General features: G+C 47.9%; 44 protein-coding genes and 2 tRNA genes (1 of these 46 running past the window's edge). 25 read left to right on the top strand and 21 right to left on the bottom strand.

The window, feature by feature from the left end; genetic code table 11:
• The 3 genes from J7438_RS16135 to J7438_RS16125 all read left to right on the top strand — a co-directional run.
• Positions 1 to 1292 carry the 3' portion of an AsmA family protein gene (locus J7438_RS16135; protein WP_209277359.1) on the top strand. The gene continues 730 nt to the left of window position 1, outside the view, so the window shows 1292 of its 2022 coding nt (coding positions 731-2022); the start codon falls outside the window, past its left edge; it ends in the stop codon at positions 1290 to 1292.
• Between the two features lie 69 nt (positions 1293 to 1361).
• On the top strand, positions 1362 to 2444 hold the full coding sequence (mutY, locus tag J7438_RS16130; RefSeq protein ID WP_209277358.1) for an A/G-specific adenine glycosylase: 1083 nt from the start codon (positions 1362 to 1364) through the stop codon (positions 2442 to 2444).
• 303 nt (positions 2445 to 2747) lie between these two features.
• Positions 2748 to 8345, top strand: coding sequence for an autotransporter outer membrane beta-barrel domain-containing protein (locus J7438_RS16125; RefSeq protein ID WP_209277357.1), 5598 nt, complete (start codon positions 2748 to 2750; stop codon positions 8343 to 8345).
• Here J7438_RS16125 and J7438_RS16120 read toward each other — a convergent pair.
• Positions 8342 to 9853 carry a hypothetical protein gene (locus J7438_RS16120; protein ID WP_209277356.1) on the bottom strand — a complete coding sequence of 504 codons (1512 nt, stop codon included), beginning with the start codon at positions 9851 to 9853 and terminating at the stop codon, positions 8342 to 8344. The genes J7438_RS16125 and J7438_RS16120 overlap by 4 nt on opposite strands.
• 163 nt (positions 9854 to 10016) lie before the next feature.
• Here J7438_RS16120 and J7438_RS16115 point away from each other — a divergent pair, with 163 nt between their 5' ends.
• Positions 10017 to 10319, top strand: coding sequence for an autotransporter domain-containing protein (locus J7438_RS16115; protein ID WP_209202089.1), 303 nt, complete (start codon positions 10017 to 10019; stop codon positions 10317 to 10319).
• A 90-nt stretch (positions 10320 to 10409) separates the two neighbouring features.
• Here J7438_RS16115 and J7438_RS16110 read toward each other — a convergent pair whose 3' ends face one another.
• Complete coding sequence (locus J7438_RS16110; RefSeq protein WP_209277355.1) at positions 10410 to 11933, bottom strand: hypothetical protein; 1524 nt, start codon at positions 11931 to 11933, stop codon at positions 10410 to 10412.
• A 153-nt stretch (positions 11934 to 12086) separates the two neighbouring features.
• On the opposite strand from J7438_RS16110, the gene J7438_RS16105 reads away from it, so the two are divergent.
• Positions 12087 to 13580 (top strand): protein adenylyltransferase SelO, encoded by a 1494-nt coding sequence (locus J7438_RS16105; RefSeq protein ID WP_209277354.1) that lies wholly within the window; start codon positions 12087 to 12089, stop codon positions 13578 to 13580.
• Between the two features lie 76 nt (positions 13581 to 13656).
• Positions 13657 to 13929: an oxidative damage protection protein gene (locus J7438_RS16100; RefSeq protein WP_101746174.1), complete on the top strand. Its 273-nt coding sequence runs from the start codon at positions 13657 to 13659 to the stop codon at positions 13927 to 13929.
• 225 nt (positions 13930 to 14154) lie between these two features.
• On the opposite strand, the gene J7438_RS16095 is transcribed toward J7438_RS16100, so the two are convergent.
• From J7438_RS16095 to J7438_RS16075, 5 genes are all read right to left on the bottom strand, one after another.
• Positions 14155 to 15363 carry a type II toxin-antitoxin system HipA family toxin gene (locus J7438_RS16095; protein ID WP_209277353.1) on the bottom strand — a complete coding sequence of 403 codons (1209 nt, stop codon included), beginning with the start codon at positions 15361 to 15363 and terminating at the stop codon, positions 14155 to 14157.
• On the bottom strand, positions 15353 to 15604 hold the full coding sequence (locus J7438_RS16090; protein WP_209277352.1) for a helix-turn-helix transcriptional regulator: 252 nt from the start codon (positions 15602 to 15604) through the stop codon (positions 15353 to 15355). Before J7438_RS16090 ends, J7438_RS16095 begins: the two co-directional genes overlap by 11 nt.
• A 441-nt stretch (positions 15605 to 16045) precedes the next feature.
• Positions 16046 to 16121, bottom strand: a tRNA-Phe gene (locus tag J7438_RS16085).
• Between the two features lie 36 nt (positions 16122 to 16157).
• A tRNA-Phe gene (locus tag J7438_RS16080) sits at positions 16158 to 16233 on the bottom strand.
• Positions 16234 to 16394: 161 nt separating this feature from the next.
• The gene (locus J7438_RS16075; protein ID WP_209277351.1) at positions 16395 to 17363 is read right to left on the bottom strand and encodes an MBL fold metallo-hydrolase; all 969 of its coding nucleotides are present in this window, start codon (positions 17361 to 17363) and stop codon (positions 16395 to 16397) included.
• A 254-nt stretch (positions 17364 to 17617) separates the two neighbouring features.
• Between J7438_RS16075 and J7438_RS16070 the strand changes: the two genes are divergently transcribed.
• The 4 genes from J7438_RS16070 to J7438_RS16055 all read left to right on the top strand — a co-directional run bounded on the left by J7438_RS16070 (position 17618) and on the right by J7438_RS16055 (position 20296).
• Complete coding sequence (locus J7438_RS16070) at positions 17618 to 18769, top strand: serpin family protein (RefSeq protein ID WP_209277350.1); 1152 nt, start codon at positions 17618 to 17620, stop codon at positions 18767 to 18769.
• A 395-nt stretch (positions 18770 to 19164) separates the two neighbouring features.
• The gene (locus J7438_RS16065) at positions 19165 to 19425 is read left to right on the top strand and encodes a EutN/CcmL family microcompartment protein (protein WP_209277349.1); all 261 of its coding nucleotides are present in this window, start codon (positions 19165 to 19167) and stop codon (positions 19423 to 19425) included.
• A gap of 151 nt (positions 19426 to 19576) precedes the next feature.
• The gene (locus tag J7438_RS16060; RefSeq protein ID WP_209277348.1) at positions 19577 to 19915 is read left to right on the top strand and encodes a high-potential iron-sulfur protein; all 339 of its coding nucleotides are present in this window, start codon (positions 19577 to 19579) and stop codon (positions 19913 to 19915) included.
• A gap of 108 nt (positions 19916 to 20023) precedes the next feature.
• Entirely contained in the window at positions 20024 to 20296 is a 273-nt protein-coding gene (locus J7438_RS16055; protein WP_209277347.1) for a hypothetical protein, read from the top strand.
• A gap of 112 nt (positions 20297 to 20408) precedes the next feature.
• Here the strand turns inward: J7438_RS16055 and J7438_RS16050 are convergent, their stop codons facing one another.
• From J7438_RS16050 to J7438_RS16040, 3 genes are all read right to left on the bottom strand, one after another.
• Positions 20409 to 21971, bottom strand: coding sequence for a cryptochrome/photolyase family protein (locus J7438_RS16050; protein WP_209277346.1), 1563 nt, complete (start codon positions 21969 to 21971; stop codon positions 20409 to 20411).
• On the bottom strand, positions 21958 to 22143 hold the full coding sequence (locus tag J7438_RS16045) for a DUF2256 domain-containing protein (RefSeq protein WP_209202100.1): 186 nt from the start codon (positions 22141 to 22143) through the stop codon (positions 21958 to 21960). Before J7438_RS16045 ends, J7438_RS16050 begins: the two co-directional genes overlap by 14 nt.
• Positions 22144 to 22401: 258 nt before the next feature.
• A complete protein-coding gene (locus J7438_RS16040) occupies positions 22402 to 22644 on the bottom strand; it encodes a hypothetical protein (protein ID WP_209277345.1) in 243 nt (80 codons plus the stop codon).
• Positions 22645 to 22857: 213 nt separating this feature from the next.
• On the opposite strand from J7438_RS16040, the gene J7438_RS16035 reads away from it, so the two are divergent.
• Positions 22858 to 23682 carry a 23S rRNA (adenine(2030)-N(6))-methyltransferase RlmJ gene (locus J7438_RS16035; protein ID WP_209277344.1) on the top strand — a complete coding sequence of 275 codons (825 nt, stop codon included), beginning with the start codon at positions 22858 to 22860 and terminating at the stop codon, positions 23680 to 23682.
• On the opposite strand, the gene J7438_RS16030 is transcribed toward J7438_RS16035, so the two are convergent.
• Complete coding sequence (locus J7438_RS16030; RefSeq protein ID WP_209277343.1) at positions 23683 to 24993, bottom strand: DASH family cryptochrome; 1311 nt, start codon at positions 24991 to 24993, stop codon at positions 23683 to 23685. It abuts the gene before it with no gap.
• A 218-nt stretch (positions 24994 to 25211) separates the two neighbouring features.
• On the opposite strand from J7438_RS16030, the gene J7438_RS16025 reads away from it, so the two are divergent.
• The 4 genes from J7438_RS16025 to J7438_RS16010 all read left to right on the top strand — a co-directional run bounded on the left by J7438_RS16025 (position 25212) and on the right by J7438_RS16010 (position 28851).
• Positions 25212 to 25739 (top strand): lipocalin family protein, encoded by a 528-nt coding sequence (locus tag J7438_RS16025; RefSeq protein WP_209202104.1) that lies wholly within the window; start codon positions 25212 to 25214, stop codon positions 25737 to 25739.
• Between the two features lie 197 nt (positions 25740 to 25936).
• Entirely contained in the window at positions 25937 to 26215 is a 279-nt protein-coding gene (locus J7438_RS16020; protein ID WP_209202105.1) for a hypothetical protein, read from the top strand.
• Between the two features lie 7 nt (positions 26216 to 26222).
• On the top strand, positions 26223 to 26507 hold the full coding sequence (locus J7438_RS16015; RefSeq protein WP_209202106.1) for a glycosyl hydrolase family 18 protein: 285 nt from the start codon (positions 26223 to 26225) through the stop codon (positions 26505 to 26507).
• A gap of 154 nt (positions 26508 to 26661) precedes the next feature.
• A complete protein-coding gene (locus tag J7438_RS16010; protein ID WP_209202107.1) occupies positions 26662 to 28851 on the top strand; it encodes an immunoglobulin-like domain-containing protein in 2190 nt (729 codons plus the stop codon).
• 161 nt (positions 28852 to 29012) lie between these two features.
• On the opposite strand, the gene J7438_RS16005 is transcribed toward J7438_RS16010, so the two are convergent.
• Positions 29013 to 31244 (bottom strand): WD40 repeat domain-containing protein, encoded by a 2232-nt coding sequence (locus J7438_RS16005; protein WP_209277341.1) that lies wholly within the window; start codon positions 31242 to 31244, stop codon positions 29013 to 29015.
• Between the two features lie 637 nt (positions 31245 to 31881).
• Positions 31882 to 34503: a hypothetical protein gene (locus J7438_RS16000; protein WP_209277340.1), complete on the bottom strand. Its 2622-nt coding sequence runs from the start codon at positions 34501 to 34503 to the stop codon at positions 31882 to 31884.
• 420 nt (positions 34504 to 34923) lie between these two features.
• On the opposite strand from J7438_RS16000, the gene eutH reads away from it, so the two are divergent.
• Together eutH and J7438_RS15990 are read left to right on the top strand one after the other, a co-directional pair.
• Positions 34924 to 35415: an ethanolamine utilization protein EutH gene (gene eutH / locus J7438_RS15995; protein WP_209277379.1), complete on the top strand. Its 492-nt coding sequence runs from the start codon at positions 34924 to 34926 to the stop codon at positions 35413 to 35415.
• Positions 35416 to 35558: 143 nt separating this feature from the next.
• Positions 35559 to 37067 carry a tyrosine-protein phosphatase gene (locus J7438_RS15990; RefSeq protein WP_209277339.1) on the top strand — a complete coding sequence of 503 codons (1509 nt, stop codon included), beginning with the start codon at positions 35559 to 35561 and terminating at the stop codon, positions 37065 to 37067.
• On the opposite strand, the gene J7438_RS15985 is transcribed toward J7438_RS15990, so the two are convergent.
• The 4 genes from J7438_RS15985 to J7438_RS15970 all read right to left on the bottom strand — a co-directional run bounded on the left by J7438_RS15985 (position 37051) and on the right by J7438_RS15970 (position 41307).
• Positions 37051 to 37851, bottom strand: a complete 801-nt coding sequence (locus J7438_RS15985) for a helical backbone metal receptor (protein ID WP_209202113.1) — start codon at positions 37849 to 37851, stop codon at positions 37051 to 37053. The genes J7438_RS15990 and J7438_RS15985 overlap by 17 nt on opposite strands.
• A gap of 35 nt (positions 37852 to 37886) precedes the next feature.
• Positions 37887 to 38588 carry an ethanolamine ammonia-lyase subunit EutB gene (gene eutB, locus J7438_RS15980; RefSeq protein ID WP_209277338.1) on the bottom strand — a complete coding sequence of 234 codons (702 nt, stop codon included), beginning with the start codon at positions 38586 to 38588 and terminating at the stop codon, positions 37887 to 37889.
• Between the two features lie 272 nt (positions 38589 to 38860).
• Complete coding sequence (locus tag J7438_RS15975) at positions 38861 to 39295, bottom strand: host attachment protein (RefSeq protein WP_209202114.1); 435 nt, start codon at positions 39293 to 39295, stop codon at positions 38861 to 38863.
• Positions 39296 to 39354: 59 nt separating this feature from the next.
• Positions 39355 to 41307 carry a hypothetical protein gene (locus J7438_RS15970; protein ID WP_209277337.1) on the bottom strand — a complete coding sequence of 651 codons (1953 nt, stop codon included), beginning with the start codon at positions 41305 to 41307 and terminating at the stop codon, positions 39355 to 39357.
• A gap of 273 nt (positions 41308 to 41580) precedes the next feature.
• On the opposite strand from J7438_RS15970, the gene J7438_RS15965 reads away from it, so the two are divergent.
• Positions 41581 to 41985 (top strand): acyl-CoA thioesterase, encoded by a 405-nt coding sequence (locus tag J7438_RS15965; protein WP_209202116.1) that lies wholly within the window; start codon positions 41581 to 41583, stop codon positions 41983 to 41985.
• Positions 41986 to 42080: 95 nt separating this feature from the next.
• Here the strand turns inward: J7438_RS15965 and J7438_RS15960 are convergent, their stop codons facing one another.
• Positions 42081 to 42743: a fumarylacetoacetate hydrolase family protein gene (locus tag J7438_RS15960; RefSeq protein ID WP_209277336.1), complete on the bottom strand. Its 663-nt coding sequence runs from the start codon at positions 42741 to 42743 to the stop codon at positions 42081 to 42083.
• Positions 42744 to 42980: 237 nt separating this feature from the next.
• Here J7438_RS15960 and J7438_RS15955 point away from each other — a divergent pair, with 237 nt between their 5' ends.
• The 3 genes from J7438_RS15955 (at position 42981) to ushA (ending at position 46827) form a co-directional block, all read left to right on the top strand.
• Positions 42981 to 43241, top strand: coding sequence for a DUF4404 family protein (locus J7438_RS15955; RefSeq protein ID WP_101747242.1), 261 nt, complete (start codon positions 42981 to 42983; stop codon positions 43239 to 43241).
• Between the two features lie 312 nt (positions 43242 to 43553).
• Positions 43554 to 44783, top strand: a complete 1230-nt coding sequence (gene serA / locus J7438_RS15950; protein ID WP_209277335.1) for a phosphoglycerate dehydrogenase — start codon at positions 43554 to 43556, stop codon at positions 44781 to 44783.
• A 415-nt stretch (positions 44784 to 45198) separates the two neighbouring features.
• Positions 45199 to 46827, top strand: coding sequence for a bifunctional UDP-sugar hydrolase/5'-nucleotidase UshA (gene ushA, locus J7438_RS15945; RefSeq protein ID WP_209202118.1), 1629 nt, complete (start codon positions 45199 to 45201; stop codon positions 46825 to 46827).
• Between the two features lie 47 nt (positions 46828 to 46874).
• On the opposite strand, the gene J7438_RS15940 is transcribed toward ushA, so the two are convergent.
• The gene (locus J7438_RS15940; RefSeq protein ID WP_209277334.1) at positions 46875 to 48284 is read right to left on the bottom strand and encodes an OprD family outer membrane porin; all 1410 of its coding nucleotides are present in this window, start codon (positions 48282 to 48284) and stop codon (positions 46875 to 46877) included.
• A gap of 302 nt (positions 48285 to 48586) precedes the next feature.
• On the opposite strand from J7438_RS15940, the gene sbcD reads away from it, so the two are divergent.
• Genes sbcD through gltS form a run of 3 tightly spaced genes read left to right on the top strand, consistent with a single transcriptional unit; the run spans position 48587 to position 54798 of the window.
• On the top strand, positions 48587 to 49876 hold the full coding sequence (sbcD, locus tag J7438_RS15935; RefSeq protein WP_209277333.1) for an exonuclease subunit SbcD: 1290 nt from the start codon (positions 48587 to 48589) through the stop codon (positions 49874 to 49876).
• Positions 49876 to 53550 carry an SbcC/MukB-like Walker B domain-containing protein gene (locus J7438_RS15930; protein WP_209277332.1) on the top strand — a complete coding sequence of 1225 codons (3675 nt, stop codon included), beginning with the start codon at positions 49876 to 49878 and terminating at the stop codon, positions 53548 to 53550. Before sbcD ends, J7438_RS15930 begins: the two co-directional genes overlap by 1 nt.
• 21 nt (positions 53551 to 53571) lie before the next feature.
• Positions 53572 to 54798 (top strand): sodium/glutamate symporter, encoded by a 1227-nt coding sequence (gene gltS / locus J7438_RS15925; protein ID WP_209202122.1) that lies wholly within the window; start codon positions 53572 to 53574, stop codon positions 54796 to 54798.
• 768 nt (positions 54799 to 55566) lie between these two features.
• Here gltS and J7438_RS15920 read toward each other — a convergent pair.
• Both J7438_RS15920 and J7438_RS15915 read right to left on the bottom strand, forming a co-directional pair.
• The gene (locus J7438_RS15920) at positions 55567 to 55974 is read right to left on the bottom strand and encodes an ACT domain-containing protein (protein ID WP_209202123.1); all 408 of its coding nucleotides are present in this window, start codon (positions 55972 to 55974) and stop codon (positions 55567 to 55569) included.
• 154 nt (positions 55975 to 56128) lie between these two features.
• Entirely contained in the window at positions 56129 to 56833 is a 705-nt protein-coding gene (locus J7438_RS15915; protein WP_209202124.1) for a Fic family protein, read from the bottom strand.
• 388 nt (positions 56834 to 57221) lie between these two features.
• Between J7438_RS15915 and J7438_RS28665 the strand changes: the two genes are divergently transcribed.
• Positions 57222 to 57461, top strand: a complete 240-nt coding sequence (locus J7438_RS28665) for a sigma factor-like helix-turn-helix DNA-binding protein (RefSeq protein ID WP_209277331.1) — start codon at positions 57222 to 57224, stop codon at positions 57459 to 57461.
• Positions 57462 to 57671 lie beyond the last annotated feature (210 nt).

Below are 57671 nucleotides of genomic sequence, written 5' to 3'. Positions count from 1 at the left end.
TAGAAAAAGGTGAAAGCCTGAGTATTGTGGGTAATGTTCAATATCAGCAAACACCCATGCTGGTTAAGGGTAACCTGGGCGTTGCCGAATTTAACCTTGCCAATCTGCTGAACCAGATCAAGGTGCAACTCCCTCCCATGGCTGACCCAAAAGCCTTGAACCGGCTATCCTTTGACAGTCATTTCAGTACCAATGGTGAAAGCCTGAGCGCAGATAAGCTGCAGCTCCAGCTGGATAGTTTTACCCTGGATGGCAATTTCAGGATGAACAGCATTGACCGGGGCGATATGCAATTCAGCTTTACCGGCAACGACCTTAATCTGGATAACTATCTCCCCCCCGTCACGGATAACACAGAAGCCCCTGACGAAGAGCAACCTAACCAATCGGGCTCAGAGCAGCCATCAGGTAAAGAACATCCTCTGATTCCGGAAGCCATGCTGCGCGGCCTTAACCTTGACGGGTCAATGAAGCTGGCCTCTCTCACCGTGGCCAAATTCATTTTTGAACAGCCGTCTGTTTCCATAAAAGCAGCCCGGGGTAAGCAGGAAGTAACCATTGGTTCCCGCTTTTATCAGGGCACTATTGATATGACGTCTAACCTGGATGTACGTCGGTCAGGCAAGCCAAAAATGGCAGCATCGGCAGAGCTGAAAAATATCAGCCTTGAAGCATTATCAACCGCCATTCCTGATCTTGCCTCACTGAAAGGCGATGTTAATGCGGGTATGAAGGTTCATACACAGGGTCAATACGCCAGTGTTCTCACCAAAAACCTGAATGGCAACATTGAATTCAAGATTGATAAAGGCGTATTCACTGATGCCAACTTTGACAAAATGGTCTGTGAAGGCATTGCCAAAGTGCGTAAGAAAGAGCTGAGTGCGACGGATTGGGGCTCATCAACCGAGTTTACCGACCTGAGCGGCAGTTTCGTCATCAAAAACGGTGTTGCTAACAACGACAATCTGATTGCAGCGCTCGCTTATATGAACCTGAAAGGTGATGGCTACGTAAATCTTGTTGATCGACAACTGGATTATCGTATGGGCCTCAACATCCGTGGAGAAGAAGCGCCGGACAGTGATCCTGCCTGTCAGATCAACAAGGAGTACGTCAATGTCACCTGGCCTGTCCGTTGCCATGGCGATCTTGGTGACCTGAAATGTGGCGTTGATGTCAGACGACTGACCGAAACCATTGCGGAGATTGCAGAAAACCGCCTTAAGCAGAAGATAGAAGACAAAGTGCAGGGACCGGTTAAAGACCTGCTCAAGGGTTTCTTCAAATAATATTTCTGCTCACAACTACTATACTGCGATCGGCCTGCAGGCTGATCGCAAACCTGTTTTTGTAATTTAATGACTCTAAAAGACCTCTACACAGACCCTGCTTTCAGCCAGAGACTCCTGGACTGGTTTGATGCCCATGGCCGTAAACACCTGCCGTGGCAGCAAAATAAAACGCCTTATCGTGTCTGGATCAGCGAGATCATGCTGCAGCAGACGCAGGTAACCACTGTCATCCCCTACTACCAAAAGTTTATGGTGCGATTTCCGGAAGTTACTGACCTTGCAGCAGCCAGTGAAGATGAAGTGCTCCATTTCTGGAGTGGGCTCGGTTATTACAGTCGCGCAAGAAACCTGCATAAAGCCGCAAAAAAAGTGGTGAGTGACTTCTCAGGAGCATTTCCCCGCTCAGTTGAACAGCTTATGGAACTTCCGGGCATTGGCCGATCCACCGCTGGTGCCATTGCCTCCATTAGCATGGGGATCCGGGCTCCCATTATGGATGGCAATGTAAAAAGAGTGCTTACCCGCTACTTTGCCATCTCCGGCTGGCCCGGGCAGACACGTATCGCCAATGCGCTATGGGAGATTGCTGAACAGCTGACACCTGAGTCTCGCACAGGTGATTACACTCAGGTGATGATGGATCTGGGGGCAACGGTTTGCACAAGAAGTAAACCCGCCTGCCAGGTTTGTCCACTGGAAGCCGACTGTATAGCACACAAAACAGGCCAGCAGAGGCTGTTTCCGGAATCAAAGCCAAAACGGGAGAAACCGGAAAAGTCGGTCATTATGCTGATGATAGTGAATCAGTACGGTGAAGTTCTGCTTGAAAAACGACCACCGTCTGGCATTTGGGGAGGACTCTGGAGCTTTCCCGAGATTTCAGCTCCTGACCAGATTATCGAGCAGGCACTTGAGAAGACGGGCCTGTTACTGACAGACTTCGACACATGGCCGTCTTTTCGTCACACCTTCAGCCACTACCACCTGGACATTACCCCGGCACTGAGTTTTGTTGAATATCCGGGACAAACCAATACGGTAATAAAAGACCATGACAATTATTATTGGCTTGCACTGGATCAATCGCCTGAATTGGGGTTGGCTGCACCGGTAAAGAAACTTTTACAAAAAGTAGAAAATGCATTGTAAGAAATTACCCTGAAGCTATATTCACAATATGGCTTCCGGATTCAGATCAATCCAAATGACACCTTTATTATAAAAAAACAAAGTAAAAAAATTATTTTAAAACTAAAAAAATATTTCGTGAGAAAAAACCTTTTCCATACTATCTGTATTTCAAGTAATCGTTGGCCTGACAGCCGTACACACCCCAGCATTTTATCCCAAAAAATAACCTCAGCGTTGGAAATAACCCTGAGGTTATTTTTATACATTATGTATAGAAGTTTCAGCTCTATGGTATAACCCATTGGTTGAGGAACCTGAAGAATGATTGGTTTCAAATGTGAGACATTCCATAAAAAAATATTGGTAATTGCCATTTCTGCACTAGTCTCAACATCAAGCCAAAGTGATCATGCTGGAGTTGACACTGAAAATGCTGGTAATTTATCCAATGACCAGCAAGAAACTCAGGAAAACTCCCCGCTGGGTTCCGATGCGCACACTATAAATTCCGGTACTCTCTACATCGCCACCACGGGGATGACAGGAATGGAGGCTGAGGGTGAAAAAATCCTGAACACTGGCAATATTGAAATCAATGTACCAGGAACAGGCATGAGGGCCACAGCAAGCCCTGAAGATACAAGCCATCAAACAACAGCCACCAATCACGGCACCATTTTGCTACACCACCCCGAAAGCACAGGAATGGTCAGCAATGGACAGAACATTGTCTGGTCCGGAATAGGCAAAGTGTGGGATGAACACAGTAATGACTACAAAGCAGGTGCCATAAATTATCCCCATGGCTCAATTAAGGGTCAGGGAACCGGACTGCTGTCTTATAACAATGGCCTGATCAAAAATCATGGCAGTATCCAGATATCGGGTTCGCACTCAACCGGGGCCAGGGCACAATCCATTGCCCCGGATAATCCAAATGTCGGTTTCGGACTTATTGCCAACACCGGCACCATAACTGCTACGGATGGTGCCAGCGGCATTCACCTGCACAAAGGCGGGCTTAAGAATTCGGGAACAGTGATCAGTGATGATGCCGCTATCCGGGGAACAGGGCCCTTTAATATCGCCATCTTCACGCCCGGTAGCTACATCAGGGGACAGCGTGCCGCCGTGCTGCTTGAAGGCTCCGGTAATGACCTTAACCTGATTGAACTTCGTGGCGGCACACTGCAGGGAAATCTGTTAGGCAATAGCCCGATGGATATTCTGCGTATCAACCCGGCAGACAACATGACTGAAGACATTAACCAGAAGATTTCAGTCAATGGTGAAGTCAGGGACTTTGAATTCATTTATATAACCGGTGACCAGTGGACAGCATCCCGGCCGATTATCAACCCAAAATCACTGATTGCCGCCGGCACTGTGAATGTCACCTTGAGTCCTGTCAGTGAGGATCAGGCGCAAACCCTGCAGCTCAGTTTTACGGATCTGTTGCCATCAGAAAATGGTGTTGATATCGAGGTCAGCGAATCTGGAATAGCCCATATTAATTTATCGGACACCCATAACCGTCCTGCCGCCAGAATATCCCTGGAGGGTGGTAATATCAGCCAGATGACAGGCCATCTGCAAGGCCGTGATGAGCTATCTCTGGCAAGCGGAATCATCAACATCATTGAAGATGTGCATCGAATCAGAGCTCAAACCGATGGTGACTGGCAGGTAAAAACGCCGGTCCGTGGCGTAAAACATCTGGTCACTGAGTTCGCTGGTGATAAAGACACACCTACTTTTGAACAGACGTCAATTGTCCTTGGGGATCCGGCATTCTCAGCACAAGACAACCGACTGACAGAAAAAACCAATACACTGGTTGTTGCAACGCCTTCAGAGTCTGGCATCAGCTCGGGACAACCGATCCCGGAGTTCGATGGATCAGCGGGTAAAGCAGAAGTCACCATCGCCAATGGGGCGCGTTTTGGCCAACTGACTGCCCCGGAGAAACTGATCGTAAAGACCTCCGCTGACCAGCCTTTTCACGCTTACGGACCTGTTCATAATGCCAGACATATTGAAGTTTCACCCTCTGCGCAGGTAGAAGAGGTTACACTGGGAGCCTCTCCGAGACATACCGATAGCAGCCTGGGGCTGCTTTTCAGTGATAGCGCATCCGGTGATGCCATCAGGATCACCAATTACGGCACTGTTAATGAGATTGATGCGTCCAATGGCCATCACCGCCCAGACCTTCACTATATCCACGACAGTGACACGCTGGTAAACCTGCGGGGCAACAAAACCAGAAATGACCAACTCACCGTTAAGGGCGGTTCTGCAGAAACCGTACAAGCCGTCTCAAGCTCAGCGCTGCAACATGGTTTTGCTACCCTGAATCTTCATGGCGTGGCAGCACCGGTGGAGCTTCCCGCTGATCTTGAGTCGTTGACACTCACCAGCACCCTGCCTATTGGGCATATTTATGCAGTCAGTGCTGATCACCTGGAGAAAGAAAGAGCAGACAAGGCCCAGGATATACCTAATCCGACGTTTATGCCGTATTCAGTCGGGAAGCCTGAAAGCGCAACATTAAAAACTGACCTCATGACGCCGGGGATAAATTTCAACATTAAAGAACGCCCCAACATGCGTTTTGAGATTCTTAATGGTGAAATAGGTACTCTGACAGGTAACCCGGAAAAAGATGATCAGCTGGTTATTCGCGGAGGCCACATTCAGGGCGATACTGACAGCCTCCGGTCCGTTACCGTTGCCAGTAATGACTGGGGTTCCCATGGAACGCTCAATAACACCAGAGAAGTGTTGGTTGATAAGCATGGCATTCTGACATTACTGCGGATTTATGGACCACAGGAGATCCCTCACCGTACAGAGAATGATCTGACCCTTCAGATAAAAACAACTGCCGGACAGCGGTTGCCTGTTACGGTAACAGAGGGTGGAGCACTTGGCCTGTTGGAAATATATGACCAGGCCAGTCTTGGTGATCTATCGTTGCAGGGTGGCGTGGTAAGCATCATGCCCGGTGACCACAAGACGCTGGAGGTGGGTAGAATTATTAATGCCGATGGTGTTTATTCTCCGGAAACCGGGCTTGGTAATGTGCTGGTTGGTGGCAACCCGCAACAAAATCCCTTTGGGAGCAGCCTTGTACTCAGTACTCCAAGACCCGTCAGTGTCTTCAGCAAAAAAATTGATAGCCTGCAGCTAACGGAAGGAGCAAAGCTGAAAGGTGAGATACCGGCGGTAGAGCGACTGTTTATCACAACCCCGGATTTTGTTTCTGAAGGCCGGATCAGTGCTATTGAACTGGTCGCTGATGCGCCTGTTGCTGAAGTCAATGTTGCTGACAGCTCCAAACTCACAGCCGATGTGCCGGATACCCCTGCCAGGCTGAATATACAAACATCACCAGAGTGCCCTTTGACGATTAAAAGCAACCTGCCGACTCCGCAGATACAGCGGCTCAATCTCAACGACGGAGCCAATATTGGTACTGTTGATTCTGTGAAAAATATCTGGATTCATAGTTCAGGCTGGAACAGCCAGGGGCTGGTGAATAATCCCGAAACACTCACTATTGCCCCTGATGGAGCGGCAGATCTTATTGTTGCTGATGGAACGCAGCCCAGTGAACAGGATGCTGCTCAAAAACAGTCACTGCATCTTTCTTTTTCCGATGATGCCCCCTATGACTGGAACAAGGCATTTGTCGTCACCAATCTCGGTGAGGCTGGCATCAATGAATTACCTGATCACCGGGGAGAGCTGAAAGTACTGGATTTCTCAGCGGATACCCAGCGCCCTCCCCTGTACTTTATGCAACATGGTGGCAATACCGATCGGATCATCGGCCGACAGGATAAACAGGACACCCTGGCCCTGGTAAATGGCCCACTGAAAACAGCCTCAGGATTTGCCAATATCGATATCTTTGGCGCTGACTGGCAAAGCATTCAGTTAACAAACCCTGAACATATCAACATCCACGAAGCAGCCAGTGCTGCCAATATTCTTGTCTCTGATCAGGTGCCAGAGGGCAAAAGAATACTGGCCACCCACTTTACAGAAGACTGTGGCAGAGTATACGTAAACTCCAGAGGAACGCTGGGTGAGGTCAACCTGTCACCATTACAGAGCCGCCCATCATTCAGCATAGAGCAAACCGGTGGCAAGATTGGTTCACTTAAAGGAGCCAACGGTAAAGATGATCGATTCATTGCCAACAATACAACAGTGGAAGAACAGTTATCCGATATTGATTCCATTACCTTTAATGGTATCAATCACTATAAAGGCAATCTGCTTCAGTCCAATGGGTTCATTGATGTGAATGGCCATCTCCATTTTTTGGCAGACAGAATGGCTATCGTTTCCCGCTCATCAGACAGTCGTCGTGCAGAGGTGCCTGAATCATCACCTGCATTGCATATTCGTCAGGGAGCCGTCGTTACCATCCCATCTGAACTTAATATCGACGGTAACTATCAACAGGATGGTCGCCTGGTGCTGACAGAACAAAGTCCTGACGCGGCAAGGTTTGAGCCGTTAACCGATGGTACGATACCGCAAGCCCCGGTGGTGGCCGCCAAAAATATCCAAGTGGGTCCTGCTGCTGATTTTGTTTTTGACAGCGATATCATTCAAGATCCGGCCATTGGCAAACAATATCTGTTGATGGAAGCAGAGGATTCCAACATTAACCAGCCGGTTAATGTGGATGCTGACAATGAGCTCTATATTCACTATGACGCGATCATTGATCCGGATAATGCAAAAAGAATGCTGCTGGTCAGCACGGATCAGGCTGGCCATCGGGTATCTCAGGTTCCGGGGCGGTTTCGATCCATGATGCTGGCAGCTACGAAACCTTCCGAAGAAGAAGAACAGGACAGTAAAAGTGCCAAATTAACCCGGCATGTTGTGAAAAATGTAAAACCCGGCAAAGACAATAAAAAAGCCGCAGAGCTTGCCCCTGCCATGTCGCCTCATGCGGTGCACAATGCCAACCTTGCACTGAAAACGGCGGGCAAAACCCTTAACGACAGAATGTCCGGCAAACGAACCGGCATCAACACAGGAGATATCTTCTCTGCTGGCGCGGCCTGGATTCAATACGACTACAGCAAGGCAACACAGGATATCAAGGACCATGTACCGGGTTATCATGCCAGAATCAATGGCTTCTCCATGGGTGCAGATAGCCCTCTGGAAAAGGATCAGAATATAGAAGCAGGCATTGCTTACACCTATGCCAAAGGAAACGTAGCAGGTAAAGATGGCTCAAGAAACAAAATTGACACGGATACTCATATCGTCAGCCTTTACTCCTCGTACCTGGAAGATGACTTTTTCTTTGATGGTCGGATGAGTTATTCCTCTGGCAAGAATAAAGGACGCCGCTACGTTGATGGTCACCTGCACGATGCAAAATATGATACCCGGAGCTGGGGGGTCGGCATGATTGCGGGCCACACCTACCCCATGGGAGATGAGTGGAGCTGGCAGCCTCAGGTAGCCTTTAATTATTTCACCATCCAAACTGACGATTATACCGAGTCTGCCAGAGACCCTGCCCAGACACACTTATCATACGATCAGGTCAAAAATGGCAAATATGACATCATGGAACTGGGTGCTGGCCTGAAGTTGATTGGAGAAATTAATACCCGGGCAATGGTCATCAAACCAGAGCTTGGGCTGATGGGCTATCACGATTTCAAAAAAGATCCGATTGCTATCACTGCGCACTTTGCCGCAGGGGGTGAACACTTCCGGATCAATGGTGCTGACAGAGATAACAACCGCTATCAATTTGATGCCAGCATGAGTGTGGAAATTCAGAGCAACACCACCATTAGCTTCCGTTACTCCCACCATTGGGCAGAAAACTTCAAAGTTGATGGGTGTATTGCCAGGGTTCGCTATAGCTTCTAGAAACCTTTTCCTTCAGACTCCAGCCGACCTTTCGTTTTCATCATTCTGTCCCGCATGAAGCATAGTCCAGCATCAGGGCCTCTAAAGAAAAGATCAATCTTGCCATTGCAGCCTCCTTTACTGCCTGTTACATGATCAATCGCTTCTTGGGCGGATGCAAAACTCCTTCGCCCCTGCCCCTTGCGTGAAGCGTAAAAGTCTGGACTACCTTCGAAATTGTGAGGGTCGTAGACCGTATATTCGAAAGTACCGTCACTTTTTTTGCTTCGATAGATACCAAAAGAGTATAAAGGCTGGCAAATCATGGCTGTTGATGAGTAATAGTAATCCCAGTTTGTGGTGTCCAATATATGCTGACGCGTGCATGTTTTGATACCAAGACCTTCTCTTTCGTCTGGCGAGAGTCGACTCTCACCTGTAGACCTCTCTTCTACCAGTAAATTCGAGTAGCCTGATGATGAGGAGATGCCGGTTAAAAGCAGGTGCATTACATATATGGACATAGGATAATGGCCATTAGACAAACTACGTCTCAACTCTTGAGCATCACCTCTGGCGCTGATTATTTCTTCTAAATAAGCAACCAGGACCTGAAAAGAAAATTTATAACCTGTTGCCTGGTAAAGCTGCAATCTCAATACGTCAAAGCCGCAACTCCACATATTGCCTACATTATTACTGTCATATTCGCCCAAACCAAACCTGGTCTGCGCATAGGGACAGTAATCGTTGCCATCTTGGTCTTTAACTTTGAGATTTTTTAAATAAAGGCCTGCCCTGGTTGAGCTTGCCTTTGAATATCCGGGGAAACCGCCCCCTCCGACTGTTGATCCGTCTGCAACATCAAAGAACGAACCAATACGCACCAGCTTATGCTGGCCAGTCCTTTTATCCATCACATGAAGCACTTCTTCAATCGATTCCCCTCTATGGTCTGGGTGGGTGATCGTTACCATGAATTTCGATATAGCGTAATGATTTTTAGTATTAAATGCGATGTCATCTACAGCATCTTTAGTCACCGGTTTGCAGGTTAACCTGGCGTTTGCAACCCACGAATCACCAGCGGCCGCCCTCATCTCTTTATAAGCGTCCTTGACATCTGCTGTTGTCTGGAATCCGTCTATAAATCGAACCCGGGCTGTATCCGTTTCTTTTAAAGAAAATGAGAATGGTGAATTCACCGGTGGTTGGGGCGATGGGGGAGGACTGCCTGCTGTTGCTGATGACGGAGGAGGACTGCTTGCTGTTGCTGATTGTCGTGAAGTATCCTCTGCATGATATACCCTGTACTCAGTCAATGCCCGTATGACAGGCTTTGCAAACCAGGCGTTGGGATGACGCGTCATCACCGCCTCTGCTTCAATTAATGAGACGGTATATTTGGTAAATGTTGCTTTCACCACCCCCGCGATAGCTTTCACGGCACGTGCAAGGATGAAACTGTCATCATGCTTGTTCCAACAGTATGACATGGCGTTCAAAGCGCCTAATTCAACTGAATTCATATAGCTCTATCACTTTATTATTCTGAATAACTTATATTTCAAGACAGAAAATCTGGCTATAAGTTCAAAAACTGGCCATTTATAAGAATGTGTAGCGCACAGATACAGAGTAAACTGATTCTCTGTGAATCATTCGGGAGCACCACAGGGATGAATAACCTTGATGGCGGACACTTCAACAACACCTACTCACGCTTGCCTGAATACTTTTATACAATGCTGGACCACCCTGGAGAACCCGAGACTCGTGGCCTACTGCCCATCAGCTGGCCAGCAGCTAACCTTGGGATATGAGTGGAGCTGGCAGCCTCAGGTAGCCTTCAACTATTACACCATTAAAACCGACGATTATACCGAGTCAGCCAGAGATCCTGCCCAGCCACACTTATCTTATGATCAAGTCAATAATGGTAAATGTGACATCATGGAGCTGGGCGCTGGCCTGAAGATGATTGGGGGAAATTAAGAGCAATACCACCATTACCTTTCGTTACCTACACCATTGGACAGATAATTTCAAAGTCGATGGGTGTATTGCCAGGGTTCGCTATAACTTTTAGAAGCCTGTTCCATTTTCCTCCAGCCGTTTTTTTGTTTCCAACATTTTGTCCCGCAGGTAGCACATTGCGGAATCAGGCAATCTATAGAAAGCATCAAGGTGGCCATTGCAACCCCCTTTATCTGTTGTTACGTGCTTAATAGCATCCTCGGCGGTTGCAAAACTCATACGACCCTGACCACAATCTGAAATGTAAAAGTCTGGTCTTCTTTCGAAATTGTGAGGGTCGTAGACCATATATTCGAAAGTGCCATCTGATTTTCTGTTTCGATAGACACCATAAGCGTGAGCAGGCTGGCCAAGTATGGCTGTTGATGAGCAGTCCCAGTCTGTTTCCAAAATTTTACTACGTTCGCATATGTCGAAACCTTCAACATTTTTTCTTACTTCTGGGAGTTCTTTCGCACCTTTAGACTCCTTTTCCTTCAGAAAAAACGGGTAGTCTGGTGATTTTGGGATGTCAGAAGCCAACAATTCCATTGCTACATCGCCAAAAGGATAGTCGTGCTGAGAAAACCACTGCCTCAATTGCTCTGCATTAGTTGAGGAGCTAATCATTTCTTCTAAAAAAGCGACCAGGACCATGAAAGAAAATTTATAGCCGGTAGCTTGGTAAATCCCCAACCTCAGTGCATCAAAACCACAACTCCAAAAACGGCGTATCTTTTGATCGTCAGTGATAGGGCTGCCTATACCAAACTGGGTATCCCGGTAGGGGTAACGATCTACACCTTTTTCGTCTTTAAATTTGAGTTCTTGTAAATAGCGGCCAGCCTTGATAGAGCTTTGATTTGAATAACCGGGAAAACCGGCTCCTCCTGTTGTTGATACGCCTACAGTTTCACTGAACGAACCGATACGCACCAATTTCATCTGACCATTACTTTTATCACGCAACTTGAGTACTTCTTCAATCGTGCAAGCTCCACCGATTGGTTGATGAATACTTATCTTGTATTTCGACATAACATGATGGTTTTTATTGCCAAATACGATTTCGTCTACTTCATCTATCCTCACCTCATCACATGTAACCTTGGCGTTTTCGACCCACAACTCCCCAGCAGCAGCTCTCATCTTTTGATAGGCGACAATCACAGATTCTTCTGAAGTCCGGCATTCTTCGTTTATAAATTGAACCCGTGTTTTAACCATTTCGTTTAAGGAAAATGAGTATGGTGAATACTCCGATACCCGGGGTGTTTGGGGCAATAGGGGAGGACTGCCTGCTGTTGCTGAAGAGGCAGGAGAACTGCTTGCTGTTGCTGGTTGTCGTGAAGTATACGCTGCCTGGGATACCCTGTATTCAGTCAATGCCCGTAAGACAGGCTTTGCAAACCAGGCGTTGGGATGACGCATCATCACCGCCTCTGCTTCAATTAATGAGACGGTATATTTGGTAAATGTTGCTTTCACCACCCCCGCGATAGCTTTCACGGCACGTGCAAGGATGAAACTGTCATCATGCTTGTTCCAACAGTAAGACATGGCGTTCAAAGCGCCCAATTCAACTGAATTCATATAGCTCTATCCCTTTATTATTCTGAATAACTTATATTTAAGACAGAAAATCTGGCTATAAGTTCAAAAACTGGCCATTTATAAGAATGAATGTGTAGCGCACAGATACAGAGTAAACTGATTCTCTGTGAATCATTCGGGAGCACCACAGGGATGAATAACCTTGATGGCGGACACTTCAACAACACCTACTCACGCTTGCCTGACTACTTTTATACAAGGCTGGACCCAACCCCCCTGGAGAACCCGAAACTCGTGGCCTACAGCCCATCGACCGGCCAGCTGCTTAACCTTGAAGACACCCGGGAAACCCGGGGGAAACTGACACTGATCGGTTCCGGAAACCGTGCATGGCCTGGTTCAGAACCGCTGGCCATGGTGTATTCCGGCCATCAGTTTGGTGCCTATAATCCCCAGCTGGGTGATGGCAGAGGGTTGTTATTGGGAGAGCTGGTCAATACCCGGGGAGAAAAGTGGGACCTGCATCTCAAAGGTGCCGGGCCAACCCCTTACTCCCGATTTGGTGATGGCAGAGCCGTTCTGCGCTCCTGCATCCGGGAATATCTCGCCTCAGAAGCGCTCCACCATCTGGGCATTCCGACCACCCGCGCTTTGTGTGTGGTGACCAGTGATACGCCGGTTTACCGGGAAACCAGGGAAGCTGGTTCAACATTACTCAGACTGGCCAGGAGCCATATCCGCTTTGGCCACTTTGAATATTTTTTTTACTCAGCCCTGAGCGAAAAGAAGCGATATGAAGCCTTAAAAGAGCTGGCTGATTACACCATTGAACACCACTTTCATGATCTTGAGGGGATGGAAGCCGTGGCAGGCAGTGGCAAGGGCTATCAGCTGTTTTATGCAGAAGTCGTTCATCGTACCGCCACCTTAATTGCCCGGTGGCAGGCCGCAGGTTTTGCCCACGGCGTTATGAATACCGACAATATGAGCATTATCGGGGATACGTTTGATTATGGCCCCTATGGTTTTATGGACGATTTTAACTGGCACTACATCTGCAACCACTCTGACCACTCAGGTCGCTATGCCTTCAGCCAACAACCCGACATTGGCTACTGGAACTGTGGCAGGCTGGGCCAGGCACTGGTTCCCCTGTTTGATGATGTTGAGTTAATCCAGAAAGCGCTGGATCAATACCCACAAATCTACACCCAAACCTATACTCGCCTGATGCTCGATAAACTGGGGCTGTTGGCAGAAGAGGAGGAAGACGCAGAACTGGTTCGCGATCTCCTTCAGCTATTGCATGACAGTCACTGTGATTACACATTATTCTTCCGAACTCTCAGCAGCTTTCCTTCAGAACAACCCGTTAACCAGCTGGAAGCGTTAGTTAACCACCCATCACTTGCCCCCTGGCTGGATAACTATAAGAAAAGGCTCAAGAGAAACCCTCAGGATGACCAGAACCGCCAGAAACGAATGAAACAGGTGAACCCGAAATACATTCTCAGAAACTATCTGGCACAACAGGCGATCGAAAAGGCAGAGAAAGGAGACTACCGGGAAATTGAAAACCTGATGAACGTACTGGTTTCCCCCTACGATGAGCACCCTGATTTTGAGCACTATGCAGGACAACCGCCCGAATGGGGCAAAAAACTGGAAGTCAGCTGCTCTTCCTGAAGGGAATGAATGTTTATCAGCTAGTTTTCCCGTTAAGATACCCTCAATCCACAATAACTGAAGCAGTGAGGTAACAATGGCCAGAATGATTCAATGCGTCAAACTGAAAAAAGAAGCGGAAGGCCTCATGGTTCCGCCACTACCCGGTCCAAAGGGTCAGTGGATCTTTGAGCATGTTTCCCAGGAAGCCTGGACTGAATGGCAGGCTCACCAGACCCGCCTGATCAATGAAAAGCACCTTAACCTGTTGGCACCTGAAGCCCGGCAGTATCTTATGGAACAAATGGATAAATATTTCTCTGGCGAAGATATTGATGCCGCTGAAGGCTATGTGCCGGAAGATAACTAACCTCCGGCTGGCTATTCTCAGCAAGCCTCAGGGTCTGGCATGCCTTAAAAGCTAATGGGAAAGTATTTGATCATGTCTATTGTTCAGATAACGATAGACATAACGCGTATGTAGAAGACGATGGATGCTTATCAATCGTTGCTTATTTGTTGAACTGCACAGTGCAACTATTGCGCCCGGCACAGCAAAACCTGTCGTCAGGCTTGACTGTACATACCTTGATTTTTAATGCTTCAGAGATCGTCGATTTTTGCTGTGACGAAACCCTTTCACTGAATCCTCCCGGCTATGTACTCTGCTCACAGCGCCTCGTATGGATTCCTGCAGGCCATCCATAAGACGTACCTCTTCGAAGTCATGTAAAAAATCAACGAGTAAATCGGAAAGCTCATCCACTATCTGGCCTGGTCTGGCGATCTGATACTCATCACCAAGGCGTACCAGTTCCCTTCGGGCAGGAAATTCTTTCGACTTGCGCAGCTTCAGGGCCATCTGGTTATCAATGGTCGGATAGATCAGGGTGTGGGTTATATCATAGGGCGGCGAAACCCAGAGATTTTGCATAGTTCTATCATATTGGATAGCAAAATTTTTGAGATGAGCGTCCCCGTTGCCAACCAGACAGGAATGGACGATATAGCGAAATACCTTTTCGACCTCCTCCTGACGCCCTATATAGGTTTTCACGACCTTCATGACCATTTCATAAGAGGAGTTGTACTTCTCTTCCCCGGAACGTCCCATGAGCGTTGCGAAATCTTCCATTCCATACTGTTCATCTGTCGTGCGATCAAAGCGTTCAATGACAAACACTTCCCTATTATCAGACAGATAACATTTGGCCGGTTCCAGTCCACAATAACGGGCGCTTTCCATGCAGACATATTCGTTAACAGCCAGGTCATGGAACTCAGCATCGCCCGTTTTCACGATGATATCTTTTTGAGGCACGGTTGAACGTTGATCGGTCATCTGAGAAATAAGAACTTTAGGCTGTACGCCTGACAGCATGCCCCGCAAATAAAACCGTTCCAGTAACTGGGGAAACAGAGCTTCCGGTTCCTGCCAATGTACGACATCATCAACAGAAACCCTCTCCAGTACAGGAAGATCAAAGCCGGCATCGTAACTCAGAAGACCGATGCCATCTTGCCCTTGAAGGCTGAGCAGGTACATGTCATTGACCTTGGCATATCGTCTGAGCTTTTCCGAGATGTAGCGACGTATGTAGCCTTCAGGCAAATTCTGGGAAAAGACTGGGAACATTGCGCCACTGTTGTAGACATCCGTCTGTGGTGCCATAGACAACGAGACAGCCAACACATCCTGCTCATAGAGAAAGCTATAACTCGCTCCCTGGCTTAACAGTCCAGCATTCTGCCCATCGACGGACACTGTCAGGCGCTTAACCGCATTGGGTAGATCAGTCGTCATCGAACATACCCCGCAGATCATCTAACTGAGGTCTTGCCGGTGTGACTTTTTCGACCGCTAGCTGAAATCCCAAACTGCTTAAATAACGCCGATATCCCTTGAGAGAACCCTGATAACGACCATGCTCGATTCGAGAGATTATCGAGTCATCAAGACCTGCCAATGAGCCAGCCTGAGCTTGGGTGAGCCCCTGCCTCTTGCGCTCCTCCTTGAGTTGCAAACCAATGTTTTCCAGATCCATACTTGTCTATATAGTCAAATTTATCATTTAGTAACCATTATTTTACTATATAGCAAAATTCAAAGTTTTACAGTTTAGTGACTCTGTCTCGCCTTGATCTGATGGCCATTCACCCTCACCGAATCATTGCTTTAGGTAGTTGGCCAAATGGAATCGTACATTTCTGACTAAGTGGATAGTTACTATGCAAGGCCCAATGCAGCGAGCATAGCCGTAGCTATGTGACTGGAGTTGCAACGTTGCAGAGAGATCAGAAAAACGAAGTCCCTGAGACGGGCAAACACTCCAAAACGAAGAAAAGAGAAGCTGGGGATGGCATCAAGCAAGAAGAGAAGCCCATAACCAGCACATAAACCAAAAACCAGTCCATCGTGCCTGTTATACGACCATTTAACGAAAAAGGCCCCGGAGCAAAAATGTTCCGGGGCCTTCTCATATGTATGGTGCCTAGGGGCGGAATCGAACCACCGACACGCGGATTTTCAATCCGCTGCTCTACCAACTGAGCTACCCAGGCTAAATTTTGGCACATATATTTTTTATCATTTAAGCATGGTGCCTAGGGGCGGAATCGAACCACCGACACGCGGATTTTCAATCCGCTGCTCTACCAACTGAGCTACCCAGGCGCTGTTCAAACAACGAAACGATGTGCGAGGCGTATTAAACGGATTTCACCCTGGAGAGTCAAGTCATATATAAATTTTTATGGCCAGTCGGTGAGTATGCAAACCGGGGATCATCAACCCGTCGTTTATTAACCGTGTACATTTCTCTATTTATACCAGCTTCAATATCCGCCATGCAGTTGATCCCAAACTTCCTGGTCCCGCTCGGCAGTCCAGATTCTCGGCCAGTCAATACCATCCAACTCATCCCAGAGGCGCTGAACATCAAATGGCAAACAGTGCTCAAAAATGGGCCAGTTACCATACCGGGGGGCCAGGCTTTTATGGGATGCGGCAAAGGCTTCGGTTAACGTTCCCCTGTTTTTATAAACGGCCCCTACCTGATCAATCAGAGTCTTGAGGAAAGTGCGGCTTTGTTCGATAGCGGCATCAACATGATCACGACCATGCACAACTGCACCCCGGCCACCAACCAACGTCTCAGCACCGTAAGCCTTTACCTTGTCCAACGTGGTGGTGGACCAGTCAAAATGGAAAGCATCACCGGTATAAAGTGCAGCCCGGGCCTCAACAAGATCTCCGGCAAACAGAATGTTATGCCGGGGCAGCCAGGCACAGATATCCCCGGCGGTATGACCCCGTCCACAATATTCAAGCACCAGGCTTCCCCGAAGCCCACCCAGCGGGATTTCCAATCGATCATTAAACACAATATCAGGATGGGTCAGCCACTGGATTCCTTCGGGCTCCCGGAACAATCTGGGCATTCGACGAAACTCACTGTCCCAGTCCTCCATACCACGCTCTTCAATCAGGAACCGGGTGTTCTCATGGGCAATAATCGATTCGGCTGAGAAGGCGGCTGCACCGAGTACGCGCACTGCATGGTAGTGAGACAAAACCAGATACTTAACAGGCTTCGTTGTATGCCTTCTGAGTTCCCGTAACCAGTCGGACGCTGCCCTTGGTGTTGCCCGAGCCTCAAAAGCAATAAGGAAGTCTTCTGCCTCAATGGCCCCGACATTAGGATCCCCCTCAGCGGTAAAGGCATAAACACCCTCTGCCAGCACTTCAAGCGTCTCTTTTTTGGGCTCCAGATCTCTTGATGATGCAAACGCTTTGTGAATCATCCTGTTAAGCCTTCGATTTCAAAAATGAATTTTCCTGAAAGAGCATTGATTAAATCATTTGGAGATCACTATAGCTAAATAAAATCAACAACAACAATCTATCTAGCAGTAATAACAATGACATTTAATTTTCAAACAATAATTTACATAATAAAAATACCTCCTATCATTTAACCGGTCGGAACTTGCCATTTTGAATGCGAATAATGCGCAGGATCAGATATTAAATATTACGATTGGAGGTTTGAATATACATGAATAATTTACCCTCTAGTGACTATTCCAGAGTTTCACCAAATACGATCAGTGACAACAGTGATTTACTCTTCCCTCAATCCTCAACACAGTCGGCTGATTCCTCAGATTCTGGTACATCATTAGCACAAAATGTCCAACCCTATTTGAAGGGTCTTGGCGATGACGTACAGGAATTTGTTAGAGAATTAACATTACTCGAACGATCAATTAACATTGTCACCTCACCTGCTCTGGTCACAACATCAGAGGCGATGACTATTAATTTAAAGAATATGGCTTACTCTTCAGGGGATACTGGTGAGCCTCATCAAGCTCGACCATTGATCAAAAGCACCAAAGAAGGCATACATGTCATTTCAAAAAGACCAAAGATTGATGGAATTCTGAGACAATCCCAGATTCCTCATACAACCAGTGAAGCTTTATTTCACAAGGGACCTGAACAGGCCACGGCAGAGCTCAATGAGCAAATAACAAAAGACACCCAGGGCCTGATTACTGATTTTCTGAAAGCAAAAGACCTGGATAATCCAGACATGGCGTTTCAACTGGTCACCTGGTTATTGCAACAGGTTTCATGGCGGTTTCCTTTTAGAGTGATGAACGAAAAAGAGAGTTCAGAAATGACATGGGAAAATGCAGCCCACTCAGAAATACAGTGGATGGAAAGTGGAAGTGTACAACCCATTAAGCACATAAAAAATAAAGATTATGACTTTGTCGCTGTTCCTGTTATGGAATCGGGCATGAAAGCGGTGTTTGTTTTACCGCCAGAAGGGGAAACGAATCCCGGTAGTGAAGATCTCAACCAGGTTTTGTCAAGTGGACTCACCACTATCCTGGGCAAATCCGGAAGTAAACACGCGGTGCTAACGCTGCCCAAGTTCAAGTTCAATTATCAATTTACAAAAATATGTGAAGAGGCTGAAGCCAAGGGTAAACATATAGCAGCATTGGACGTTGATGAAAATGGAGCGACGGTAGCTGCTGCGTCATCTATGTTCTCATACGATTTACATATACCTCCTGAAAAACTTCTTCGCTTTAAATTTGACCATCCATTCTACCTGGCAATAATTAACCATAAAAATTCCAACGACCCAAGGGTTATTGGCATGGCCCAGATTAATCATCCCGGAAAGAGCTAATTAACCTTTTTTACTTCTTGCTGCCGTGTTCCCAACTGGAGGTAAGAAGTAAGATAATCAGCAAAGCGCTTACTCCCCCCTTTGGGAAGTTAAAGATGGAACCACGAAGGACACAATGAAGAGATTTTCTTTTCCTTTGTGCTCTTCGTGTCCTTCGTGGTTCCATCCGACACCCATTGAAAATCCAGGTTTAACTTAATGTCCACCCTAAGAACGACCATTCATCACAGATAAGGTATGCCCCCCACACGCACCCTCAAAAACTGCCCAAATATTGATCCAGGTTAATTTTCTGATCCCCGGAAAACTGACTTTCGTCAATTGGACTTTCCAACCACTGTATTAATGTTCCCCATTGAAATTTCGAGCCCCAACCATTTCCGGGAGTATGGCAAGTGCTGATTGGCAAGGTAACTGGCAACATCTGGGCCACCCGCAAACAGGATGGTCTCAGTGGCTTCAAATTAATGATTGTTGAGCTGATCAATCCCTGCGAGCAGGAAACCGGCCGGTCACTGGTGGCCGTTGATACCGTTGATGCCGGCATAGGTGACCTCGTCCTGGTCGCCAGAGGTGGTGCTGCCCGAAAAGCCATACACCCTTGCGAAGGCCCGGTTGACGCAGCGACTGTTGGCAATATGGAGGTGAGCCAGTGAGCCTCCTGATTACCCGACAAAACCTGCACGACTTCGTTTCTGATTGATTTCCCCCATGATCCGTGAGATATACCTACTCGTAGAAATAGAAAAGTTTTAAACCTTGATACTATCAGGTTAAAAAAACATAAAAGTACGATGAGGTACTCCCATGTCTGAAAAATCATTCGATTCTGAAAAGCGTGGCCCCACCCGGCGTCGGTTTTTACAACTGGCCGCAGCATCCGCGCTTATTCCCCTTCTAAATATTCCCAGCCGCCAGGCCCAGGCTGATACGCTCCCCCCACTGGATGAGTCCAACCCTACCGCAATAGGTCTCTCCTATAAGAAGACACAGGCAGACGCTAAATCCATAGATGGCTACCAGGAAGGACGAAAGTGTGAGAATTGCGCTCTCTATACCCCGGATAACCAGGGTTGCAGGCTTTTTCCGGCAAACTCCGTAGAGCCGGAAGGATGGTGCAAGGCCTGGGTGCCAAAACCTGCCTGATGGATTAGTAAAGAACATCACGAATACCCTCGTTCCCTCAAAAAACCCCGGGAACGAGGCAATCATCTGCTATTCTCAACGCATCAAAAATAATCAGAAGTGGTCCTTATGAACCATGATAAAGACAGTGATGCGCTCTGGAATGCCATTCATCAAATAGAGATCAGCGTTAAAAACTCACAGAATGATATTAAAAAACTGTTCCTGCACAGTGTGCGGCATGAAATAGCGATTGAAACACTCAACAAAAAGGTGGATGCCCACCAACAGGAGAACCGTGAACGCTTCAACAGGATTGAAAATCGACTCGATAAGATTGATAACCGTTTTGACAAAGTTGAAGAGACACTCGCTATTATTGTGAACCATCTCAAGCCATGATCTTTAGTAACCATGATCTCGTTCCTACACTTTTGGGTCCTTCACTCCATTGCTCAACAATGCCCTGCCGATGAGTCTCCCTTAGCGATGACTTTATCGGGTTATCAAATGTTTACAGCGCGTTCAAATGATTAATACACCACTGAGCCCGCTTCAGGATGGCATTCCTGCTCGCTGAACCCTTTTTGTCCCACCCTTTATAAACAAGGGCGGTCCGTGGATTGTTCTGCAACATCTCTCGGTGTTTCTCCATAAAATGCCAGTAAAGGCTGTTTAAAGGACAGGCACTTTCTGTCTCTTTTTCCTTCACCTGATAAACACAGTCCGGGCAATAGTCACTCATTTTCTGCACATAATTGCCACTGCCTGCATAGGGTTTCGATGCCACCATGCCTCCGTCGGCATACTGTGACATGCCCCGGGTATTGGGCAGCTCTACCCACTGAATCGCATCGATATAAATGCCCAGATACCACCGGTCGACCTGATCAGGATCAATACCCGCCAGCAGGCAGAAGTTGCCGGTAATCATCAACCGCTGAATATGATGCGCATAGGCATACTGCAATGACTGAGTAATGGCATGGCGCATACAGTTCATCTGTGTCTGACCGGTCCAGAACCAATCAGGCAGATCGCTTGTCGCTTTCAGGTAGTTCATGGACTCGTAGTCCGGCATATTGCTCCAGTAAACACCCCGAATATATTCACGCCACCCCAGGATCTGACGGACAAAGCCTTCTATTTGCGCCAGTGAAATCGCTTCAGGGTTGTCACGCCAGGTGCTGATCGCCTTATCGATCACCTGTTTCGGGTGGAGCATTTTGGTATTCAGGGCAAAGGAGAGCCGGGAATGGTAAAGACTCCACTGATGGTCACTGTTCGCGGTCATGGCATCCTGGAACTGACCAAAATATGGCAGGCAATGGGTGCAGAAATAATTGAGTAATGTTAATGACTGCTGACGTGTAATCGGCCAGAGCAGATGAGTGCCAATATCACCAAAGCTCTGTACCTTATGGCGTTTCAGCCGCTCCAGTACTGACGCGGTTGAACTGGCAAACACTAACGGTTCTGGAATCGCGTCAAGATCAGCAGCTTTGAGCTTACAGCGATTATCCGCATCGTAATTCCATTGTCCGCCCTCCGGCTGGCCATCACACATCAGGACGTCATGCTGCTGGCGCATCTTTCGGTAGAACGTTTCCATCCTGCCGGGCTTACCGGGCTTGAACCGTTTGCCAAGCGCCTCAAACGGAACCAGAAAATGTTCGGTATCCCACTCTTTTTTAAAAAGGGTTTTATCGGGTTCAAAATCTCTTAACTGTGTCAGCAAACGATATTCATCGGGCCGCTGGTATTCAAAACGGGTCACTGCATATTGCTGGCACAAGTGAAGAATCAATGATGGCAGGTCGGCAAAGTCTTTGGTTTCATCCAGCGTCAAACGCAGAACCTGATGCCCCGCTTCCTGCAATGCCATGGCAAATTGTTCCATGGCGAGAAAAAAACCACAGATTTTTTGTACATGGTGCTTAACATAACCGGTTTCCTGAAGCAGTTCGGCAATCACATAAAGACAGTCATCGTCCTGCCTGGTGAACCAGCTATGGTGGGCGTTGAGCTGGTCTCCAAGAATCAGCCTGAGGGTAGAATAGTGTTTATTGTTTTTCATCCATCACCCGGTTTCGTTGAGATCGGCAGCGCCTTGAACAGTAGCGGACCTCCTCCCAGCAGCGTTCCCACTTTTTTCGCCAGGAAAAAGGACGATGGCAGACGGGGCATTGCTTTTGTGCGGTTCGATCAACCTTGTTGTCAGCAATTCTTACGCTTTGAAAGTGCTTCATGCCTACTTTACGTTAAATTGACGGGTTCGGCTCAGAACAACCTCATCGCTACTGTGCATGTAGAGTATTCAAGGCAACTCAAAACCGGGTATTCAGAAAAAGTCACGGCATTCTGTACGTTATGCCACAGAAACATCATGTTCACTGGCAGGGGCACTCTATCCGTAGTACCAATGATCACTGCCCCTTTCCGGAATAACAGGATTTTCCCATTTAAACAGCAACTCATCTATTATATTGTCTTCGGAGCCACACTGTTCAAACCAGAACTCCAGCAAGGCGCAGCCTGCTACCTGCTGGAAAACGCTGAAGGTACTCCTGAACCTGATCCTTATGGATTTCTCTACCATCCACAGACTGCCCCGTGATATAGCAATGTGCCAGTAAGAAGAAATGCAGGCGTGAGTTCTGAAATAGTCGTCTCAGTGTTTTGATGGATTGCAACACCTGCCCTGCTGACACTCTCTGATGATCAATGGGTAGCTCATAATGCATAGCCATGATCTCCCTCGTTTGAATTTTTCATTAACAAGCTGGTCAGATTCGCTAACTAAAACTAACCTCTTCATTTAACCGCTTCTATTTCAACCACTTACATAGCGAAAACTGCTATCCCAATGGATATATCGCCGTATGCCGGTTATCCCAGAAACCTGTTAGATTCCCCCCTTTCAAAAGGCACGACTTCCACCTGACTCAGGGCTTTCAGATCCCATGCTGAGCTATCAACACCACTACCACGCGGGTAATCATGCCGATGTACTCAAACACTGGCTGTTGCTGGCCTGCGTGCGTCACATGCAGAAAAAAGACACGCCTTTTGATTATATCGACACCCATGCCGGTGCCGGTCTCTACCGACTGGATTCAGCCATGGCCCGCAAGACAGCAGAAAGCGATGAGGGTGTCCTGAAGCTGGACTGGCAAAAGCTGCGAGGTCTCAATGACTACCACGGCCAGATTGCCGACGATATCCGTGCCAAACGTTACCCTGGCTCACCATTGCTGGTAAAGCGATTGTTGCGGCCCGGTGACAAAGCCTGGCTGTATGAAATGCATCCAAAAACCATTGCTGAATTACGTCAGAATTGTGAACATCGTCGTCTTTGTCATGTTCGTCAGGAAGACGGTTTTAAGGGCCTGCCAGCCCTTCTGCCCACAGCCAGTCGTCGTGCATTGGTATTGATTGACCCCTCTTATGAGATCAAGTCGGACTATCAGACAGTGGTTAAGGTGATGGAAGCCGCTTACATGAAAATGCCTCAAGCCATGCTGTTGCTGTGGTATCCCTTGGTGGACAAGCAGCAGATTCGACAGATGGAAAAGGGCTTTGCCAAAAGCAGGATGCGCAATACCCACCTGTTTGAAATGGGCGTTGCCGACCCTGGCGAGCCCGGTATGACCGCTTCAGGCATGGTGGTTGTGAATCCCCCCTGGACCCTGGCGGATGACTTCATCCGAATCATGCCACAGGTATCTGCCCACCTGGCGAAAGATCATAAGGCCCGCTGGCGGCATCAGCTATTGGCCGCTGAATGATTAAGGCATGATAGGCCAGTCAGCCGCATCGACACTGTCGAGAGGGTAGGTTTTATGCCCTCCCCAACGGTTGATATAGCGGCCATCAGGATCGAACTGCTGAGCCTGTTTATCCAGATTAAAATGGCGACTCCCTCTCGGGTCAGCACCCACACCCGCCAGATACTGCCAGTTGCCCCAGTTGCTGCCAACGTCATAATCCACCAGCTGCTGCTCAAACCAGGCGGCCCCGTAGCGCCAGTCCATCCCCAGTTCATGAATAAAGCAGCTGGCCACTATCTGCCGCCCACGGTTGGACAGGTAACCGGTGGCCTGCAGCTCTTTCATACAGGCGTTCACAATGGGCCAGGGTGTATTGCCAGCGCACCATTTCTGAAACCGTTCCGGGTAAAAGCAGGATAAACGACACTTATCCCGGATGCCTCTGGATGAAAACAGCCGAACACCATGCTTCAGGGCATACCATTGAAAATATTCACGCCACAGCAATTCAAATTGAATCCAGTAGGTGGATTCATTGGCCATAATCAATGACTCATAATGCCTGAGTGCCTGGAAAATCTGCCGGGCGGAGAGACAGCCGTGGGCCAGCCAGGGTGAAAATTTGGTTGAGGTCTCCCAACCCTGCAAGGCGTTTCGCGTCTCTTTATAGGTGGTTGGCAGCAGCGCTGAGAAATAGTGCTTCAGATGCTCTGCCCCTGCCGTTTCACCACCGGTAAACGGGCTGTTGGCTTTGGCCTTTGCCGGTAACCTGTCAGAATGGTAATTCAGACCGGGCATGGGCCCTGGCATGATATCCGGTGCGGTAGCGGCTTCGGTAATGGGTAGATGTTCGACAAGCTTTCGGAACTGAGTAAATGTTTCCGGCAGCTCGTCCGGGGCAAATGGCAGATCGTTCTGGTGGAAGAGCGTAAATGTTTCAACTTCATTGAAGGTGACTGCCGGGAAGTTCTGCTTGAGACTCTGCCAATAGGCACTCTCCTGATAACCCATATTACGGCTGCGATAGACCGCATCAATTTTATGGGCTTTCAGCATTTGCTCGATCGCTTGATACGGACTTTGCAAACGCACCAGCAGTTTTTGCCGTCGCTGTTCAAGCTGTGATTCAAGCTGTTGAATACCCTCCCGCAGGAAACGCCAGCGATGCTCGCCCATCACCCTTGACTGGTAACGGCCTGGCTTAAACCAGGCAGGGTCAACACAATAGACACACACCAGGTGTTTACAACTGGCAGCAGCCTGCAGCAAGGCCCGGTTATCACTCAGCCTCAAATCGTTGGTAAACAGAAACAGCGTTATTCCCTGCAAGAGCGATACCCTCCAAACCTTTTAGCACTAATACCTATTTGTACGTTAATTTTCCCAAACCACGGAAAACCGTGCTCAACTTCCGATAACTCCATGTAATTTATAAGATTTATTGTCGTACTATTAAAGACATCAAATCTGTTTTGGTATTATGTCCTCTCAGGTAAAGTGAAGAACTTTATAATATGCTGGATGTATTGAAATAAGGGTAAAACGCATTGAAAGCCATTAAAATTCTGTCACTGATAGCACTGCTGACGGGCTGTACAGGAATACCCGAAGGCGTTACACCGGTAAAGCCATTTGAGGTTAACCGCTATGTTGGAAAATGGTATGAGATAGCCAGGCTGGATCATCGATTTGAGCGAGGCCTTTCCCATATCACCGCAGAATACTCAAGCAACCCTGATGGCAGTATTCGGGTCATCAACTCAGGTTACTCTGCTGAGGCAGGTGAACGTAAGCAGGCCGAAGGCAAGGCAAAATTTGTCAGAGAACCTGACGAGGGATATCTGAAAGTCTCTTTTTTTGGCCCCTTCTACGGCTCCTACATTATTTTCGAGCTTGATCAGAAAGGCTATGAATACGCCTTTATCTCAGGAAATGGCAAAGATTATCTCTGGCTGCTGGCCAGAACGCCTACCGTCAGTGATCAGGTTAAATCGGACTTTATCAACAAAGCCAAAGCACTTGGGTTTGCTACTGAGCAATTGATCTTTGTGGATCAGAGTAATCCTCTCAATTAGCACCTGTTGGGGAATTGTGTATATCCCTGCCATCAACGCTCTCACCTTGTCCATTATCTGCACGATTCAGTATTGCTGATCGTGTTTATATCATTGTCGTTTAGCTTATAACTCAAGTCACAAATTCATTTAAATTATGGAACAGGTTACAGAAACCGGTTCCATCTTGCAGCTGAAGTATGAGATTTGAGTCATCCATGAACGATATGGGTGAAAACCGCTACTTCAGCCACAACGGTATTCAGGAGTACGGTCAGGTATTGATCACGACAAAATTGTTCTGGGTGTTGCGCTTTACGGCCGTGGCTGGGCAGGCGTCAGTCTTAGGTTGGACATTAAGCTTATCCCTCCATTTTCATTGGGGTTTCGGATGGAACCACGAAGGACACGAAGAGCACAAAGAAGAGCCATTCTTTTCCTTCGTGCTCTTCGTGTCCTTCGTGGTTCCATCTTTAACTTGCCGAAGAGAGGAGTAGGCGCTTAATGTCTACCCTAAGAGGCGTCAGTAACCTGAAGGAGGCTGGTAATCCGTTCAGTGGTACTGCTACCGGTGGTATCAACGGCACCTGGGAAAAGGGCGTGCTGGATTATCGTGATATTTATGAGAATCATGGTGAAGCCCAAGGCTTTGTCTATGGCTATGATCAGCAGGCCGAGGCACCTTACCTGTGGAAGGAGTCAACCGATGAGCTGATCACCTACGATGATCCTTCATCGATTCAGGCCAAGGGGCAATATGTGCTTGATAACAATTTAATCTGTAAGTAGTTGGCACTGGCTTATGCTGGTGCCATTGCTTTTTCATCGAAGTCTACCCTGACCTTTTTCAATAATTTGTGATCGGATCCTTATGTTGCTCTTGTCTTATGAATCAAAAGCCTATAAAAACTGCTGGCAAATAAAATGTGTAAGGAACAGAAATTTGTTTAAGCGTAAATTATTACAACTGGCTACTTCTGCGGTACTGGCGGGAATAGTTGTGACTGCACAGGCTAACGGTTCGGCCATGGTTAATCCGGACAGTGGCGTTGTGGTGGGCTACTGGCACAACTGGTGCAATGGCTCCGGCTATCAGGGCGGGAACGCTCCCTGTGTGAAACTGGACCAGGTTGACCCAATGTACAATGTGGTCAACGTCTCGTTTATGAAAGTGTACGACACAGCTGCAGGTCGTATTCCGACGTTCCATCTGGACCCGGCCATTGGTCTTACTGAGCAGCAGTTTATTGATCAGATTGCTGAACTGAATAATCAGGGCCGTTCTGTGTTGATCGCCCTCGGTGGTGCTGATGCGCACATTGAACTGCGGGCCGGTGATGAGCAGCCTTTTGCGGATGAGATTATCCGACTGACCGACTACTACGGCTTTGATGGTCTGGATATCGATCTGGAACAGGCCGCCGTTACCGCAGCAGATAACCAGACGGTAATTCCAGCAGCGCTTCGAATTGTAAAAGATCATTACAAGGCGCAGGGTAAAAACTTCCTGATTACCATGGCTCCGGAGTTTCCTTACCTTGTTGACAGTGGTAAGTACGTTCCCTACATCGATAACCTGGAAGGTTACTACGACTGGATCAACCCGCAGTTTTATAATCAGGGTGGCGATGGTATATGGATTGATGGGATTGGCTGGATTGCCCAGAACAACGATGCCTTGAAAGAAGAGTTTATTTATTACATGGCGGACTCACTGGTAAACGGCACCCGTGGTTTTCATCAGATTCCACATTCCAGGTTGGTTTTCGGTATCCCATCCAGTAATGATGCGGCAGCTACCGGTTTTGTCAAAGACCCTCAGGACCTATACAACGCTTTCAAACGCCTTGAGTCACAGGGTCAAGGCCTGCGCGGTGTGATGACCTGGTCAATAAACTGGGATATGGGCACCGATGCCTCCGGTAACGCCTACAACGAGCAGTTTGTTAAAGACTATGGCCCGTTTATCCACAGCAACTCTCCAACGCCTCCACCGGTTGACGGCAAGCCGGTCTTGAAAGGCGTTCAGAATGTCCGTGTTCTCCATGGCTCTGACTTTGATGCCATGGTCGGCGTCAATGCCATTGATAATGAAGATGGCGACCTGACTGGCAAAATTCACATCGATGGTTACGTAGATACCCGTGAGATTGGCACCTATGCCCTCACTTATAGTGTAACGGACAGTGATGGTCATACAACGTCTGCCGTCCGTTCTGTGGAAGTGTTCAGCCTGAAGCCGGTTTTCTCCGGTGTTGATAATACGATCATCCCGCTAAATACTCCGTTTGATGAAATGGCAGGGGTTACGGCTATGGATGCAGAAGACGGTGATCTGACAACCACAATCCGGATATCTGGTTCTGTCAATACATCTGTCGTTGACGTTTATACCTTGAACTATTCCGTAACCGACAGTGCGGGCCAGACAGTTTCCGCTGAGCGGAAAGTCACCGTATCGGACGGCACCAGCTGCGCCAATCCCTGGGATGCTGGCACCATCTATTTGAAAGGGGATGAGGTCTCTCATAACGGGGCTCTGTGGCAGTCAGGCTGGTGGACCCAGGGTGAAGAGCCCGGTACCACCGGAGAGTGGGGCGTATGGCAAAAAGTCTCTGACAGTTCTTGTGGTGGCAGTCAGCCTGATGCTGACGCTGAAATCACGGTTTCCGGTGTCACTACTGAATATACAGCGGTCGATGGTCAGGTAAGCCTGTCGCTGCAGATTACCGTGAATGAAGCTATGAACCTGAATGCAGTTATCACGGACTCAAACGGAAGTGTGGTCAGTAATACCAGCCTTTCCGTAACCGAAAACAGTAATCTGACCATGATCATCAGTAATGCGGAAGCGGGCCGTTATACCCTGAACGTAAACGGAACCACTGCAGATGGTGAAACGGCAAGCTACGAGGCAGGCTTTACGGTTAAAGTAGACGGCGGCGTAACACCACCTCCGGGTGAGTATCCACTGTATGATGCCAACGCCAGCTATGCAGCGGGCGATATTGTTGTTGGCAGTGATCATGCCCTGTACGAGTGTAAGCCATGGCCTTACACCGCCTGGTGTTCAAATCCAGCCTATGCGCCAGCCAGCAGCCAGTACTGGCAGGATGCCTGGATCAGGCTGTAACGGTTAATCAGCAGTAAGTAAATCCAGAGGTGTAATTAACTCAGGTTATGCTTTAAACCACCAGGAGAGGCACGGAGAAAAGCAAAAAGCATTTCTCCTGTCGCTCCGGGGCAAAACAAAGGAAATTATTCAGGCCCTATCCCTAACCATTTTGCAACACCTCAAGTGTTAGCCATTTCATGCACAGGGCTGGCAGGAATTTTCCAGAGAAACGCAATACCAGCTTTTGAAAGGAGAGGCCCTTCTAGATCATCGTTGCAGTGAATTACCAGATGTTCACTATCGGGGCTAAATTTGGCCTTTTGAACGGGATAAGCCGTTTTTATCTTATCTTTTACTACCCATGTGCCATCATCACCGATGCCCCAGAGTTGCACAAGGCCTGACTGGTCTGTGTCTTTCCGGTTTTTTTTGTTGCCATAGGTCACAAAATGGTTTTCCAGTTCATTAAAATGGGCTCCATGGATGGCATAGGCACCAGGTTTTGTTACGGCCAGTGTCGTCCACTTGCCATTGTCATCGCGTCCCAGAATGGAAGCGGTGGTGTCCCGGCTAAAGGTATAGGCAAAGCGCCCTGAAGAAGAAAACCGGGCTTCACGAATATCCAGCAGATGTTTAAACTCCAACTCTTCCTGCCATTTGCCCTGACTGTTGAGGCCATGAATTTTCACGGTCCAATCACTACCGCGGGTCAGCACACTGTCCTCCTGAGCGTTGAAGGCAGCATAGTCAATCCCCGCCAGGTGATATAACCTTGCATTCTCAACCAGATTACCTTCCTCGTCATCCCCCCAAATGCAGGCGAAATTCGATTTATAGCCATAGCTCAGAAGGAGATTCTCTGAGGGGCTGAAGAGGGCTTCATAACTGGCGTGATGGACAAAGGTCTGACCTTGATCCAGGCGATCATCAGGACTTTTGCAGTCCAGGAGTTTAAAAGAGCCACCGCTTTCAAAACGGGCCAGTATTTTACCCCCGGATGGGCTGAACCTAGCATCTGAACAACAACGAATTTCTGCTTTTCCTTCCCAGACACCATAAGCATTGTAGCCAGAAACTATAACTGTGTTTTCTATATCTTTGGTCAGCGCATAGTGCCCGGTGGCATTGAACAAGGCTCTGCAAACCAGGTTGGTAATATGTTGGTTGTCGTCGGTTATGATCGTCGCAGGATGACAGATTTCCCCGATCTGTGACCAGTTCCCATCGACATCACAACCCAGAAAGATGGTCTGGTTACCCCAGGTGAAGATCACAGCGTGTTGCTCATCATCACTCAGCTGGGCACTGGCAATGTTCCCAACGCACTCAAAGACCTTTTTCTCCTCCAGGCAGTTGCTTTCATCATTACAGGCCCAGATGGTCACTTTTGAGCCCTGGTAAGTCAGGAAATAATCGTTTGTGGCCTTAAGAGGTGGTTGCTGTGGCCCGGTTTCCTTATAGTGAAGGATCTCTTTAGGCTGGGTTAGCGGGATCCACCGGCCGTTGCTATCCTGGCGCAATACGTTGATTTTGCCGTTCTGTGGGTCGTAGGACATAATTTTGTTCTGCCCGGGGCTGAAGCCTGCCTCCATCCGTGGATAGTCTTCATCATAGGGGGTAAGCGCAAGCACCACCGCCTCCTCCCAACGGCCATCGCTGTTCAGCGTACATACCTTGACATTGCCATCGTAGCTGCAACTCAGGAGCGTATTTTCAGATCTGTTGAGTTCGCAACGATAGACCGAATCAGAGTTTCCTATTTCCCCTTGCTGCAACCAGTTGCCATCCGCGTCTTGTCGCCAGATCTTCAGAATAAAATCGCCCGCGCCATTACAACCATGGATAAGCAGGTTCTTACCCATTTGGCTAAAGCTGACATTGATAATATGGTGATCGAAGCAAGCCACCAGTTGAGGTTCCAGATAATTTTCCTGACATTCGAAAATATCAACCTTCGCTGAATCAATATTGTCCGCTTGCCTGTTATTCAGCGCAATATCCTGTAACTGCGCATCATTAACAGCTGCGGTGCTATTGAGCTGTACATGCTGTTGTGATGCGTCTCCCACTCCAGCGTCTGACGATGGCATCATGGAAATCTTAAGCCCGATAATTTCCAGCTTACGCTGACCGATAGCAGTGATGATCGACAACTCGGGTGGTGCATTCCGTTTCAACCGTTCCAGGGATTTGAGCTGCTCCGGTTCAGAGACTTTTGAAGCATATTTGTTATAGGCAGCCACTGATTCAAAAAGGGGTTTCAGGTTATTAAATAACTGCCTTTCACCGGTTTCGATTTTGCTTGTGGCTGCCCTGCTCAGTACACGACCAAATGAAATCACCTTTGTTTGTGCTTGCGGACTTTTCAAGGCTTGGCAGGTTTTCAGACATTTTTCCGCTATGGGTCCCATGATAACTCCGGTCATATTGGCACAGGGATAGAATTTACACCGCCATGAACCGGTAGCATCCTGTGATTGAGTAATTCGTCCACCATTGCTGGTCGGACCATTCAGTAACTGATCAATAGATCAGTCAATTTGGCAAAAGTTCCTCTCACTGAGGTATTTTTTTGGTTCAGAGTTATTAAGCCACTGAAAAAATGACCGGAAAGAGCGTCAAGCCCAGTACTTCTAGTGCTGGGAAGGATCGCTCGGCTTGCAAAGCAAGCCCTTTGTACTATTTTTCACACGTCGGACTTTTTCAGCGATAACGCATTCCGGCAGGAAAAGTAAAAACCTTCCGCTTTCTGTTCGTGTCCTCCAGACAATCCGAAAGGTAGAACAGATTGTCGAATAAGGTGAATCCCGTTAAATAGGTAAGGGATTCACTGCGGCGGGGCATCGCCGTCTTGCAGAAGGAATCCCACTGCTTTAGCTGTGGGAGGATGTCAAAACAGAGATCAGCATGGACGATTTGAATAACAACAAGATAAAAATTTATTTGCCGTTATCTCTTTGCAAAAAAGGAAAATATTCAGCCCTCATTCTCAGGGCCTGTTGACGTTTCGTTGCGTGCTCGCAACGAAACGTCAACTTCAGTAACACCTCAAGTGTCAGATGCTTCCACCACCAGGTTGCCAGGAATTTTCCAGAGTAACACCGTACCATTTTTTGAATGAAAATATCCCCGTCGATCATCGTTACACGTGATCAGTAAATGATCGCTATCAGGGCTGAATTTGGCCTTTTTCACGGGGTAATCCAGTTTTATCTGATCTTTTTTTGCCCATTCGCCATCACCATCCAGGCCCCATAGTTGCACAAGCCCTGGCTGGTGTTTGTCTTTTTTGTTTATTTTTTTGCCATAGATCAGAAAATGGTCATCCAATCCATTAAACCGGGCACCTTCAATGGAGTAGCCATCAACCAGGTTTGTCATCGCCTGTTTCATCCACTGGCCATTGTTGTCGCGTCCCAGGATACACGCGGTTCCGTCCAGGCTAACGGTATAGGCAAGGTGCCCTGAATCGGAAAAAAAGCCATCGAGAATATCTCTTTGATGTTTAACCACCAACTGCTCCTGCCATTTGCCCTGGCTGTCCAGGCCCTGAATTTTTACCACCTGGTCATTACCCCTGGTCAGCACACTGTCCCCCTGAGCGTTGAAGGCCGCATAGTGGATCCCCCCCCGGTGCAATGCCTTTGCTTTCTCAACCAGATTACCTTCCCCGTCATACCCCCAAATACAGGCAAAATTCGATTCAACACCGTAGCTCAGAAGAAAATTCTCTGACGGGCTGAAGATGACTGTTTTACTGCCGCTGTGCTCACAGGTTTGAACTTTATCCAGCCGACCACCATTACTGCTGCAGTCCCAGAGTTTAAAGCTTTTATAGGTCCGTCTTATGAAGCTCTCGCAACAGTTGTCGCTGTGCTCATCAGGGGTCTGACCTTGATCCAGCGGGTCATCAGTCTTGTTGCAAGACAGAGGTTTGTAGAGTTGGGCCAGTAATTTGCGCCCGGAGGCACTGAATCGGACATCTGAACAATCCTGAATTTCAGTTTTTACTTCCCAGGAACCGTTTTCGTCATAACCAGAGATAATCGCTATATGATTTGAATCAATACTCAGTGCATATTGTCTGGAGGCATTGAAGGATGCTTTGTGAATATAGCCTTTGATAGGTTTGTTAATGGCCTTTGAATAACTTTCAGGATGACAAACCTCCCCGATTTGCGACCATTCGCCATCGCCATCACAACCCAGAAAGATGGCCTGGTCCACACCGAAGATCACAGCATACTGCTCATCATCACTCATTTGGGCACTCCAAATCCACTGACTGCACTTAATGACCTTTTGCACCTCCATGCAGTTGCTGTCGTCATTAAATACCCAGATGGTCGCTGTTGCCCCCCGGTAAGTCAGTAAATTATGGTCCGTGACTTTGAAAGACCGCTGCTGTGGCCCCAATTGCCGACGGTGACTGATCTCTTGAGTCTGGGTTAGCGGAGTCCACTGACCGTTGCTATCCGCCGGCAGTACCTTGATTTTGTCGGCCCAATAATCGTAAGTCATAATCTTGTCCTGCCGAGGGCTAAAGCCTGCGATCACATTCACAATGTCTCTGCCTCTAACGCTGGGGCTGTGCTCAAGTACCACCGCCTCCTCCCAAAAGCCATTGCTGTTCAGCTTACTCACCGTGACTTTGCCATCGGAGCTGGTCGTCAGTAATGTATTTTCCGACCGGTTGAATTCGTAATGAAAGTTATGCTCCCTGAACCTCCCGTTCTGCGACCAGTTGCCATCCACAGTTTGTCGCCAGATGCACAGAATACGATCGTCCTCACTGTCTTTACCATCGATAACCAGATGCTTACTCGAAGGGCTAAACTTGGCTGTAGAGACATAACGACCGATGCTGATCACTTGTTCGAGTTCCAGATAATTGGTCTGGCACTGGAAAATGTCAGCCTTCTTTGCTTCCATTTCGCCCGCTTGACTGTTAATGAGGGCCGCACCCTGTGACTTATTAACAGGAACTGGCGTATCGCTATTTGCAGTAGCGCCGGAACCCCCTGCTGTCGATGCTTTTTGGGAGGCGGATTCGGTGTCTGAATCGTCCGTTGATGATTCAGTGTCTGAATCGTCCGGTGGTGATTCGGCGTCTGGATCTTCCGGTGGTGATTCGGTGCCTGAGACGTTCGTTGATGATTCGGTGTCTGAATCGTCCGGTGGTGATTCGGTGCCTGAGACGTTCGTTGATGATTCGGTGTCTGAATCGTCCGGTGGTGATTCGGTGCCTGAGACGTCCGTTGATGGCCTGTTGAGTGAGGCAAGTGTATTTACACTATTTGCCAGAACAGTACCTGCTGGCACCGTGGCCTTATCTGCGGATTCAGGTTCGGTACTACTATTATTGTAAGGTGTATTCCGTTGGTCATGCTGTTGCAATGCACCGTCCAAACCAGCGTCTGATGGCTGCGTCATCGTGGAAATATTCAGCCCGATGCTGCGCTCATCAATGGCGGTGGTTAGCGTTGCGTCGGGTGGTGGATCCAGTTTCAGCTGCCCCAGTGATTCGACCAGCTCCAGTTCCGGGATTTCTGAGATTTGTTTGTTGTATGCCGCCACCGATTTATGCTGTGGCTTCAGATCATCAGATAACTGCCGTTCATCGGTTTCTATTCTGCTTGTGGCTGCACTGCCTGACGCTATTGGTTGCATGGTAACTCCGGTCATATCGACACAAGGATTGAATGTATACGGCAATGGATTAGTAGTACTCTATGGTGGTTTATGGTGGTTTAGCCGTCCTCTATTACTTGTCTGACCATCCAGTATTTGAGTTATAGATCAGTTAATTCGACAAAAGTTCCTGCCCTGATGGATTTTTTTCAGTTCAGGGTCATAAGGCCATTGGAAAAATGACGACTACTGTCAGGCATTGCACATTGAAAATGTGGCACTTTCATTGCCCGGAGAAGTAACACAGACGCCTTCTGTTGATATCAGCCGTGATTTTTATACCGCTCAATTTTATTGATTAACGCCAATGAATTGAGTGAGACTGACTTGCGTCAGGTCATAAGTATGCCGTCCCGCCACTGATAGCCTTCGCACACTGATACGCCGCCTGGAAATAACCTGCTTTCTCCAGCTTCCGGGAGCTATTTCAGAATCAAAAACAATCGCAGTTTTGAAGTCTTCGGTAAGGGTGTGGTTATTCTGATCACTGCCGCCCTGGCTGCCGCAGTGATTGAAGCACTGACCGGTTTTGTCATTATTCCGGGTATGGCACCATTCTCTGATGGTGTTGCCACCGTTGGTCACATTGCCATGGTTCTGGCGGGTGCCTTCCCTCTGGTGCACTTTATCACCACCCGCTTCAACAAACCGCTGATGGCCGTTGGTCGTTCCATGGGCATGGGCGAAACCGCTGCCGCTGGTCTGTTAGCGACCCTGGCAAACAGTATCGCCATGTTCAACATCATGAGAGATATGGACAACCGCGGCAAAATCATTAACGTTGCCTTCCTTGTCAGTGCCTCTTTCACCCTGGGTTACACCGCTGCCGTGAACAGCGACATGATCTCTGCCATGATCGAACCCCAGGCAGGGAACTCAGGCAGAAGTTGAACAGATTTTTAAAAATGCCCTTTGATGTGACATTTAATGATCAATAACAGGGTCTCCATAAGGCCCTGTTTATTTTCCAGTCAAAATGGCTTATCAGCACGATGCTATAATTTTCAGATGATTAAAGATCACGGAAGATTATTATGAGCAGCAACGGATTAGGTTCGCTTACCCCATCACAAATCCATCAAATCAATAAGTTAGCATCTAATCAAGATTCTGAAAAAGATGTACTGGTGGCTCAATTCAATGGTAAGGAAATTGCATTTACTGCCATAAGACCAAGGGTCAACTCTGAAGCCAATAAGGAAAAACCTGTGGATGGTTCTGATTTAGCGGTAGAAACCCTGGGTTTAAAGGATCGAACAATCTCACCAGCATTAGCAAAAAGGCTCATTGAGGCCTATAAAAACGTATCACCGGATGATGTAATCTTCGTCGACCGGAAAGATGTTCGCCTCCTTATGGATCACGTCGATGATAGCAATAGTACTCAGCCGCCGGGCGAGGATGCAACATCCAGTCTTGATAGCGCCGAAGACCGCAGAAGCTCATCCAATACATTGCATTCTGGCTGGGGGTCAACCACCAGTCTCGATAGTGGATACAACAGTGTTTATGGCAGTACGGAATCCCTTTACGATGATGTAGCTTTGCCTCAGGATAAAACAACTTCACCTTTATCAGAAAAAGTTACTGAATTAATTAACAAGGAAAATTATATAGGCGCACATTTTCAAATGCGTGATGAGAGTTTGGCGGCCATAAAAGGTAAACATATTACTAATGGACGGTGGAGTAGATTTGGCTTTAGCGATAAGACAGTAGGACATGTACCTTTGCCGAAAAAAACAGCCTTGGAAATTGATGGCAATCATATTCCCGCCAACAATATCGAGTTGACCAATGCCAGTTATGTCGCCATTCAGGCGCCTCAAACTAGAGCAAAAAAGTCTGGAGGCGATATCTGGCGAGCAGCTCTTGACTCGGGGTGCAGTGTAATTTGTGATCTGACCAGAGAAAAAGACAGGCTCGAGACAAGAAAAGGAGGACCTATTGCTCCGTATTACCCAACCGGAGAAAAAATCCAAGACGACGACAAGGTCAATGGCAAAATCAAGGACAAAGACGGCGGCAAAATCGACAAAGAAATCGTCTTTGATAATGGGATAAAAGTGAGATGCCATTCAAAACAACAAAAAGCTGGGTATGCAAAAATAAAATATGAGGTGACTGATCCCCTTCGTGGCGAAACCCGCATTATGCGAAGATATCATTATACTGGCTGGCCGGATCACGGAGTACCCAATGAAACAAACGGTCAAGACTCTCTGCTCAAGTTTATAGAAGCACTGCGTAAGCATCAGGTCGGGGATGAATATTCAGGCAACACAATGGTGCATTGCATGGCAGGCGTTGGCAGAACCGGAACGCTTATTGTGCTAAATGAAATCTACCGGGACATACTCTCCGGAAAATATCAAAATAAGAAGGAACTGGATCAAGCAGTATTCAAGACTATTCAACAAGGCAGAAAAGACCGGGGACCCGCCTTTGTTCAAGCAGAGGATCAGATCAAATTTATCATGGATACCGTTCATACATGGCAGGAAAAGCGAGACAGGGGAGAGAACATTACTCCCCAGATTTAGTACTAAGTTCTTCGTTCAGGGCCATGAAGTAATCAGCAGCCAGGCGCAAATGGCTGCCGGTCCAGCAGAACATCTCACCATCCACCAGCCGGGTACTGGCAGTCACACCCAACTCGGCAAATTCCTGACAATGCCGGTCTTTAAATGGATAGGGCTCTGAAGACAGGAGCAGCATATCTGGCCCGGCTGCTTTTAGCTGGTCGATGGTGATCTCCGGGTAACGCTCCAGATCAGCAAAGACATTTTCCATCCCGCAAAGCTTCAGCATCTCATTGATAAACGTATTACCGGCAGCAACGCGATAGGGCTTCCTCCAGATAAAATAAGCCACACGCAGTGTCTTTCCAGAAGCCAGTCGTGCCATTTTGCGCCTGATGTCTTTGACGATTTCGTCGGCATTGTGTTCTTTGTTGGTCAGCTGACCAACGGAAGTGATCATGGCCAGGGCATCATCCAGGTTGTGGATATCACAGACCCAGGTTGGGTATTGCTGTTGCAGCCGCTCAATGCCCTCCCGGTAGTTCTCTTCCTTGTTACCGAGGATCAAATCCGGCTGCAAGGCATCTATCGCCGCAAAATCCAATGTCTTGGGACCGCCGACAATCGTTTTTTCCTTGCGTGCCCGCCCGGGATGAACACAGTAGCGGGTTACTCCAACAATCCGGTCTTCCAGGCCAAGATCAAACAACAGCTCTGTCAGGGATGGCACCAGAGAGATAATTCTCACTGGCTTGTCACTGACGTCTACTGAATACTGCATCTGATCAATAAACTGGCGGGACATTTTTGAGGCCTCAATGTTTCAAGTGAAACTCCGGTTTAAAGCAGCTTCTGGAAAAACTCTTTGGTGGGTGACGGTATCACGGTCTTGCCAATCAGCATACCGGCATCCCTGGCAGCCATCACGCCAGCATCAACTGCCGCATTAACCGCAGAAAGTTCACCGGTCATCACGATAAATGACTTACCGCCAATGGCCATGGCCAGACGTACTTCAATCATTTTAACGTCGGCTGCCTTGGCCGCAGCATCGGCAGCGATCACTGCAGACGCAACACTGAAGAACTCAATAACGCCCACGGAATTTACCTGACTGATGTCGTTCGAGCCACTCAGTCCTGCCAGCAGTTCGTCATGGATATTGGCAACCGCAGCGATCATTTCAGACGTCAGACCACGACTGATACGACGGATCTCAGCACTCTGGGCTTGATGGGACAGCAGCCATTCGCGCAGTTCACCAACGCTCCAGTTCTTGATTTCGCTGTAGATACGCTCGTTAACATCGTCCTGAATAATCCGGGTGACTTCGTCCACCTCGTAAGGTACGACCGGATTATTACGGAGATCAGACAGCAGCATACGGGACAGAACATCCTTAGCCGCCACCATTTCAGTGATTGATTCGGCGGCTATGCCCGCCAGTACGTCGCCAGAACATTTTTCGTTGGCCTTGGCGAGTACTTCTTTAATGCTGGAAAAGCTGTAGACCTTTCCAAACAGTTTGGTTTTAAGAAGCATGAGGAGCCTGTGCCTCGGTTTGAATGAGTTAGCGCAACAAGGCTACCCAAACGAGCACGAGACCGGCTTGATATGCGTCAGCGAGCACCCATCATTAAAAAGTGACGTACATCAATAAAATCAGGGTGCGAATGGCTGTTTTTTGCGGCTCGGGGAGATAAATGATCAGGATCAAATTCCGATGGACAAAATAGCCTCAATAAACGACAAAAACATGATCCAGATCAAATGATGAAAGGAAAAACTCTGAATGTGTCTGCTGATGACCGATTTTAATGAAGCTCAGTAAGGCGCTCAAGTAACTGCTCCGGACTCTCGTGCACCAGATCTTTATTGATGTGATCTCCCAACGGCACATGTTTATCGACCACAGGCAGAATTTCACCCAGTAGTTTTGGGGGAGCACAAATACGCAGGGTCTCAAACTGGTGCTGATCATGGGCATGATTGATAGACCTGGCCAGCATATGGGCAAAGTTGACAGACTCATGCTCTTTGGGCGAGTTATCCGTACCCAGACTACGGACACTACCGCCAGCGGATGAAGTGACTGAATGGCCGGGGCCTGCCGTCACGAACTCATGCCGTTTCCATCTGCCTTCTTCATGATCAATATGATCAACCAGATCAAGCTCTTTCTTGTGTCGGTCAAAACGATAGACCTTGGCTTGGCTGTTATCAGCAACCAGTACCCAGGATGATGCCATGATATGCACCTCTAAATGGCTCGCTAAGTACGATAACTGTTCAAAGATAGTCCAATGGTTCAGGAATTGCCTGTTTTTACCGTTGAGAAGACTTTATCTGGATGGATTTTGCTTTTCAGCATGTAGGCAATTTTAACTGCCATGAAATGAGCAACTCCGGAAAACTCTGTTTTCGCCACTTCCAGCATTTTTTGCCGCTCTTCTTTGAGCTTTTGCTTTTTTGACTTAAGCCTGAGAAAACGACTGCTGTCTTTTGAGGTTACAGACGGTAATAAGTCATGCTCAATTCCACGCCAGATACAGTCAAAGGTTGTTTGATGAATTGTCTTAAGTTCATCATTAGCCAGGGTTCCCAGAATTGGATCTATCTGATCATACAAGTCAATCAAAAACTGTATATAGAAATTTCTCAGTTTTTCCCGCTGGGAATCTGACGTTATTATGGTATCCGAAGGCAATACAGCCTGTTCACAGGATTCGGGAAACCCTTCTTTGTCCTTAACATTATTAACAATCTGACTGGCCAAATCTCGATAGAATATCAATGGGTCCTTTTCCTTAATGCCTGAGCGAAGTTCTGAAAATGCCTTTTCCACTGAAAAATCCAAATCCCATTGACCAAAGTTGACTCTGACACGTGATAACTGCTCAGGGTCAAGCTGAAAGGAAGGATCTGCTATTGTTAGCAATTTTAAAATGCCCTGGTGCATTCTTATTATTTTCCTGCTTTTAGTATCACTATCATCCACCAGAACATCACTGAACATTGTTTTCAAAATGACCTTAACAGAGCTATCAGGAAGCTGTTTATAATGATAATAAAACTCTGAGAACTTACTCTGTATCTGTTCAGCCATTTTAACAAGCTGAAGGACTTCACCCTTTTCGTTTTCGGTAAGCGTGCTTTTCAGGTAATACTTTTGAAACCTCTTTTCAGTAATCCCGAATGCCAGATTAAATTTAGCGACAGCCTTGGTATATACTAATGGAAAATAGTGCTCACGCTTCTGAAACTCAGGCATACATTTTACCGTGCTTTCCAGGGAGCCACACTCATCAAGAAATTTCCAGAAGTTTTCTACAACAACAGGCCAAACGGCATCTCGCAAGGCCTCCCCTCTCAGGGTTGAAAATCTATCTTCCCCCAGAACCAGTTTCATAACATCCGGAACCTGCTCCAGATCCATATTCACGTCTCTAATCAAATTGTACGGTTCAGACAGCCTGATAAAAGACTGTGTATCCGTGATAGCCCTCATGACAAAGCCGGGGTCCAGGACACCATTTTGATAGGGGTCAACTTCATGAAATCTTGTTACCCGATCACTCAGGGCAGCTCTGAAGGAAAATATTTGTGTTAACTGGTGTTGAATTTTTTTCTCTGGACTTATCGGTTCAGAGCAAAATGCCTGACTGAATTTGGTTGAGAGTAAAAGGATCTTATGATTTTTTCTCTTTCGTATCGCTTTACGTGTGAACCGGCTTCTATCAAAAGGAGATTTGGCTGGAACCTTAACTTTATCTTCTGAGCAAGATTTTTCCTGGTCGACTTCAGGAGAAAAATGACATTTTTCAAATTTATCAACCAGCTCGGCCACTGAAACTTCGTAATCATTTTCGTGGATGGGAGAATTTTTCAATTCTGTTATTTTTTTCTGGCCAGCCCTTTCTTTAAAGGACTCAATACGTTTCGTGACAGAAATGCCAGCCTTATTCAGATTCAGTCCTTTATTTTCATACAACGTTTCATCGTCATTTGCTCCAGCATTCGAAATATAACCGGAGTCATTAGAAGCTATTGAAACACGCAACTGACTTGATCGAACCGATAAATATCCCTCATGGTTATCATTTAATCTTTCTGCCTCAGAAAGATAGTTAACTACCTCATTACTTTCTGAAACGGACATACCTGAAAAACGTTTATCGTTGACACTTTTGCTGTGGCTCTCCCGGCTGGGACGACCATCATCATATGGTAACAAGCCATTATCATTTCCTTCAATTTTCATAGCAGCCTCCCGGCCCCTTCACTAAAAATTTTACTGGATGCCGGACATTCAAATAAGAGTCTCATGTAAATCTATTTTCAATCAATTGTAAGAAAATCGATACTCAATCAGTAGGCTATCAGAGTCCAGCATAAAATTGCTCAGCAACTATGAGCCCTTTTCTCCATCGGACAGCCAAAAAGACTTTTAATATGAAATAGATAGTAAAAAAGATAGAATACCCGCAAAATCAGATTAGCTGAGCAAAACAATAAAAATAGTTTGGAGCCTTCCATGAGTGCCAGACATGAAAATCTCGACAGCGTCCCTACTCCTCAAGGGGAAATGACCTTGAAAGTTCTGGCGGATCATCGTTCCGTCAATAGCAGTGGTGATGTATTTGCTGGCTGGGTAGCCATGCACCTGGATCAGGCTGGGGAGGTCTGTGCCCGCAAGGCCTCCAACGGTGCCAGGGTAGTCACGGTCAGTATTGGCAGTATGAGCTTTCTCAGGCCAGTTCAGGCCGGTGACCTGATCGGGTTCTTTACCCGGGTAACAGAAATCGGCAAAACCTCGATTAAGGTGATTGTCGAAGGCTGGATAGAAAACCACCATGGCTGGGAGAAACTGACAGAAACAACCATGGTGTTTGTTGCCATTGATCGGGGTGGACGAACCCAACGGGTCAGGAACTTCTAGTCCAATATTGAAGAGGATCAGGAGCCTCTGATCCTCTCAGTCTCATCCGCAACAAAACTTGCAGTTAGCTAATGAATGGCTCGTCACACGCCTCTTCAGAGACATCGCGTCCGGGTTGAAAAAATCCCATTCAGGGACAATTCTAATTCATCCCCCGATTGCAGAGACCCGACACCTTCCGGCGTACCGGTCAGCACGATATCTCCCGGAAGCAATGTGAAATGCCTGCTGATATAGCTCAACAGCCCGGGAATGGAGGTCAACATATGTGCCGTTGTCCCTTTCTGCCTTGGCTCTCCATTAACCGACAGAGAAAACCCGAGATTGGCAGGATCTTTAATATGCTCGACAGCCACAAACCCGGATAATGGGCAGCTGTTATCAAAGGCTTTGGCAACTTCCCAGGGCAGCCCTTTTGACTTTTGCCGTTCCTGCAAATCTCGCAGTGTCAAATCCAGTCCCAGACCAATCGCCATGATCGCCTGGTTAGCCTCATGCTCACTGGCATCGGTCAGAGGCTCCCTGATCAGCAGGCTCACTTCTGCCTCGTGATGGACCGCCCCACGATTACGGGGTAATTTCACGGGCGGCTCAAGGTTAACCATGGCCGTACAGGGTTTAATAAACAGGACCGGGTCATCCGGCAGGGGATTATTCAGTTCCTGAACATGTGCCGCATAATTCCGTCCTACACAAACCACCTTCCCAACAGGAAGGTCAATACGGTCGCCACTGATCCAGCGGTGCCTGTACTTCATAGCGCATCCCTTATTAACGCCGGTGATGAACAATGGAACGCACAATACGCGCCAACATCATACGGATATTTATTATTCAACTGAGCCAGAAGCTTTGTCGGAGTACCAGACAGTGTTTGCCTGTCATGCCCCGGGGAGGCTATTGTCCCACGGCTCAGGTCACAGATAAAGCATCTCACTTTCACATACACTGTAGTAGTATCATAAAGACTGGCCGCACAGTGGAAGGAGCATAGTATGTCAGAAGAGCTGCAACTCAATATCCAGAGCCTTCATGATATTCTTGAAAACTCACCCGTCGATGAATGCACAGCAGGAGCCTTAAAACAGATAACCGAAGAGATTAACATTGCCGTTGCCCAGGCAGAAGGAGAGATTCCCATTCAGGGCTACAACGATCAGCTGGAGCAGGAGGCCATTCGTTTCAGTGAAGACCACCCGGCCCTGACACAGGCGATCCGGCAATTAATGTTTACCCTCTCCAGTATGGGTATTTAAATACGGTCACTATGATACAGCTTAACACCAGATCGGTTTCACTGATGTGAGGCCGATCTCCCTGCTGTAACGACCCACCGCCTTTTAGCAGGTACTATCCCGCACAGCCTATGCTATGATGTGCCGCCTGATGCAGCCGGACGCAACCGGTAATGCGCCATGAAAACGATGGGTGGATCAATAACAGCCATGAATTGGAAGCACTACTGCTGTTGTCCGCCTGCACAATAAAAATAGTGCTTCTATGTACAGCCCTGAGCCAAAAACAGCCTTGAGCCAGTCCGCCATGAGCTAACCGATAAAGAGACTGATATGCCCGAAATATCGCTGGATAAGAGCAAGATTCGTTTTCTCCTGTTGGAAGGTGTCCACCCGTCTGCTGTCGAGATTCTTAAAGCATCGGGCTATACCAATATCGACTATGTCACCACCTCCCTGCCTCCTGAGGAACTTAAGGAACGTATCGCTGATGCCCGCTTTGTGGGCATCCGGTCCCGGACCCAGCTGACCGATGAGATTTTTGCGGCGGCAAAAAAACTCTGTGCTGTTGGCTGTTTCTGTATTGGCACCAACCAGGTAGAACTGCCCGCAGCTACACGACGGGGGATACCTGTTTTCAACGCACCTTATTCCAACACCCGCTCAGTGGCTGAGCTGGTGCTGGCTGAAGCCATCCTGCTACTGCGCGGAATCCCGGAAAAGAATGCCATGGCACACCAGGGAGGCTGGCAGAAAACAGCAGCGAACTCCCATGAAATCCGCGGCAAAAAGCTGGGTATTATCGGCTACGGAAATATCGGCAGCCAGCTCAGCATCATGGCAGAGTCCCTGGGCATGGAAGTCTATTTCTATGACGTAGTGACCCGGCTTTCCATGGGCAATGCGACCCAGATCAGTGATCTGAACACCCTGCTTGGCATGTGTGACATTGTCAGTCTGCATGTTCCCGAAACCCGGGATACCCAGTGGATGTTCGGAGAAGCACAGTTTGCCGCCATGAAGGACAACAGCATTCTGATCAATGCCTCCCGTGGTTCTGTGGTGGTTATTGAAGCGCTGGCCCAGTACCTGAAGAACGGTAAGCTGCTGGGTGCAGCCATTGACGTATTCCCGGAAGAGCCACGGGGTAACGATGATGAATTCATCAGCCCCCTGCGTGGCATGAAGAATGTTATCCTGACCCCCCATATTGGCGGCAGTACCCAGGAAGCACAGGAAAATATTGGCCGGGAGGTTGCCGAAAAGTTCGTGATGTACAGCGATATTGGTACTACATTGTCGTCGGTCAACTTCCCGGAAGTCGCCCTGCCTGCTCACCCCGGCAAGCACCGCCTGCTGCATATCCACCAGAATATTCCCGGTATTCTGGGCCAGATCAACCAGATACTGTCTGAAAACCGTATCAACATCAGCGGTCAGTACCTGCAGACCAATGAGTCCGTTGGTTACGTTGTTATCGATGTTGATGCTGAACACAGCGATATGGCCATGCAGAAGATAAAAAAGATTGAAGGCACCATCCGCTGCCGCGTTCTTTACTGATATACATATACTGGCACCTCGTTCCCACGAAGAGCGGTAACGAGGGGGTCAAAACAGAACTTATTCTTAATGCTCTACTCTTTGCTCTGTCTGGGGTGTAGAGTTTTTGGACGATAATCATCCAGCACATCATTTCAATGAGTTTGATGAGTACAATCTCCGTTCACCCTGAGCGGAGTCGAAGGGTGATTGGCACAGTCTTTATTGAGGGTATAGAGTTTACGTCCTTCAACTCCGCTCAGGACGAACTGGAGGTCAATGATAGATGGAACCCATCAATTGCATTGAAACCGTGTACTGGATTTTTAGCCGAACCTCTGTGCTCTTTATTATTAAAAAAACGTCTAAACAACGTCGTTCAGTAATTAATCAGGTGTGCGTATGATTCCCGTGATTTCCTTAAAGGAGAATCCATATGTTGTACCCACGCTGGTTGTTATTGTCATTCCCCATCCTGCTATTGCTCAGCGGTTGTGCTACCGATACCGAGCAATACAGAGAACCTGCACTGAAAACGCTTAATTTCACGATCATTCACACCAATGATAACCACGGAAAATTCTGGAGAAACCGTGATGGTGAAGTAGGCATGGCGGCCCGCAAAACATTGATTGATCGTATTCGTGCAGAAGTAGAAGCTGAAGGCGGCAAGTCTCTGGTATTGTCTGCAGGCGATATAAATACAGGTGTGCCCGAGTCCGATATTCAGCAAGCTGAACCTGATTTTATCGGGATGAACCTTATTGGTTATGATGCCATGACCGTGGGTAACCATGAGTTTGATAACCCGCTGCCTGTTTTGCTGAAACAGGAAAAGTGGGCAGACTTCCCTTTCCTGTCAGCCAACATCTTTTACAAAGATACCGGCAAACTGGTGTTTAAGCCCTGGGTAATGAAAGAGCTGGAAGGTGTGCGGGTCGCCATTCTTGGCTTAACTACAGAAGACACAGAATCACAGGCGCTCAAGGAAAACATTAAAGATCTTCGTTTTGATGATGCCGTAGATACAGGAAAAGTCTGGGTACCAAAACTGATTCGGGATGACAAGGCTGATATTGTTATTGCGCTCACCCACATGGGGCATTATCCAAACGCCAAACATGGACCCAATGCTCCGGGTGATGTAAGCCTGGCGAAAGAAGTGGATGGTGTCGATATCATTGTCGGTGGCCATTCACAAACTAAACTACTCCGGCCTGATATTAAAAACAGCACCTATGTACTACAAGCTTGGGAGTGGGGGAAATATGTTGGCCGGGCTGATTTTATCTATCAATATCTGGACAATGGCAGAGGACACAGCCATGGCTTGCTGAAAATGGTGAATTATCGCCTGATTCCGGTGAATCTCAAGAAAGAGAAAATCATCAATGGTAAGAAAGAGCTGATCACTATAGAGCCTGAGATTCCAGAAGATCCGGCAGTGCTGAAGGCATTAAAGCCTTATCAGGATAAAGCGAGTGAACTGATGAATCGGGTTGTCGGTGCCATCGATCAGTCTTTGGATGGTTCGCGGGAAAAAGTTCGCTCAGGCCCAGCGGCCATAGGCAATCTGATTGCCCGGGCACAGATGGAAAAAACCAAAGCCGATCTGGCTGTAATGAACGGTGGTGGTATTCGCACTGGCTTGAAAGCAGGTAAGATTACCGAAAAAGACCTTCTCAAGATTCAGCCTTTTGGCAATATGGTGTGCTATCTGGAAATGACAGGCCGTGAGCTGCGGAACTACATTGAAGACGTTGCCGCTATTCAACCCATCAGTGGTGGCATGGTGCATTTTGCCAACGTCAGGCTGACCATGGCCGGAGATAAATTAATGTCTCTGGACATTGGCGGAAAGCCTGTGGATAAAAACAGAAAATATCGCATGGCAATTAATGCCTTTTCTGCCAGCGGGGGCGATAACTGGCCGGTGGTGGATGAGAACCCAACGTTTGTTAATACCGGTTATACAGACGCTGTCGTGTTGAGTGATTACGTTAAGAGATACTCACCTCTAAAGAGAAGTGAGTATCTGCCAAAAGGGAAGATTGTGCGGAAATAATCAACATGATTCTGGTTCCCATACCGGGAACCAGCAATTTTTCTTAATCAGAACAGTGTGAAGTTGTAATCCAACCACACACGCAGGTCGTTCTCCTGCTTGTTAATCGCTTTCCTCAAATCTTCATCGTTTCGATAGATACCGTATTTTAGCTTGAATTTCATGCCTTTAAGTTGTGGCTGGGGAAACTTATAAACAATGTGGAAATCGTTCTCGTATTCAGACGTACTTTTCTTTGCACCTGTTGCTTTATCCTTGACTTCCATTCCAGAGCCGTAATGGAGTGAGTAGCCCAACTCCAGACCCTGCACACCCAACGTGGAAAAGTCATAGGAAGCACCAATCATCCAGACAGTTTCACCGTCGTATATCATGTCTTCGGCAAAGCCGCCGGTGTTTAAATCCCAGATACCGTGAGTGTTTTTACCGTAGTCATAGTAATATTTACCGGGGCGGACATAGCCGTTAGGTGAGCCATCCGGATTCTTGCCTTCTTTTTCCTGAGATGTTTCGGCTTTGACATGGCTGACACCAGCTTCAAAATGCCATGAGTCCAGATCCAGGGCCGCGAACAGGTTGCATGCTGTAGCTTCATCGTCAAAGGCTGGGTAATACCAGGCGTTACCTTCCCATAAGTCACCATCTTTTTTGGTTTTGTAGTATTTACCGCCCAGAGTGAGAACCCTGTCTCCTGCAATGGGGGTTTCGAATTTCACTTCACCATTGTGACCGTACAGATAATCTTTGGCGAAGGCATTCCTGTATTTCAGCCTCAGTTTACGGTCATCAGCAAGATGAAACGTATAAGCGAGTTCGCCTCCGATGATACGGTCAATCTGTTTGCCACTGAAGTTGGTTAAATCATGAAAGCCGGCCTGGTTCCGCAGAGACATCTGATCAACAAAGGCCAGACCAAGGTCAAAGTCGTAGAGCTGCCCCTCCAGTTTATATCCGCGCCAGGTACTTTGTGCTGAACGGGAGCCGGAACTGGAGATTAAACCGGTATACACCAGCTGTCGTCCGACCTGAATATGGCCAGAGATATGATCAATGGAGTTTGGTAATTTCAGGTCAACCCAGGCCTGACCGAGCTTACCAAAGCCTTGACCATCCATTTTTCCATTGGCTTTCTTTTCATCAATCAACAGCTGATAGGCGTTGCTGTTGTTTTCATCCATATGCAGTTTGGTAACACCATAAAAAGTACCACCAATAGCAAGAAAATCCGCCAGATAACCGGATTTCAGGTGCAACCATAATGCGCCTGTCCAGGCACCGGAGGTTTTATTCTTTTCTTTTTCTTTATTGTCAACGTCGTAGTAAACCGTTCGCAGCCTGCCATCCATGGTGGCGTCGTCGATGAAGGAATCAAAAGAAGAATTCGCAAGGGATGCTGTAGTGCTGACCCAACTGGCAGCAACAGCACAGCACAACAGTGCTCGTTTAAATGCTGGCACAACTCAATCCTGTTGATAGTGGCTGGGATTGGAGGATTTAACACTGTGGAAGTATAGAAGATGAAAAACAAAGTAGAGAGGAACTACCGGATGTGAGCAGATGTGGAAAAATAAATAGAATCTACCGAGGATATGATGATCAAGCTATCCTTTGGCAAGAACCGATTTAGCAAGAAGAGTGAAATAAAAAAACCTGATGCCAGATCATTGGCTACAGTTCGGTTCTGGTGTAGCTTCGCTATTTTACTTTTTCACCAAGGGATGTTCACGCCGCTCCCTGACTTCCCGAAACTTAAGACATCATGCGTATTCTTCACACATCTGACTGGCACCTTGGCCAGCACTTTATGGGCAAAAGCCGGGAGGCAGAACATCAGGCCTTTCTGGACTGGCTGATCGAGCGGGTACAAGAGCAGCGCATTGATGCCCTGATTATTGCCGGTGATATCTTTGATACCGGTACCCCACCCAGCTATGCCAGGGGACTATACAGCCGCTTTATTGTCAGCCTGCAGAATACCCACTGCCGACAGCTTATCGTGATTGGTGGCAACCATGATTCGGTGGCCACACTGAATGAGTCAAAAGAGCTGCTGGCATGCCTGAATACCTTTGTGGTGGGTGGCGTCAGCAAAGATTCCCAAGAACAGGTTCTGGTGTTGAACAACGCTCAGGGCAATCCCGGCGCGGTCATCTGCGCCATTCCGTTTGTCCGGCCACGGGATGTTCTGGAAAGTCAGGCGGGAGAGACCGGTGAGGATAAACAACAGGCACTGCAACAGGCGATTGCTGCCCACTATCAGACCATTTATTCAGAAGCTGAAAAGCTGGCAGGGGAACGGCTGCCTATAATTGCAACGGGTCATTTAACGACAGTAGGCGGGCAACTGAGCGAATCCGTGCGTGAGATTTATATCGGGACCCTGGCGGCATTCCCGGTATCCGCCTTTCCCAAGGCCCACTACATTGCCCTCGGCCACCTTCACCGGCCACAGGTCGTGGCGAAGCAAGAACATATCCGCTACTCAGGTTCTCCAATCCCGCTGAGTTTTGATGAAGCCGGGTCCGATAAGCAAGTCATTATTGTGGACTTCAGGGAAAACGAGCTGAATAAAATTGAGTCCGTCATTGTTCCTGTTTTCAGGCCTCTCATCAGCCTCAAGGGCTCCATGGACAGTATTGACCAGCAGTTGGCCGCTCTTGCCAGTGAGCGGGCCAATGAGAATGAGCAACCGCAGGCTGAACTCAATCCATGGCTGGAGATTGAAATCACCACCGAAACCTACCTTCACGACCTGCAAAGCCGGGTCGAACAAATGGTGCTGGCCAGAGAGGAGCTGTCCTCATTTGAGCTGCTGAGGGTAAGAAGAAAACGGGAAAAAGCCGCGGCATCCCTAACCGTTGCTGATCAGGAGAGTCTGGCCGAGCTGAACGTAGAAGATGTTTTTCAGCAACGGCTTAAGCAGGAAGAGCTTACCGATGAACAATTACAGCAGCTGACCGGTGCGTTTCAGGAAATACTCGAAGACGTGTTTGCAGCAGATAAAGAGCATCCCATGCTGGCGCAGCATGGCCAGAAGGACAACGCCTGATGAAAATTCTCAGCCTGCGCCTGAAAAATATTAACTCCCTCAGGGGCGAGTGGAAAATAGACTTCCAGAGCGAACCGTTTACCAACACAGGCCTCTTTGCCATTACCGGCCCAACCGGTGCTGGCAAAACCACGCTGCTGGATGCCATCTGCCTTGCCCTATACCACCAGACTCCCCGCCTGACCACAATCTCCGCCTCCGATAACGAGCTGATGACCCGGCATACCGCTGAGTCGCTCGCCGAAGTTGAGTTTGAAGTCAAAGGTAAAGCGTATCGGGCCTTCTGGTCACAACGCCGGGCCAGGGGCAAAGCAGACGGCAAGTTGCAGGCACCTCAGGTCGAGCTGGCCGACAGTGATGGTACGATTATTACCACCCGTATCAGCGATAAATTGAAAAAGGTCAGTGAGCTGACCGGGCTGGATTTCGGACGTTTTACCAAATCCATGATGCTGGCCCAGGGAGGTTTTGCCGCTTTTCTGGAGGCCAGTGCCAATGACCGGGCTGAACTGCTGGAAGAACTGACCGGTACCGAGATCTATGGAGAAATCTCCCGCCGTGCCTTTGAGCGTATGCGCACTGCAGAGCAGCAACTCGACCTGTTAAAGGCCAGAGCGGGCGGCATTGCTCTACTGAACGACGATCGACTTACAGAACTGAGAGAAGAACAGAGTCAGCTTGCCGGGCAACAGGAGGAAACCGGCAACGAACGCCTCTCCCTGAACCATCAGAAGCGTTGGCTTGAAGAGCTGGCCAGCAGACAACGTGAACAGGAAAAAGCCCGGGAGTCATTGGACAATGCCCTTCAACACAAATCAGAAAACAGCGAGCAAATAAACCGTCTGGAGCAGGCCCTGCCCGCCATGGAGCTGCTGCAGGACTGGGATCGGTTGAGCGAACTGACACAAAAGCATCAACGGATACAAAAGACACTGGCTGATCATCAACAGGAAAAACAGGTCACCACCGAACAGGCGCAAAGCGTTCAGAAACAGTGTCAGATTCAGTTAAATGCCTGGGAAAGCTATCAGCAGGAACAGGAGCAAACCGAATCCCTGCTGGTAGAGCAGGTCATCCCTCTGGATGCTGATATACAGAGGCTGACCAATGAACAACAGGCCATCAAAGGCAAATTGCAGGCAGCTGAACATGAGCAGGGCACACTGAACAACAGCATTGCCGATGACCAGCAGTCCCGGGAGCAACTCACTGGACAACTTCAGGTAGCCAACCGTTACCTGGAGCAGAATGCACACCAGCAATCGCTGGGCGAACAGCTGCCGGTATTACAAACCCTGTTTGAGCAACGAGAAACCGCCAGCCAGGGTGAACAACAGTTTGTTCAAGCTATTCATCAGTTAGAGCAGGAACGCCAGAACCTGGGCGCACAACACCAGACACTGGAAGAGTATATTCAGTCGCTGGCCAGAACACGGGAACAACGCGCCAGCCAGAATAAAACACTGCTTGAGAACAAAACAGCCCTGTTAAATGGTCAGGAAGAAGAGCAGCTGCTGACCGATCAGCAACAGTGGCACGATCAATACCCGATATGGCTGCATCTGAATAACCTCAGCCAGCAATTTACCAACTGCACCGCTGACTTACAGAAAGAGCAAACCCTCCATGGCAACCTGCAGCAATCGGTAGCACAGTACACCGACAACATTGAAAAATGCAGGACAGAGTACCGGAATGTCAGGCAGCACTGTCATGATCTGGAGCAGCTGTTAGCCCGGGAGCGGCAGATCACCAGCCTTAAGGACTATCGCAACCAACTGCAGGCCGGAGCAGCCTGTCCTCTTTGCGGTGCCACAGAACACCCTGCCATTGAACATTATCAGAAGCTGAATATTTCCGATACCGAACAACGTTTAACCGCCAGACAGCGGGAACTGGAGCAGCTGCAACTTCAGGGCGAGAAGCTGAACAAAGAGGCTGCCCGTTTACAGGTACAACTGGAATCCTCAGAACAGGCCATTAACAAGCTGCAAAATCAGATTGCCCAGGTTACATCAGATTGGTCCGCCACCAGCAATGCCCAGTCTCTTTCCCTATCGATCAACAACACCGACGAATATCAGAGCCACTTCAAACAGTTTTCCGAGACCGGGGAGACCCGGAAAAAGCAGCTTGAACAACTGAGCCAGCTTAATCGCCGCATTCAACTTGAACAGCAGCAGCTGGACCAGCTGAATAACGACATGACCCAACACACCCATCAACGGGAGGTTAACCAGCATCAGCAACGCCAGATTGACCAGCAGCTGTCTGAAAAGCGTCAACAGCTTGAGCAAAGCCAACACGCCAACCGGGCTTTGGAAGAGAAGATCAGGCAGAGAATCCAAACTGCGCTGCATCTGGAGACTCCTATCCTGTCAGAGCAATCAACCTGGCTGAGTCAGCAGGAAAAAAACTGGCAACAATGGCAGCACATCACCGCTGAACAACAAGCGCTGAATGAGAAAATCCAGGCCATTACCCAGCAGCTGAATCACAAGCATCAAAACCGACAAAAAGCGGACGAACTTATCCGTGATATTCAGCAAACGCTGAATAACACCAACACTCAGAGACAGCAGCAACAACAGCAACGGCAGGATCTGTTTGGCCAGAAAATCGTGAGTGAGGAGCGACAGCGACTCAAGTCACTGGTGGTCAAAGCAAAGGCACACCATCAACAAAGCCAGAGCCAGTTGAAAGCCATTGATGACAAGCTGGCTCAGCTGACTGGAATCGTCCGCCAACAGGCCATGGAACAGGAAGCATTGAGCGAAGCACTGACAATCGCCGAAAAAACCTGGCAGACATTATTAAACGACAGTCCATTCCGGGACAGTGAACATTTCCAGCAGGCACTGCTGGATAAAGAAGAACGAAAGGTACTGACAGACCTGAAACAGGCCATTGAACAACAGCTGCATGAAGCCAAAGGCAAGCTTGCCTCGGCGGAAGCCAACCTGAAAGCACATATTGAACAGCCAGCGACTAAACTAACTCTGGATGAAGTGACTGACAGACTGACCGAATTGGACAACCGCATTCGTCTGGTCAATCAACGACAGGGAGAGATTACTCAGGCGCTGAAAGACGACGATGAAAAACGTCTTGGCCAGGCCAGCCTGTTCAGGGATATTGCGGTGCAAGAGCATCAATATCAGGTCTGGGCGCAACTCAGTGGCCTGATTGGCTCCAGCAAAGGCGACAAGTTCCGTAAATTTGCCCAGGGCCTGACGCTGGATCATCTGATTCTTCTGGCCAACCGACAGCTGGAACAGCTCCATGCCCGCTATCTGCTCAACCGCAAGAGCAACGATGAACTCAGCCTTGAAGTGCTGGACACCTGGCAGGGCGACTCCGCACGGGATATCAAAACCCTGTCCGGTGGTGAAAGCTTTCTGGTCAGCCTGGCGCTGGCGCTGGGGTTATCTGACCTGGTCAGCCATAAAACCCGTATCGACTCGCTGTTTCTGGATGAAGGGTTTGGTACACTGGATCAGGAAACGCTGGAAACCGCACTCAGCGCCCTGGATAGCCTGAATGCCAGTGGGAAGATGGTCGGTATCATCTCCCATATTGAGTCCCTGAAAGAACGGATTCCCACCCGGATAGAAGTGATAAAAGAAACCGGACTGGGCTACAGCAAACTGGGTAGACGCTTTGCCTGTATCTGATCACTTTTATTTTGAGGGTTTATGAATCAACTACTGACTGTTGGCGCGCTTGAGTCGTTTCTCATCGCCATTTTTGTGCTATTTCTGGGACATTTTATCAACGCCCGAATTCCTCTATTAAAGCAATTCAATATTCCTGAGCCTATTGTTGGCGGGCTGATTATTGCCGGTGTTATTGCCTGGCTGCACTTCAATGGTGTCGAGATTGAGTTCCACCTGCCCCTGCAGAACACTTTTATGCTGATGTTCTTTGCCACGGTTGGTCTGGCCGCCAGCTATACCCAGCTGATTAAAGGTGGGGTCAAGGTGTTTGTTTTCCTTGCCGTGGCGTCTTTCTATATTGTGCTGCAAAATGGCCTGGGGATGTCACTGGCCACCCTGCTGGGGCTTGACCCGCTGATGGGATTAATTGCCGGATCAATCACCCTTTCCGGTGGTCACGGCACCGGTGCGGCCTGGTCTCAAACCTTCCAGCAAGTATACGGCATGCACAATGTACTTGAGATTGCCATGGCTTCAGCCACCTTCGGCCTGATCATGGGCGGCATTATTGGCAGTCCGGTGGCGCAGCGACTGGTGGATAAATATGGCCTGAAATCCAGATACGGCAACACCAACAGAACCCATGACCAGTTTCCTGAGCTGGTGACTTACAACGAAAATGAGGAAGACAATGTCACCTCAAAAAAGATGATTGAATCACTGTTTATGATTCTGATCTGTGTGACCGGTGCCAAGTACCTTGAAATCTGGGTCAACAACTTCGAGATCAAATGGCTGATGATTCCCGATTTCGTCTATGCCCTGTTTATCGGCGTTATCATCACCAACACGCTGGAAGTCACCCGGGTGAAAAAGCTGGATATTGAAACCATCGATATTCTCGGCACGGTGTCACTGGCCCTGTTTCTGGCCATGGCCCTGATGAGCTTAAAACTCTGGAATATTCTCGATCTGGCCATCCCGATCCTGATCATCTTGCTGGCACAGTCTGTTATGCTGGCAATATTTACTTATGTGGTGACCTTCCGGGTGATGGGCAAAGACTACGATGCAGCCGTTATTGCCAGCGGTCACTGCGGTTTTGGTCTTGGCGCAACACCCACAGCGGTCATGAACATGGGTTCCGTCGTTAACCGCTTTGGTCCTTCACCCCAGGGGTTTATGGTTGTGCCTATTGTCGGTGCCTTCTTTATTGATATTGTTAACCTGATTATTCTTCAGGCGGCATTGTCGATTTTTGGTTAATGAATCATCAACTCCTGGTACATCTCTTGAATGAGTTTGATGTGTACAATCTCCGTTCACCCTTAGCGGAGTTTGGATGTCAATGAGAGAGCCCATCAGCTGCACTGAATAAGAGAGACGGGCTCTTTTGCCTGAATAGCGGGCCATTGATCACTCACTGGCCACCCCCTAATCTAACGCCAAATTCAGCGGTGGCACTACAGGCACTATCCACTTGAATCTTATGTTAGGCATTCTTTCTGCATTTTTACTTTTAAAAGTAAATTTTTATTCTAATATCTAATCTAAAATACAGTTTTAATAAATTGTTAATTGCCCTCGAGGACTATAATGCAACCATTGTTATCAGTAGGTGCCAGTCTAACCATAACTGCTCAAAAAAAGACCAGCTAATGATTCTTTTTTAAAAACCACACTAAATAAAATAGAATTGGCGGATCGTGATGAAAAGAATATCTTGTATTCAGCAAAATATTTTATCGAAAACCCCACTCAGGATTGTATTAATTTTGCTGAAGGGGCATTGTCTCAAAATGGTACATCTGAATCCCTGGAGTAGATAATGATTTAAGTAACCGCTGCTGCATTCCATAGTGAGCTAACATATCACCAGAAATTCAATGTAAATTCATCTGGCAGATTTTTCTGGCGTTACGGTGAGTTTATGAAACACATTGTGTTCAGTTTCCAGAATTTAACCTGGGCTTGTGCAACAACAGGATAAGATTGCAGTCGGATGCAATCCATCATAATTCATTACATGCATGTTCAGGCATTATTAGTTGTCGAGAGTTCATGCAGTGCTTTCAAAGCATCTTCCGACTTATCTGACTGAACAAATATATGGTCATGGAAGAAAGCTGCAATTACATTGGCACTGATATTTTTTGAGGCAAGTTTGGTTGAAATTGCTGCTGTTAGACCAACGGCTTCCAAGCTTGAGTGTACAGTCAGTGTTATTTGCCTGTAAGTATGTTCAAACTTAATATTCGCACTTTCAGCGTTATCTTTTGATAGAACTAAAGATAAGCCTTCTGATTCAATAAAGCTTGAAAGTGGATTTAAATGAGCATAATCGGAGAGTTTCCCGGGTAAAGTACAGAAAATGAACTCTCCCTCTACAAGCTTCGGATTGATGCTGCTGAGCAGTTTTTCTAATTCAATAATACCAGTCATTTTTTTATCCGGATGTAAAACTCAGTCTCTATCAAGGCTCTGAAGTATTCAATATAATCGTGGTCCCACGCAAGAACGGCCATGCAATTTGCTCAGGATGTCAACAACCAGCTCCGGGCTATGACCGTCTTGCTGAACATCGTTTCGAGTTTGTTTAGCCGTTCAACTGGAAGTTCTCTATGATTTTGTTATGAATGCACGATCTCAAAAACTTATTCATCCTGGTCATTTCCGCAGTCGCATAGAAATCCAGCATCAACTGATTAAATTCTTTCTGTCGCTTTGCCGGCACATTGATGATTGGAAACCCATAATAAAGCAAAATACCATTCATCATGAATCGCCCCATGCGCTTGTTCACATCCCAGAAAAACTGTGCTCTTGCCATTCTCAGAAAAGCAGTAATGGCCAGATCATAAGCATCGTTACAAGCAGCAATTTCAGACTCGATTTCTGCCCAGACATGATCAAGGTCTTTAGGGGAAGGAGGCAGGTACTCAGATCCGTTAATCGTTACATTGCCAGTGCGAAAGGCCCCCCACTCCAAGGCCTCCTCTTTTCCTGCAATGCTATGAATAGATAAGGCAACGTCCTTTGAAAAAGAGAACTTACCCTCAGAGACAAGGGAAAATAGGTGTTTCCATGCAGCAGCCTGGTTGAGAGCCATATTTTGATCGCTGACTTTGTGGCCACCAACGGTAATCCCATCCAGCAGTGTTTGAACTTCCGGTAAGGTCATTGCGACCCCTTCAAGATTTACTGCATCATAAACCAGAGAAGGAATATCCCGAACAGCAAGTTGCCTGGCCATCGCACGATTAGGAATCATCCCCCAAACGGTGTCTTTTGCCGCTGTCATTTCTGCATCTCAAGGGTTGTGTTGGAATGCCTCACATTATATCTGCATGAGTCCTGATCGTCATGCCGTAGACTGTTGAGGTAGAACGGCTAACCTTTGCATCACGGGCGCAGTCCGTGCATATTCTGGCCCATCGTGAACACCAATTCTGGCCAACCGTGAACACTCATTCTGGCTGAACGTGAACACCCATTCTGGTTTTACCGTGAACACTTTTTGGAAATTTCCAGAATCACTGTTCACACCCTCCAGAATCGGTGTTCACATTGCCAGAATGGTCTGTGAAACCATACGAGAAATCTCTCTTAAGCATTGATTTCATTCATATAGTGCCGCCTGCACTAATCCATGAAAAAAAGGATTCAGCGGCATGAAAAAGGGGTTATCAATGCGTAAATTACGGGAGATCTTTCGGCTCCGGTTCGAGTGCCAGCTCAGCACCCGGCAAATATCCAGAAGCACTCGCGTCAGTGCCGGGGCGGTTAACAAATACCTGAACCGGTTTGAGGCTGTCGGCTTGTCCTGGCCACAGGGAAAAATCATGAAACCCCGCATCCTGCGAGGACTTCAGACAGATATCGAGTGCTCATGGCGGCCTTTTTCTGCTTCCGCTTCAGACCAGCTTTAAAGGTTTGGGTGAAAGTCTCATACTGAGCACAACTACAGACCCTGAAGCATAGGATTTACGACCCGGAGCCAAAATACCCAAAGCAAGAAAGGCGACCAAACGCAGCTATGATTTTCATGTGACAAAAGAATCATCTGCGAGAGGCCGCCCCCCATGGAAGTATGTCAGCCACTGACCATTCCCGCTAGTAGTTACTGCCCTGCAATCGAG

The organism is Thalassotalea sp. G20_0, assembly GCF_017744175.1.
Taxonomy (GTDB): Bacteria; Pseudomonadota; Gammaproteobacteria; order Pseudomonadales; family Endozoicomonadaceae; genus Endozoicomonas.
This window is presented reverse-complemented; position numbering and strand designations above follow the sequence as displayed.

Excerpts from the sequence above, each read along its gene's own strand:
- J7438_RS15970 (WP_209277337.1), bottom strand. The coding sequence starts at position 41,307 with ATGAAAATTGAAGGAAATGATAATGGCTTGTTACCATATGATGATGGT.
- J7438_RS15915 (WP_209202124.1), bottom strand. The coding sequence starts at position 56,833 with ATGACAGCGGCAAAAGACACCGTTTGGGGGATGATTCCTAATCGTGCG.
- J7438_RS16100 (WP_101746174.1), top strand. The coding sequence starts at position 13,657 with ATGGCCAGAATGATTCAATGCGTCAAACTGAAAAAAGAAGCGGAAGGC.
- J7438_RS16120 (WP_209277356.1), bottom strand. The coding sequence starts at position 9,853 with ATGAATTCAGTTGAATTAGGCGCTTTGAACGCCATGTCATACTGTTGG.
- ushA (WP_209202118.1), top strand. The coding sequence starts at position 45,199 with ATGTTGTACCCACGCTGGTTGTTATTGTCATTCCCCATCCTGCTATTG.
- J7438_RS15965 (WP_209202116.1), top strand. The coding sequence starts at position 41,581 with ATGAGTGCCAGACATGAAAATCTCGACAGCGTCCCTACTCCTCAAGGG.
- J7438_RS16125 (WP_209277357.1), top strand. The coding sequence starts at position 2,748 with ATGATTGGTTTCAAATGTGAGACATTCCATAAAAAAATATTGGTAATT.
- J7438_RS16050 (WP_209277346.1), bottom strand. The coding sequence starts at position 21,971 with ATGAAAAACAATAAACACTATTCTACCCTCAGGCTGATTCTTGGAGAC.
- mutY (WP_209277358.1), top strand. The coding sequence starts at position 1,362 with ATGACTCTAAAAGACCTCTACACAGACCCTGCTTTCAGCCAGAGACTC.
- J7438_RS16055 (WP_209277347.1), top strand. The coding sequence starts at position 20,024 with ATGAACCATGATAAAGACAGTGATGCGCTCTGGAATGCCATTCATCAA.
- serA (WP_209277335.1), top strand. The coding sequence starts at position 43,554 with ATGCCCGAAATATCGCTGGATAAGAGCAAGATTCGTTTTCTCCTGTTG.
- J7438_RS16020 (WP_209202105.1), top strand. The coding sequence starts at position 25,937 with ATGAACGATATGGGTGAAAACCGCTACTTCAGCCACAACGGTATTCAG.
- J7438_RS15990 (WP_209277339.1), top strand. The coding sequence starts at position 35,559 with ATGAGCAGCAACGGATTAGGTTCGCTTACCCCATCACAAATCCATCAA.
- eutB (WP_209277338.1), bottom strand. The coding sequence starts at position 38,588 with ATGCTTCTTAAAACCAAACTGTTTGGAAAGGTCTACAGCTTTTCCAGC.
- J7438_RS28665 (WP_209277331.1), top strand. The coding sequence starts at position 57,222 with ATGCGTAAATTACGGGAGATCTTTCGGCTCCGGTTCGAGTGCCAGCTC.
- J7438_RS15960 (WP_209277336.1), bottom strand. The coding sequence starts at position 42,743 with ATGAAGTACAGGCACCGCTGGATCAGTGGCGACCGTATTGACCTTCCT.
- J7438_RS16075 (WP_209277351.1), bottom strand. The coding sequence starts at position 17,363 with ATGATTCACAAAGCGTTTGCATCATCAAGAGATCTGGAGCCCAAAAAA.
- J7438_RS16095 (WP_209277353.1), bottom strand. The coding sequence starts at position 15,363 with ATGACGACTGATCTACCCAATGCGGTTAAGCGCCTGACAGTGTCCGTC.
- sbcD (WP_209277333.1), top strand. The coding sequence starts at position 48,587 with ATGCGTATTCTTCACACATCTGACTGGCACCTTGGCCAGCACTTTATG.
- J7438_RS15930 (WP_209277332.1), top strand. The coding sequence starts at position 49,876 with ATGAAAATTCTCAGCCTGCGCCTGAAAAATATTAACTCCCTCAGGGGC.
- J7438_RS16105 (WP_209277354.1), top strand. The coding sequence starts at position 12,087 with ATGAATAACCTTGATGGCGGACACTTCAACAACACCTACTCACGCTTG.
- J7438_RS16000 (WP_209277340.1), bottom strand. The coding sequence starts at position 34,503 with ATGCAACCAATAGCGTCAGGCAGTGCAGCCACAAGCAGAATAGAAACC.
- J7438_RS16110 (WP_209277355.1), bottom strand. The coding sequence starts at position 11,933 with ATGAATTCAGTTGAATTGGGCGCTTTGAACGCCATGTCTTACTGTTGG.
- J7438_RS16040 (WP_209277345.1), bottom strand. The coding sequence starts at position 22,644 with ATGGCTATGCATTATGAGCTACCCATTGATCATCAGAGAGTGTCAGCA.
- J7438_RS16115 (WP_209202089.1), top strand. The coding sequence starts at position 10,017 with ATGGCGGACACTTCAACAACACCTACTCACGCTTGCCTGAATACTTTT.
- gltS (WP_209202122.1), top strand. The coding sequence starts at position 53,572 with ATGAATCAACTACTGACTGTTGGCGCGCTTGAGTCGTTTCTCATCGCC.
- J7438_RS16005 (WP_209277341.1), bottom strand. The coding sequence starts at position 31,244 with ATGGGACCCATAGCGGAAAAATGTCTGAAAACCTGCCAAGCCTTGAAA.
- J7438_RS15920 (WP_209202123.1), bottom strand. The coding sequence starts at position 55,974 with ATGACTGGTATTATTGAATTAGAAAAACTGCTCAGCAGCATCAATCCG.
- J7438_RS15975 (WP_209202114.1), bottom strand. The coding sequence starts at position 39,295 with ATGGCATCATCCTGGGTACTGGTTGCTGATAACAGCCAAGCCAAGGTC.
- J7438_RS15955 (WP_101747242.1), top strand. The coding sequence starts at position 42,981 with ATGTCAGAAGAGCTGCAACTCAATATCCAGAGCCTTCATGATATTCTT.
- J7438_RS16090 (WP_209277352.1), bottom strand. The coding sequence starts at position 15,604 with ATGGATCTGGAAAACATTGGTTTGCAACTCAAGGAGGAGCGCAAGAGG.
- J7438_RS16070 (WP_209277350.1), top strand. The coding sequence starts at position 17,618 with ATGAATAATTTACCCTCTAGTGACTATTCCAGAGTTTCACCAAATACG.
- J7438_RS16045 (WP_209202100.1), bottom strand. The coding sequence starts at position 22,143 with ATGAAGCACTTTCAAAGCGTAAGAATTGCTGACAACAAGGTTGATCGA.
- J7438_RS16015 (WP_209202106.1), top strand. The coding sequence starts at position 26,223 with ATGTCTACCCTAAGAGGCGTCAGTAACCTGAAGGAGGCTGGTAATCCG.
- J7438_RS15985 (WP_209202113.1), bottom strand. The coding sequence starts at position 37,851 with ATGTCCCGCCAGTTTATTGATCAGATGCAGTATTCAGTAGACGTCAGT.
- J7438_RS16035 (WP_209277344.1), top strand. The coding sequence starts at position 22,858 with ATGCTGAGCTATCAACACCACTACCACGCGGGTAATCATGCCGATGTA.
- J7438_RS16060 (WP_209277348.1), top strand. The coding sequence starts at position 19,577 with ATGTCTGAAAAATCATTCGATTCTGAAAAGCGTGGCCCCACCCGGCGT.